Genomic DNA, 55,833 nt, shown 5'->3' on the forward strand with positions numbered 1-55,833 from the left:
CTCCTACCGGCCGCATCTGATCAGCGTGCTCGATCGACAGTAACCAGGTCGCAGCAACTGTGGCCCGATGCTGGTCCGGCAGCCCATCCACCTCAGGCAGCAACGAGGACAATCGGCGCCTTTGATCCGCTAACCGCTCCCGATAGTCGGCGCAGGACAAGCCCAAGTCCAGCATGTACGCGGCAGCCTGGGCCAACGCCAATGGCAGTAACCCCAAGTCGCGCGCCAACTCCGCGGCACCCGCCAGCAGGTGCGGGTGATCGGTGAGGGCGGCGTCCAAGTAGGCGTTCGCCTCGGACTCGGTAAAAACCCCGATCTCCACGAGCTGGCGGCGGTGTCCCTGCAGGGCGGCGTCCCGTCGGCGGGTCGTCACCACCACCCGCCCCGTCAACGTGATCAGCGGCCACAATCCGTCCAGGTCACGGGGGCTTTGCAGATCGTCGAGGACCACCAGCCAGCTCAGCGGAGAGGCAGCCAGCCAAGCCAGCAGCCGCTGTGCACCGTGCTCGGACTGGGGGTCTTCTACTCCGGTCAGGTCCTCGGCCAGTCGGGCGTAGCCGGAGACGATCGCCTCCCGCGAGTCGGCCGTGATCCACACCAGCAACTCGATCTCGCCGACATTCCAAAGGTGTTCGGCATAGTCCACGGCCAGCTGGGTCTTACCCACCCCGCCCAGCCCAGACAAGACGCTGGTGCTCACCGGCCCGCCCGAGGTCAACACCACAGTGTCACCGCGATCAACAATCCCGGCGACACGACGGGTGGCGTCTCGGTCCTGGAACGCGCCCGCCCGCGGCGGCACGCTTCCGAACCGGTACCGCAAGGCGACCACCGGCCGACCCGCAGCTTGGTGTTGGTGGCTGCCGCCCGTAACGCCGACCCCGGCTGGCGCCGCCGGGCCGGGGGGTGCCGTGCTCACCGAGGGCTCGGCAGGGGTGTTTGCCTCGGTTCTGGCCGCGCCGACCTTGAGCATCTCCAGCACCTGAACCAGGGCGCGATATCGATCGCGCCAGACCTGCTCGGCAGTCAGATCAGCCAAGGCGCGCGGCAGATTGCCGGACTGGTCAGCTCCGAGCGTGTGGCAGGCAGCGACAAATGCCCAGACGACCTCCCACCGCGGAGCGCGGGTGAACTCGCCGCGCAACAGCGTGCTCAGACTCGACCGGCTCAGCACCGCTGGCGCGCACCTGGCTACAGCCGAAAGTTTCGGAGCGCCAGCGAGCATGTGTACTTCGCTGAGTTGACCGGCGAAGCGCTTCTGCGGGTCCACCTCCCCGCCACCTCCATTGCGGCGTCCAGACTCATCCGAACTTCGGAACCCGGAAACCTAGCTCCGACCAGCCGGGTCTGTGTCGGCCATCCGGGTTTGGTTGACATAAGTCCGCCCGAACGGCCTACCCAGTCATGTTGTTCATCGCCAGCTCGTCCATCGGCCACTAAGGAAGGCACTATGACTCGCCGCATCCCTCATCGCGACACCCCACCGCCTGTTATCCACACCATGCTTGGCGCGGCCCTGTCCGGCCTTGTTCGAGCGATCGCCGCTTGGCTGCTCGACCAGCTCCATCTCTGATCACATCCGCGCAGAACCGCCGAGCCAACTCCGCTGCGAGCCAGCTCGGCGGTCGCCGTTGTGACAGTTCGCCTGCTTCAACACAGCCAGCCTTCGAAGTCTGCTGGCCGGTACTACCGACGCGTAGCGACTGCGCCCTTACGCGACGCGTTCGGACCTGCTGAACCGCAACTTGACCTGAAACTCGACCCTGATTCGTTCAAGAGAAGGGCGAGACCTCACGCTGGCAACCGGTCTCCCCCACGCTCATGTGGCATCTGTTGCAGCACGTCGAGCATCGCGGCTCGCCGATGAACGGCCGTCTGCTGCGCAACGCGAAACGAGCCCAGATCACCTACCACAGCTACGACTACCTCTGGAATCGCCTCGGCGAGAACCTCACGTGGGCAGGCAAGCAGGGTGTCAGCACCCACTGGCTCCGCGACACCACGCTGACCTGGGTCGAACGCCATTACGGCTACGCCGTCGCCCGTGCATTCGCTGGACACAACGACTCCAACAGCGACGCGGGCAGCACCATGACCTACATCCGCGCCACCCTTGGAGAGGTCGCGACCGCACTGGCCGCGCTCACCGGCGAGCACACCCGCTAGCCGCGTAGCTGGTTTTGGCCCGTCGGGACTGCCTGCTCACTGGACGAGCAGGCAGTCCCGACTCACATCCCGTGATCGCTCAGCCCCACCGCCAGTGCTCTCGGCAACAACCGGTCGTGCCCTGAGGAGTCGGCCTTGGACAGCCGCTCGGCGAGCTGGAGCAGCATCATCTTCGACTGTTCCTCGTTCAGGCTGGCTCGGTCGAGTGCGCGAACAACCTGGAGGTAGCCCTCGACCGAGTTCTTCTCTTCCTCGACGAGCGCGGAGTTCTCGAGTTCGACGAAGACGAGCGGCTCGTACGCGGGGAAGGTCAGCCGTGTGAAGGGACCGCTCATTCCAGCGTGGGCGCCGACCGACGTCGGCAAGATCCTGATCGTGACGTTCGTACGGACGGTCGTCAGCAGCAGGTGGTGCACCTGGCCGACGTGGACCTCAGGGCCACCGACCGGGAGGTGCAGCGCCTGTTCGTGGAGGTAGAACGTGCACTGCAAGCCTTGGACGGAGAGCAACTCTTGCAGTTCCCGCCCAGCTTTGAGACGTAGGTCCGTCTCTTCATCGGGCACGTTCGGAGACGCAGCGATGGCCGCACGCGTGTAGTCGGCCGACTGCAGGTAGACCGGGAGCCCGTGCGGGTGCCAGGTGGTCAGGGTTTTCGCCGCCTCGACGTTCTCGACGAGCGTGCGGAGCCGGACCGGCGGACGTGAGCCGTGCTTCTGCCACCAGCCCTTGACGTGCATCGCCGGTCGGAGGCTCAGCAGGTGGTCACGTTCCTCCACGGGCGTGCGGCACACCCCCAGCAGCAGAGCCAACTCGGTCTCGGTGCAGCCGATCTTGCCGTTCAGGAAGTCCGACAGCTTCGCCTCCTGCCAGCCGACCAGTTCCGCAACCCGCCGTGCGGGCATTCCGGAGGTCTTGATGGCTGCCCGCACGCCTTCGCCGAACTCGCGGCCACGAGCCGTGGAACTTCTCTGCGGCATGGAGGATTCCTTGCTGTAGCTGGGATCTGTTGTGCCAGGCACAATCAGCCAACTGCCCCAACGCAGCCCGGACCAGCTCATCAATCACGCAGCGACCCAGCACGAATCCCGCAACCACCACCTCACACCTGCACAAACGCCACAGCCGTGCAGGGGTGGCCCGATCGGGTGGTTGCGTGACCACCAAGCTCACAGGAGCGCTTCGATATGGGCTTCAAGCTCGCTGGCGAGATCGGGATAGTCACCCTTGTCCATCCGGCGGAACAGCCTCGATGCGACGTAGAGCTGGGCGAGCCGGCCTGACTCGGACTCCAATACGTCGCCGAAGACTGAACGGACTCGCTCCGCCACTTCGGGCACGAGGAGGCTGTAGCTGAGCAAGGTCGCGGCGTCCGTGCCCGCTGGGCCGCGCCCCCACCATTCCCAGTCGAGAAGGCCGAAGTCCGGTCGCATGAGATTGGCCCAGTGCAGGTCACCGTGCACGGTCTCCCACTCATCGACAGTAGCATCGGTCGATTCTCCGAACCGCTGCCGGATTCTGCCGTTGACCATCTCCTGATCCGCGTTGACGCGCTCCGTCGGGGCGGACGCGATCACGTCGAGCGTGCGGCGGAGTTCCGCCCACCACTCGCCGGGCAGATCGATGGGCTCGCGGAGCACGTCATCCCGCGAGCACGGCGAGCCCGGCAACAGGGTGAGCACCTCGGCGCGCTGCTGCCGGTGCTCCTCCCACTCATAGACGTCGAGCACACGCGGTTTGGCCAGCCCGGTCAACGCGTTGGCGTCGAGGTTCCCGGTCCAGAAGTCGCCGCTGATCCATTGCTTGTTCTCGGACACCACGCGCAGCCAGAACTGCTCGTCGCCGCGGCCGGCGAGCACGCCGATCGAGCGATCCATCCACCCAAGCCGAGGCTCGCCGATCAGGGCGAGGCCGAAGTGCGCGGCAGCTCGGTGAAGGTTCTCGAGCATCCACTGGCGGAACTGGGCGTCGGCGTCGCTGAGGTCGGCGGGCACCGCTAGTCCTCGGTGACGTAGCGCAGGTAGGCCTCCGGCGTGGCCATGTACCGGCGCCAGTGGTCGACCAGCGCCAGGTCCTCCCACTTCGACCGCTGGAAGCCGTGCTCCCCCACCTCGATGATGTCGGCGTCCGGTGTGGACGCCAGGATCGGCGAGTGGGTCGCGCAGATGATCTGCGCTCCCGATTTGCCGAGCTCGTACATCAGGTGCATCAAGCGCAGGCAGGACTGGAAGGACAGCGCGGCTTCGGGTTCGTCCATCAGGTAGAAGCCGGGCTCTCGGAACATGGCGGAGAACACGGTGAGGAAGCCCTCGCCGTGGCTCATCTCGCTGGTGTCCTCGTCCCAGTAACCGTTCATGCCGGAGACCGCGTTCATGAAGCCGAACGCGGTCTCCGCGCGCAGGAAGTAGCCCTTGCGCTTGGTCCGCGGACCGATCCGATGGCGAGAGCCGAGGGCGGTGGTCTCGAACTGGATCATCTCACCCAGCTCGGACTTCGGCCTGTCGTTGACGTACTTCCGCCCAGCCCGCCCACCCTGCCCGTCCAGGCCCCACGCCTCAGCGAACGCCTCGACCAGAGTGGACTTCCCGGAGCCGTTCTCCCCGACCAGGAAGGTCACCGGCCGCTCGAACGTCATGCCCTCGTCGGCCAACTGGGCCACGCACGGCACGTCCAGCGGCCAAGCCCGCCGTGAGCCACCAGGCAACGCCTCAGCTGGGATGTACGCACGGCGGGCGAGCATAAGCGGATCTTCCTTCGGTTCAGCTGTAGTCGGGAGCGCAGGCTCCCGTGGGTGTGCAGTTGCCGGCCGGTCGACACGCCGGGCTGCAGCTCGGCCCGCACTGCGGATCACACATGTTCGGCACACACGGGTTCACCGGCCGCCGGGAGAACTCCGTCGCAAGCGCAGCTGCGGTCTGCGTCATCCTCGGTCCCGTCAGAATGTCGGCGAGCGACTGCTCCCGTACGTTGCCGACCGGCACCCACCGGGAGAACACGCACGGCCACACCGACCCGTCCGGTGCGATCGCGACCCTACCGTCACCACACCGACCACACAGTTCACCGAGGTCAGGACCACGATCCCGGATGCCCCGCCCGACCTGACGCAGGCGATCGACACGCACCTCGCCCTCGACGCCAAGGCCCCTCAACTGATCGACCGCCTCCCGCACGCGCTGTCCTTCGTCGACGTCGATGACACCCACGCGCACCGGAATCGAGCGTCGGACGGCCTCGACCAAGTTCGACCTCGTTCGCTCGTAACTGTGCCGACGCCGTGTGATCCGTTCGTGCTGATCCTTGCCATCGGAGTAGTAGCTGGTGGCCAGCTGAACACCAGGCCGCGAGAAGACCTCCCACAGCTCCGAGCCGACGTGCACCAGGTTGGTGAACACCTCCACCGCCAACTCGCGGTCGAGCGCATGGTGAACGAGCTCAGGCAGCCCTCGATGCAACGTCGGCTCGCCACCGATGAACTGGACCATCTTCGTTCCGAGGGCGGCGAGCTGGTCAATCAATTCGCGCCAATCGTCGGTGGTCATCACTCCGTGCGAACCGGCTGGACCAGAGTCGGCATAGCAGTGGTCGCACTGAAGCTGACACTTCCCGGTCACTTCAAGCCACGCAAACGTCACCCGCGCCCGCAGATCCAGTCGAGCCCCCACTTGTTCCCCTCACTTCTCGAACTCCGCCGTACTACCTGCGTAGTTCTTGGAGGGCGTCCAAGCCAGAAGCCGCGAAGGCGGACCGCTCGATCAGCTGACGTCGCGCCGAGCCTGCCGAGCGGCGAGCGCCGGAATCGCGGCGATCTTCGCCGGATCCAGCTCCGACCACAGGATCCCGGCCGGCCGCGGCGCGGCCGCCGAAAGTCTGACCAGTGCCTTCACCTAGTCCACAAACGACTTCGATGAATGCCTGCAGGTATGACTCGCACGAACGCCCGAGCCCAATGCCTGCTCGAGGATCGCGAACACGTCTGCAAGTTCATATCGAGAGACATCTCGTCGCCTTCTCGATGTACCTCGCCAAGGCGCACTTCCAACGATCGTCCGCCAGACCGGATCGGAGCTCCGTTCAATCTTGCTGCGGGCCGACCCACTGGTCGCCTTCTGTGTTCCACCACTCTGGGAGATCACCAGCTCCAACCGTGACGAACGGGCTGCCGTCATCGTCGATGACCCGTCTGACACGGCGGCCCTCGACCAAGAGGTTCAGCACGATGGTCCACTCGAAGCGAACGGTCTCACGTGCCTCAGCCCAGACGTAGAACACCTCGCCATCGCCCGCCGGCATCTTCAAGCTGGGTGGACTACCGGGCTGTCCTCCGGCATCCAGCCACGCAACGGTCTGCGATGTCGCCGTCGGATCCAGCTCGATCCGAAACTGTCGTGGCGTCACCGACGCACCACCTACGCCGCGCACCAGAACAGCCCCGTGCTTCACCGGACGCCGACTGTGCACCTCGACGTTCACACTCTCGATCCAGACCAGCGCTTCGACCTTCGCCTGAAGACGGATCTGGAAGTGGGTGCGCTTTGCATCGACCGCTCCTTGAGATCGCACCCAACGCGCCCACCCGTCGCGGTCGGCCGGAGGCGTCCCCTTGAGCCGCAGCCGGTTCTCGACGTACACGCTGTCGCCGACCCAGTCCGGATGACCAGCCCAGATGATCGAACGATCTCGCTCCACGTGAACGAGGACAGGATCGTCGTTCCACCCCTTGCGAGCCCGCCGTTCCCAAGTTGCGACAAGAGGGCGAAGCAACGCCCCGACAGGCAGACCCACCAGAAGGCCGAGTACCGCCCCCAGCAGTCCGCCCATGAGCAGTTCAGGCACGTCCACTCCTGCAGTATCGCCGACGCTACGTGACCTGCGGAGTCAGCTAAAGCATGCCGGTCCCTTCGCGGCCTAGCCGATCATCACAGACCTGCAACTCGCCCGAGCTTCGAAGTTCCCGGATAGCCCAGCGATCTGTTGACACATCCAGATTTCCAATCTGACCAGTTCAGCAACCCCGTCGCGCAGGCATTCCGGAAGCCTTGATCGCTGCCGCACGCGTTCGCCGAACTCGCGGTCACGAGCCGTGGAACTTCGAGCGACGTCGAGTCCGGATGATCGCCCTTTCCATCCGTTGGGACAGCCTTGAGGCCGCGTACGGACGCGGTCGTGCAGACCCGGCAAGCCGCTGGAGCCAACTCGGCCGGGCGCAGCGCTCGCTCTACGCTCCTCGATGGCGTAAGAGTGGGTTCATGGTCACTGCTGTCGTCTTCGATGTCGGCGAAACGCTGTTGGACGATTCGCGCGAGTGGGCCGCGTGGGCCGACTGGATCGGCGTACCGCGGCACACGTTCTCGACCGTTCTCGGCGCCGTGACCGTCTCTGGAAGAGACAACGCGGAAACCTTCCAGTACTTCCGCCCAGGCTTCGACGTCGCACACGAGCGACTGTTGCGCGAGGATGCCGGACTCGGTGAGCGGATTGAGGATCAGGACCTCTACCCCGACGTCCGGTCAAGCCTCGCAGCGCTGCAGAACCTTGGACTCCGGGTTGGGGTTGCCGGCAACCAGACTGCCCGTGCGGCGGAGTTGCTTCGAGCCCTTGCCCTGCCAACTGACTTTGTGTCGACATCTGGGGAATGGGGAGTTGCCAAGCCTTCAGAGATCTTCTTCGAGCGTGTCGTTGAAGCTGCCGCAGTTCATGCCGAGCAGATCGTGTACGTAGGAGACCATCGCGACAACGACATCGTTGCTGCGAAGGCCGCAGGGCTGCGCACGGCACTGATCCGGCGCGGACCTTGGGGATACCTGTGGGCCGACGACCCATTGGTGAAGCGGGACGCCGATTGGGTCATCAACTCGCTGAACGAGCTGCCTGCTCTGCTCACAAGCTAGAGCCACTACCGGATACATCAGATCGCCCGTGCTCCAGCCCACGCAGCGAGCTCGACCACCCTGTTGTTTCCGGGACGGTGCTGGAGAAGCGAAGCAAGCGTTCCCTTGACTTGCGGATGTTCTCGCGTGTGTTGAGGAGCCGCGTCACGCGCCATCTCGATGCAGACGTAAGCCTCCTCGTGGTGGCCCAGATCGTGTTGCGCGCTACCCAGCTCGATGTAGTAGTGCGAACGCCGCTCGGCGGGCAGTTCCGCCGATGGATGCCATGTCGCCGCCCGCTCGATGCCGATCGGGTCGCGCAGCTCGGTGGCCACCGCAAGTTCGTGGATGCGAATCGACTGCAGGCCAAAAGCGGTGCCGCGGTAGACACCTTCAGGGACCATCCTGGCCGCCTCGTTGGCTTCACGCAGATGATCCTCGGCAGCGCGGGGGTCACCGATTCGACCAGCCACCACTGCGGCTCGCATGTGGAGGGATCCATAGGCAGCAGCAACATGCTGATCGTCGAGGTTGGACAAGGCCGACTCACTAGCAGCTTTGACGAGCGCGTGACCGGCAGTACTGAGATCGCCGCTGGCGAAGAAGGTCTCTGTGCGGACGTACTCGGCCGCTGCCACAAGCAGCGGGTCATTCGCCTGAGCCGCCGACCGCCGCATCAGGTCGATGAGGCGGCCTGAGAGATCAAGGTATCCGAATTTGAAGGCGATCCCGTCTGCGGCGCGAAGTGCAAGAGCCCGAAGCAACGCGACCTTTTGCTCCTGCAGGCCTGGACTGGCGACCTGAGCTGCCCGCGCCAGTTCTGCGAGGAGATCCGGCAGGGCTTCCGCGAGTGCGCCGTACCTGGCCTGAAGGCGGTGCTCGTTGACGCGAGCTACATCTGCAGCGATCTCGACGAGCGGACGAGTAGGCCCATCATCAGGAAGGTCGAAGGCATCGAGTGCCCGCCGCAGGTGCGGTACGACGCCGTGCACACTGTCGAGATGATGTCCGTTTTGGACGGTTCTACGAGGATCATGTCCAGTCTGCTCTGATCGACCGCCGATCGACCGCGCTTCGACGCGCTCGGCAGCGAGCGGATTCAGGAGGTCGATCAGTTCCTGAACGGACACTTCCAGCACCTTCGCGAGGCGCGGCTGGAGCCAGGCCTCCGGGGTGGACTTGCCCTGCTCCCAGCGACCGATGGTTCCAGGAGTTATTCGCAGGAGCTCTGCCAAGCCCTCCTGCGAATACCCCATAGCCCTACGGCGGGCGGCTAGCCCTTTCCTCGGCTTCGCCATCGGTCTCCCCTGACGCGAATTCGGCGCATTGTGCCTGCACAGGCTAGCTCGGAACACCCGGCGAACACCCGTTCCACCAAGAGAACTTCATTTTCACCCAGTCGGGTCATCCTGGTGTTTACCCAGGTAGGAGCGCCCGATGCTCGATCGCTGCCGGGTCATGGCTGGATACTCCCCCTGGTTCTCCTCAGTTATGTCGATTTCCGTGGATCACTGCCGACATCAGGTGCGCTGGTAGCGCAGAAGTTCACGGGAAGTGATCGGGCATGGTCCGAAGCTACAAATGGCAGCCGCACGACGAAGGCCGTCACGCGATACCCCAGGAGCTGGCCGTCAACGACGCCGGCCTCACCCTCTGCGGCATCGAGGTGACGGCGGGCCCGGACACATGGCCCAACGACGCCCGCTACTGGCCGACGTGTGAGGAGTGCGACCTGGCGTGGCGGAAATCTGAAGGCATCCTTCCGTGGCCACGAAAGGGCCAAGACGCTGTGACCGCTTCCCGACGCCCCGCAGCGTCCGACGGTGGCAGCTCAACCGACGTGCTTGCGCTCGTGGTCGACACGTTGATCGCCCAGGGCGCAGACCTTGAGACACCGCGCCGATGAAGGTGACCAAACAGGTCGCCGAGGACGAGCGCCTCTCCTGGAGTCGTAAACGTGGCATCGTCCTCGTGGCTTTCCTCGAACGAGTGGGTGTCGAGCACAGCGTTGCTCGGCTTGTCGAGCTGGCCCGCCTCACAAACATCGATCTGATCAACCAGCTGCGCCGGTTCACCGAGGCGCACGTGATCGATCGGCGCACTGATTTGGACGTTGTCCCCGCCGAGGATCACTTCTGGCTGTCCACCGAACGCGTCGACCGTGCACGCGCGCTCCTCCAACAGGCCGATGACGCAGACCTGCGCGAGTTGGTGGCGGAGCGAGGGCTCGACATCGACCGCGCGTTGGGCGACTTCTCCACGCAGCAGCCGTATCCGGTAGCGCTGGGGAAAGCACTGCGGGACGCGCGCATCGCCCGTGGCACAAGTCAGGCCGAGGTCGCCGAGATGGCGTCCACCCTGTCGAGCGCCGCGCTCTCGACGTTCGAGAACGGCCACGCACTACCGACCTTGATCACACTCGCTGAGCTGGCCCAGATCTACAAGATCGACGCGACCGAGCTGATCGTCGGTGCTGCGTGTCACTCGAAGCCCGACAAACAGGTGCTGGCCCTGCGCGTCGCCGAACCGACGTTCCGCGCGGTGCTCACGCACCAGTTCGCGGCACGTCGTGTTCGGGACCTCGCTCGAAAGAAGGCACAGCGCTAGAAGTCCTCCAAGTCAACAAAATCAGGCGCGCGGTTGCCCTGTTGAACACCTGCGGTCGTGGGGCGGCCCCATGAGGTTCGGCGGCGTGGTCACGTAGTAGGCGTTGACGACCTTGTGCTGTCCGTCCCGGTAGAACGGAATCTGCCACCACGGCGCCACGCACGCGGTCCCGGTGGTGCCTGTGGACCAGTGGAGCTTGATGAGGATGAAGCTGTCCGCGCAGTGCACGTACCGACCGGTGAGCTCCCCCACCGGTGGCGACACCTCGTAGAAGCCGCACCGCGGCGGCATGATCCGCGTGGCTGAGCCGGAGGGCGCGTCGATCAAACTCATCGCGGTGGTCGCGAGCAGCATGCCCACCGTAGTGGCGGCGCGGGCGAGTCGTCCGTTCATCGTTGCTTCTACCCTTCTCCTGAAGTGGTTGATGCACTTCAGTTTTCGGGTGTCCACAACGGATTCGGAAGACGTCTTCCGTCTGCCCGTATGGAGCAGACGGAAGACGCCGTCCTCACAGCGGGTCGAGGTACAGGGTGCCTCCGGCGGCGAGGGTCTTGCTGGCCAAGCTGCTGTTCGCCTCCTGCATGGCCCTGACGATCTCAGGCGATGTGGATGGTGCATACCTCAACGCCGCGACTAGGAAGACCAGGTCGTCGTCCGGCAGACGCAACAGAGGTGTGCTGATCCTGTCGGTGAGCAACGGATAGGCGAGAACAAGACCGAAGTCGCTGTAGAGATCTGCACTGAGTTCACGGTCGGCGTGGTTCAGCAGGTCCTCCGCCGCACTGCTCGGCACAAGGAGGTTGCACCACGGGTGCGGCGACTCCCAGAGCCCTGCTTCGCGCAGGACTGGCTCTCCCGGTGCAAGCCGATCGACGAACTCCCAGTAGGTCACGGTCTGTCTTTCGGCTTCGCCGAAGGACAGACCTCCCAGGTCCCCACGCCCGCGGCCCGTTCCGAGGAACGAGACAGCCTCGAGTTCGGCGACGTGGTCACCGTCGCGGACCTTGAGTTGCCCCTCCACATAGTCGAAGGTCCCCTGGGTCACCAACTCGCGCTGATCGGAGACGAGCTGCCTGATGCTGTCGTAGTGGAGTTTGTGCCAGGCAACGGTTTCCGGCGCTGGAACGAGGCGCAGCGTGGCGCGGGTGATGACGCCGTTGCGTCCTCGGCCTGCACGTACGGCGTCGAACACGGCACGGTTCGAACTGGGTGAGCACGTCACGACATCGCCGGTAGGGGTGACGACGTCGAGCCAGAGCACGTTGTCGGTCTGTGCGCCGTAGTGGTGGCTGGCCCCGCCCAGGCCGCCGACGGACAACGTGCCGCCGACGGTCAGTTCGAGGTAGTCGGTGAGCACCGGTGGCGTGAGTCCGTGCGGCAGAGTCGCACGCAACACGTCGCTCCACTTCGCGCCCGCGTCGACCACGACGCGATCGGGTGCGACCTCGTGAATTGCGGAGAGGGCGGTCATGTCGATGACGACTCCACCGAGCGCTTGAGCTTGGCCGCTGGTGGAGTGACCCTGTCCGCGAGGAACAACGACCAGGCCGTGGTCGCCGGCATGCTTGATCACCGTGCTGATGTCGGCCACGTCAGCGGGCCTCAGAACGGCTGTAGGACGGTCATGAACCGTATCGCCGTAGTCGTGCGCGGCCCACGCGATCGCGTTCTCATCGGTGTCCAGCCTTCCGGTGAGCGCGGGCATGGTGCTGAGCGCCTGATGCACTAGACGTCCTCCTTGAGATTTTCGATCAACTCTCTCCGCAGACCAGCTGCGGTGGGCTCGGTGTTGCCGCTCAGCAGGTCAGCGGCCGCGGACCACGACCTGTGAGCAGCTTGGAGGTTGCCGCGGTCAGCGTGCAGATCTCCGACGCGCCTGTGGATGTGCGCCTGGCTCCAGACGTCGGCGACCTTGGCGAAGATGGCCAACGCGTTCTCGAGGTGGTGCAGGGCGACTTCGTACTCGCCGCTGGACTCGGCCAGACCTGCCAGCAACGTCGAGGTGCATCCCGAGGACATCAGGTCCTCGGCATCGTCGAAGATCGTCTGCACTTCCATCAGCAGAGATCGGGCTCCAGGGGCATCACCCGAAGCGGACAGCACGGAAGCCAGGTGGGCGGAGGCCACCGCAAACTCCCACTGGTCTTGGGCTTGCTTGCTCAGCCGGCGGGCGGTCTCAAGGTGCTTGATCGCCGCCTCGAGGTCGTTCAGCTGGTAGCAGGCTCGTCCAAGGCCCACATGGCAGACGGCGACGCCGTTGAGGTCGCCCATGCCGGTCCTGATCTGCATGGCCTGCCGATAGAGGCCAGCGGACGAGGCCGCCTTCAGCTCGTCGATGCCGGCGTCACCGAGCGTCTCCAGCACCCAGGCCTCGGCGTCGCGATGGCCGCCCTGTCTGGCCATCTCCAACGCGTCGTGCAAGGCGGGCACCCACCACGACCAGGCTCGACGGTGGAACAGCATCTCGTTCACGACCACGGGCAGGTAGGCAACCGTCGTGATGTTCCAGCGAGCGCCGCACCGGACCAGGCGCACGAGGAGTTGGAGCTCGTCCTCGAACCACCGGACCGCGTCGGCGGGATCGTGGAACGTCAGCGTCGCCAAGTCGGCCTGAGGCGCGTCCAGAGGCCTCCGCGGCCGGGACGGCCACAGCATCCGGATCGCCGCGGCGCCGGTGTTCAGGTAGAGGTCGACCAGCCGCGACAGAGCCGCGCGGTTGGCTTCTTCACCATCGAGTTCCTGGGCCTGTTCCAGGGCGTACGCCTGCACGAGGTCGTGCATCACGAACTTGTCCTGCGCGGTCTGCTCCACGAGGTGCACGGTGGCGAGAGCGGACAGGTGTCCCTGAGCCTGCAGTGGCGAAAGCCCAATCAGCGCAGCTGCAGCCTCGATCCTGATCGGCCCGCCGGGATGCAGCCCGAGTCGTCTGAACGTGGCGGCTATCGGGCCCGGCAGCGCATCGTGCGACCACGACAGAACGGTCCTCATGGCCAGCGTCTCGTCCGCGGTCAGCACGTCGAGTGGCTGACGGCGGGTCAGCTCGTCGGCCAGCTTGCGCAGAGGGACGGTCGGCAGCAGGTTCGCACGCTCGCCGGCGATGCGCAGCGCGAGCGGCAGCCGACCGGCGCGGTCTGAGATGACCCGCGCGGAGGCGAGATCGCCGTCCACCCGCGCGCCCAGCACGGACCGCATCAGGTCGAGCGCCTCGGCCGAGCTCATCGGGTGCAGCGTGATCCGGACGGCGCCGTCGTGCACCACCGCGCCCGAGAGCCTGTTGCGACTGGTGACCAGTGCCAACGACCGCGGCGAACTGGGCAGCAACGGCCGGATCTGGTCAGCGTCGACCGCGTTGTCCAGCACGACGAGCGTGCGGGTCGCTTCCAGCAACGTCCGGTACAGCGCGACGCGGCCGTCCAGGTCGCTGGGGATGTCCTGGGGCGAGGTGCCCAACGCCCGCAGAAACCGGCCGAGCACGACGGCAGGGTCTTCCGGTGAGTCAGCGGCGAAGCCGCGGAGATCCGTGAACAGCACGCCGTCCGGGAAGTTCGGCGCGATGGTGTGCGCCCAATGCACGGTGAACGCGGTCTTGCCCACGCCTGCCGGACCATCGAACGCGATCAAGCCCTCGTGTGCAGCGAGTGCGGCCGTGGCTTGTCCCAGGGCTTCCCGCCGCAGAACGAACGAGCGCAATGCGGCCGGCAGCTGAGCAGGGCGGATGCGCTCACGAGTGGCTCTCGCGCGTGGCCTCGGCACCGCGAGGTCAGCCAGTTCGCCACCGGCCTCCAGCGCTCGGTCGATCGCTACCGCGATCTCGGCGGAAGGGCTGCGGATGTCGTGCTCGAGGTTGCTGAGGTAGCCCTTGCTGACGTTCGCTCCGGCCGCCAGGTCCTTCAGGGAGAGTTTGCGGTCCTCCCTGAGCACGTGAAGCAGCTGCCCGAAGGTCATCTCGGTCGTTTCGAGCCCCGTCTGCTGCCGTCTGCTGTTCATCTGGAGACGCCCCTCCCCTGGCCAATCGCCTTCGATCCTGCCAACACTGAATGCAGTCCCCCGACTACGAACAGTGCAACCCCCTGGTCCAGGAGGTGAGGGTATGCCGATCCAGTCGCTCTTCGCCCTGGATTCCGGGCAGCTACGCGTACGAGACCACCCGGTCGAACGACAACTTTCGTTGATCAGATCGAATCAACTTGGAGGACCTCCAAGCGGAGGGAGTCGCGATGCCGGGCTGGATCACCTACGGCCTTCTCGGCGCCGCGGCCGGTCCGTTCGTGATGACCTACGTGCGCGCTGCCACGCACCAGGAGCAGCTGGCAAAGCGCGCCTGGATGCCCTCTGCGGCCGCGAGCGGATTCCTCTGCGCGGCGTTGAGCTGGGTCGCCGTCAAGGCGACGCAAGAAGCGAACGCACTTTCGTGGTTCGTGATCGTCGGCCTTCTTCTCGCGCTGATCGACTTGATCGAGCATCGGTTACCGCATCGGATCAACGGAGTGCTGCTCGTGGGGACCGTCGTCCAACTGCTAGTCCCGGCACTGATCCAGTCCGACTTCGATCCGCTGGTTCGTGCAGCTCAAGCAGCTGCTGCGGCGATCGCCGGTGGTCTCGCCGTCTACGTCTTCTCACGTCAGGGGCTCGGCTTCGGCGACGTCGTGCTCCTTGCCCCGGTCGCGTTCGTTCTGGGCTGGTTCGGCTGGTATCAGCTGTTCGCGGGACTCATGAGTGCGTTCGTGATCGCGGCCGTCAGCATGCGCGTTCTCCGCAGCAACGCGCTGGCGCTCGGGCCGTTTCTGATCGCCGGCGCGGTGGGCGCGATCTTGCTGACCTGAGCGGTGACGCCTGATGTGCCTGCCGTTCTGGGACGAGAACCCGGTGATCGTCCGCGAGGTACCGCACGCGCTGCGCCGGGCCACCGCGGTCTTCGTGCTGATCGCGCTCGTGTCCCTCGGCCAACACCTCCGCCCGGACATCACCGCCAAGCCGGGCGCTCCGATCGAGGTGGGCGTCGTCGCTCCCCCGGCGCCCACCTCGACCCCACCATCAACCTGGAGGCCGCGATGACCACCACCGCACGAGTCGCCACGATCCTCGGCCTTGTCGCCCTCACGTCGTGCGGCGCTCCCGGCGACGCACCGCCCACGCCCGGCACCACTTCCACCTCGACCACCACGAGCCTCGCTCCACTGCCCGTTCCACCTGAACGCAAGGCGGTCGACGCCTACCTCGCGATGTGGCGGGAGATGGCGGCGGCCGGCGAGACGTCGAACTCGGAAGCTCCCGGGTTGGCCCAGCACGCCACGGGCGACGCGCTCGTCGTCATCAAGAACAGCCTCGCGGAGGACGACCGGAAGGGGCTGGTCACCAAAGGATCCCCCAAGAGCGATCCTCAGGTGACCAATGTGGACCGGTCCGACGGTGTGGTGAAGGTCGTGAAGATCCGTGATTGCGGCGACGACAGCACGTGGCTGAAGTACCGCAAGGGAACGAACGAACCCGCAGACGGTCAAGGTGGCGGTCGGCGCTCCATCCTCGCCGAGGTCAAGGCGCAGCCCGACGGCCAGTGGCGCGTGACGAGGTTCGCGGTTCAGGGGGTCGGATCATGCTGACGCGGCTCGCTCTCGCCGCGGCGATCGCGATGGCCGGGCTCATGGCCACCGCCTCGTCGGCACGAGGTGATCCTGGGTGGGGTTCGGTCGACTGCTCGTCCAGCCCAGGCCCGGGTTGCGAACTCATCGCCGAGATGTCCCAGGCCCAGGAGCGCCCCAGCGCCTCCGACAAGACCTCCCACGCTCAGAGTTCGGACGCCTTCGAGTGCCGGTATGTCCCCGTCGATCAAGGCAATCCAGGTGTCCCTCAGCCCGAGGGACCAGGTGGATGGTTCCGCCTCCTGTGCTCGGCCGACGGCAAGGCCACCGCCAACCGTCCGCCGGTGTGGATTCCTGCTGGGCAGCAGACCGAGCTGTCGATGACGCCGGAGCAGGTGGCTTTGATGGCCAAGAGCCGGCTGAGGCTGCCCGCGCCCTCGATCGCGATGAACCCGGCAGGCGAGCAGTTGGTGCACTTGCCGACGTGGTTGTGGCTGCGCGAAGGCTGGCGGACGACCTCGGCGAGTGCCTCGGTCCCTGGAATCACGGTCACCGCTGTCGCTGAGCCGACCACCGCCTCGTGGTCCACCGGCGACGGCACCACCGTGACGTGCACGGGTCCGGGTACGCCGTTCTCCGCAGGCCGCGACCCGAAATCCGTCTCACCCGACTGCGGCCACACCTACCGTCGTTCCTCCAAGGGGTTGCCGGGCGAGGCCTACACCGCCTCGGTCACGGTCCACTGGAACGTGCGGTGGTCCGGCGCCGGACAGAACGGTGTCTTTCCCGGCCTGACGACGACCACCTCCACGAGCTTGAGCGTCGCCGAAAGCCAGGCCCTCAACTCTCGCTGAATCCCGAACAACATCCAAGCGTGCCGCCGATTCGGGCGTCACGTCGCGATACCCCCATGCCTTCAGGAGGCCCAGATGAAAACTCAGCAGGCTCTCGACAGCAAGTCGGCGACCAAGTGGACGGAGGCGCGGTCCCGGATACCAGGCCGCAGGCGACGAAGTGTTCCGCATCTGATTCTCGGCGTCGCACTGGTCGTGGCATGCGCGGCTGGCGGAGTCGTTGCGGCACAGGAACTCGGCCAACGTCAGGAGGTCGTGGCGCTGGCGCGGCCGGTCGACGTCGGCCACGTGATCCTCGAGCAGGACCTCGTCGGAGTGAGCCTCGCCCTGGACGATGCCGTGAAGGTCGTTCCCGCCTCAGCCGCCGCGAGCGTGGTCGGTCGACAGGTCGCGTACTCACTGCCGGTCGGCGTACTCCTGACCGACGATGTCCTCGGACCACCGCAGGTACCTGGCGAAGGACGGGCAATCGCCGCCCTCGGACTCAAACCAGGGCAGTTCCCTCCCGAGCTGTCTGCCGGTTCGAACGTGGCCGTACTGGCTTCCGCGCCGAACGAAGGCAGCTCGACGAACTCCTGGCGTGCGGTCGTCGTCTCAGTCGACCGGACGGACCAAACGCCTGTGATCTCGGTGGAGCTGACCGAAGTCGATGCGCGAGAACTCTCCTCGACGCCCGCGGACAAGATCGCCGTGCTGATGGTCGGAGGTCGTTGATGATGGTCATCACCTGCTCTCTCAAGGGTTCGCCCGGCGCAAGCACACTCGCAGTCGCGCTCGGTGCTCGCTGGCCCGAACCGGTACACCCGATCGTCGTCGAGGCGGACTCAGCCGGCGGGGACGCCGCGGCCCGCCTTCGGTTGCCGAGTTCGCCGAATCTCGTCAGCCTCGCCGCTGCCACACGCGGCAACTCCGGCGCCGAACTCCTGTCCCAGCACGCACACGCTCTGGCGAGCGGTCTGCGGATCGTGCCCGCACCTCAAGATCCTGCACAGTCGCGTGCCGCGCTCGGCGCCTTGGCAGCGTCACAGTTCAGTCCCTTTCGGACGCTCGGCGCACCTCTGATAGTTGACGTCGGTCGCGTCGATCCAGACCCGGCGATGCTGGGGCTGCTGAGGTCCGCCGACGCGCTCCTTGTCGTCGCGCGACCTCAAGACGACTCGTTGGCTCACGTAGCGGCAAGGCGAGTTCACATTCAGGGGTGGTCGCACCGGCTCGGCCTTGTGCTCGTCGGCAAGGGCTATCCGTCGGCACAGGTCGCAGAAACGTTGGGGCTGCCGGTGCTCGCCGGCATCCCGCACGACGACAAGGGCGCGCAGGCGCTCTGGCATCAACGCGGTTTCGACTCCGCGTTGAGCCGCCACGCGGCAGGGCTCGTTGGACAGCTACCGCACACCGCACACCAGCGGTGTTCGCGATGACCAGTGTGAGCCCGCTGAGCGGGCCGGCAGATCTGCCGTTCCCCCGACCGATGAGCGACGTGCGGAGTCTGCGCGAACGGCTTCGGAGCGACGTTGCCGAGCAGCTCGGCGCCCGGCTCCGAGCGGACGGGAACGCGGAGCGTCCGCCGCTCGGACCGCTACAGCGGCGGCAGCTTGCCGAGGCCGTCCTGCGCGACTCCATCGAGTCCATCGCGCAGAAGCGGCTCCAGGGCGGGCTTGAACTGTTCAACGCCGAGGTCGAACGTTGCGCGGTCGCCGAGGTCCTGGCCGAGCTGTTCGGCGCCGGCAGGTTGGACCCGCTGCTCGCCGACACGAGCATCGAGAACATCAACGTGAACGGCGCCGAGCGGGTCTTCGTCAAGCGCGCCGACGGCACGCGGGAGATGGTGCCGCCGATCGTCGACTCCGACGAGGACCTCGTCCACCTGATCCGCACGCTGGCTGCGCGCAGCGGAATCGAGGAACGCCGCTTCGACAACGCCTCCCCCATCGTGAACTTCGCCCTGCCGTCTGGCGAACGCGTTTCCGCCGTGATGACGGTGACTCCCCGACCCTCCGTCTCCATCCGCAGGCACCGCCTCCAGCGAGTGAGCCTGGGCGAGCTCCGGGCCAACGGCACGATCGATCCGGGCATGGAGTCGTTCCTCAGGGCCGCAGTCAGGGCGAGGAAGAACGTGCTCGTCACCGGAGGCACGACGATCGGCAAGACGACCTTGCTCCGCGCACTCGCCTCCACGATCCCGGCGCACGAGCGCCTGATCACCATCGAGGACGTGTTCGAGCTCGGCCTCGACCAGGACCCGGCACACGCGGACGTGGTCGCGCTGCAGGCACGCGAGCCCAACCTGGAGGGCGCCGGCGCCGTCACGCTGTCCGACCTCGTGTGGCAGTCGCTGCGCATGCAGCCCGACCGCGTGATCGTCGGTGAGGTGCGCGGTCCTGAGGTCATTCCGCTGACCAACGCCATGTCGATGGGCAACGACGGCTCGATGGGCACGCTCCACGCGAGTTCGAGCGCGGGCGCGTTCACCAAGCTCGGCGCCTACGCCGTGCAAGGACCAGAGCGGCTGACGCTGGAGGCCACGAACCTCCTGGTCGCTTCGGCGCTGCACTTTGTCGTGCATCTCGACCTGTCCGCGGACCGCCGCAATCGCGTCGTGTCCTCGGTGCGGGAAGTGGTGGACGCCGATGGGCGCCAGATCATCAGCAACGAGGTGTGGCGGCCAGGCCCCGACCTGCGAGCCGTGCCCGCGGCACCACTCCGGTCGCGGACGCTCGACGAACTCGTCGCGGCGGGTTACGACCCGGAAGTCGCGGATCGGCGGGCATCATGAGTTCCATCTGGCTCGCCGTGCTCACGGGCGGTTGTGCTCTTGGTGCGTTGCTGATCGCGCTGGGCCTTCGTGGCACCTCCGCGCCACGTCGGAGATGGACCGTTCCTGATCACCTCACCATCGTGCGGCTGGGCCTCAGCGTTGTGACAGCGCTGCTGGTCGGCATGACCACCGGCTGGGTCGTGGCGGCGGTTCTGGCCGGCGTGGGCGTAGCCCTGCTACCGCGTGTCTTGCTGGCGGGCGCCGAGCAGCGTGCCCGGCTCGACCGCATCGAAGCGATCGCGAGTTGGACCGAAATGCTCCGCGACACCCTGGTAGCGGCGTCCGGGCTGGAACACGCCGTGCTGGCCACCGCGCCTCGCGCGCCCGAAGCCATCCGGCCCGCGGTCACGTCGCTTGCTGCTCGACTACGCGGTGGCGAACGCCTCGCGGTCGCACTCCGACGTCTCGGCGACGAACTGCAAGACCAGACCGCAGATCTCGTGATCGCCGCGCTCGTCCTCTCCAGCGAGCACCAGGCACGTCATCTCGCCGAACTGCTGGGTGAGCTCGCGGCGGAAGCCCGCGAGCAGGCGTCCATGCGGATGCGGATCGAGGCGAGCCGACGACAAACCCGCACGAGCGTCCGAGTCATCGTGATCACGACCATCGCGTTCGCAGCCGGTTTGGTCGTGCTCAACCGCGCCTACCTCGACCCTTTCGACAGTCTCCAGGGCCAACTCGTCCTCTCCGTCGTAGGCGTGTTGTTCGGCATCGCGTTCGCATGGCTCGCCCGGATCGCGCGTCTACGCGAACCCGATCGGTTCCTCGTCGCGGAGGTGCCACGATGATCCAACCGCTGCTCTGGGGAGCATGTCTCGGCACAGGGCTCTGGGCTTTCGCGGTGTGGCTGATACCGCCCAAGCCCTCGCTGCGCGAAGTGCTCGCAACACTTTCCGCACCGCCCAGCACGAGTACGGGTTCTGTGTGGAGGGTCGAACACACGATCGCTCGCGTTGCCGGTTCGTTCCGTCTTCCAACCGCGCGCGTGCGAGCTGACCTCAACGTCATCGGCAGCGACGTCGAGCGGCACCTCGCCTCCAAGGCGATCGGCGGTCTGTCCGGCGCCGCGTTGGCGTGCTGTGTCAGCCTCTCACTGGTCTTCGGTGATGTCGGCTCGCCGTGGCTGACTTCAGCGGTCGCGATCGCTGGTCTCACCGCGCTCGGGTTTCTGCTGCCTGACCTAAAGGTGCGTGAGTCAGCTCAACGCCGCCGGTCAGCCTTCCGGCACGCGCTGGGCGCCTACCTCAACCTCGTACGCATCCTGCTCGCAGGCGGTGCAGGAGTGGATTCGGCGCTGTCCGACGCCGCCGACGTCGGCACCGGCTGGGCCTTTCATCAGCTGCGGCAGGCACTCGTGACCGCTCAGGTCATGCGAACGACACCGTGGGAAGCGCTCGAACGACTGGGCGACGAACTCGCGCTGCGCCAGCTGTCAGACCTCGCGGCCGCGGTCGCCCTCGCCGGCACCGACGGCGCCAAGATCCGTTCAAGCCTTGCTTCCAAAGCCGCCGCGTTGCGCACAAGGGAGCTCACCGATTCCGAGGGGGAAGCACGCGCGGCGACCGAGCGGATGAGCCTGCCCCTCGTCCTGCTGATGCTCGGCTTCCTCGTGTTCATCGGCTACCCGGCCCTGATCTCCGTCCTCAACGGACTCTAGGAGTGATCATGTTCTACTTCGTGTTCTGCCACGTCCGCGCCACGATCGAGAGCCTGCGCCGAGACGATCGCGGGTACGTGGGCGAGACCGTGGTGACCATCGCCGCGCTCGTCGCCGCCGCACTGGCGGTCGCCGCGTTGCTCACCCAGTTGTTCATCGGTGCGGCATCCAAGATCTCGTTGTGATCGGGGGCGTCCGATGCACCAGCTCCATCTTCCGAACGACCGTGGAAGCGCCCACGCGCAGGTCGTGATCGTTCTGCCGGTGGCGTTTCTCGCCTTCTTCCTCGTCGTGCAGTTCGCCATGTGGTCCCACGCCACGCACATCGCGCAAGCCGCGGCGTCGCACGGACTCGCAGCCGTCCGAGCGCACAACGGATCGCCAGCCGTCGGCACCGCAAGTGCGCGGAGCGTGCTTGCCGATCTCGGTAACGGGCCTTTGCGCGACGCGGACGTGCAGTGCAACCGGGGGGCCGAAACCGCATTCGTGCGGATCTCGGGAACTGCGAAGCAAGTCGTGCCGTTCCTGAGTCTCCGGGTGCACGCCGAGGCCGCAGGCCCCGTCGAGCGCTTCGTCGAACCGGGGCGGTGACCGGCATGTCCTGGTGGCGCGATCAACGAGGATCAGCAGCGGCAGAGATCGCGCTGTGGGCTCCCATCATGGTGATGGCGTTGGTGTTCGTGGCGGTCGTCGTGCACCGCGGTGTCGACGTACGGCTGCGGCTCAACGACGTCGCGCACCAGGCGGCGCGCGCCGCGAGCATCGAGCACACGAGCACACGCGCTGCCTCAGCAGCCACCGCGGTCGCATCCCAGGCGCTCGCCGGTGCCGGGATCAGCTGCCAGGGTCTGAACGTCGAAGTCGGCGTCTTACGGCCGGGAGCGGTGGTGACCGTGACGGTCTCGTGCACGGTCGACCTCAGCGGCGGGGCACTGCTCGGCGTGCCGGCAGCGAAACGGCTGTCTTCCACCGCCTCGGAGGTCGTCGACGCCTGGCGCTCCGAAGGGAGCGGAGCATGACCGCGTTCCTGGTCGCCCTCACCACCAGCATCCTCGCCGTCGCCGGCCTGGTCCTCGACGGCGGCCTGGCGCTGGCCACGAAGGTTCAGGCCGCAGGAGCCGCCGAGGCAGCAGCGCGTGCAGGAGCTCAAGCCATCGACCTCGGCGCCTACCGCCGGGACAGCCGACTCGAGCTCCTATCCGGCGAGGCGGCGAGCAAGGCCCAAGCGCATCTCTCCGCTACAGGTCTCGCCGGCAACGTCACCGTGTCGGGCAACACCGTCACGGTCGTAGTCACGACCTCTCAACGCACGCAACTGCTCGGGCTGGTCGGAATTTCGAGCATCACCGTCCAGGCAACAGGCCACGCGAGTCCCCACCGCGGTGTCACACCAAGCCCGTGAACGCTCGAAAGGGGACCACCATGGCAACGAAAGACGAGATCCGCAGGCGGGTCGAACTCGCTGATGCCGAAAGGAGCACACGCCGGCTCGACACCGCACAGCTCGTCGGCGAGCTCGCACAGCGACGCACGAACCTGGCCGCCGAGCTACGAGAGGTCGACGTCAAGCTCGGCGATCTGATCACGGAGACCGAGGACGTGATGAGCCTCCCCGAACTCGCGTCGTTCACCGACCTCCCCGTAGATGAGCTCGCGGAGTGGGCCACCGCCCGCAAGCCGAAGCGGGGCAGGAAGAAGCGGCTGACCACGCGGACGCCCAGGACAGGAACCTCCAGCGACCAGCGCAAGCCTGAATCACAGGAAGCACCCTCGGTCGCGGATCTCGTCCCGCAGGCGCTTCGGTCTGACTCAAACCAATGACCTCCGCGTCCGTCTCAGGCCGCGTCGTCGGGTACCTCGGCAACCTGGTGCGCGCCGTGGTGGCGTCTGCGTTGCTGCTCACCGTGCTGATCGGGTTGCCGCTCGGGCTGGTTCACCACGTCGGATGGCCGTTGCCGGACGAGGTGCCGAGTTGGGCCGTGCTGTCCGCCGTGCTCACCCAGCCGATGTCCACCTCCTTGCTGCTGAACGGACTCGCCTGCTTCTGCTGGTTGTCCTGGGCCGCGTTCGTCCTGGACACCGGACTTCGTGCGGCGGACGTCCTGCGCGGAGTGAGGTGGCCTGACCTTGCCGCCATGCGCTCACCGGCCGCCGTGCTGGTCGGAACCATCGTCTTGTCGGCGCTCGGCAATCGCGCGGCAGGTGCTGCCCCAGACGGCATCCAGCCGACCTCGTCCAGCCCAGTGACCGCAGTCGAGACCGTGCGGGCACCCGATCCGATCACCGGTAACTGCGACTCGATGTGGGCGGTTGCCGAACGCGCGCTCGGCGACGGCGCTCGCTGGCCGGAGGTCTTCGAGCTCAACCGCGGCAAGCCACAACCCAACGGGTCACACCTGACAGACCCGCACCGCGTGTTCCCTGGCGAGACGCTGCTGGTTCCAGCGACTGCGCCTCCTCCCCCGTCCACGCCCCCGGTCAAGCCGGCACCGCCGCCACCACCGTCCACGAGTGAAATGCCCCAGCACGAAGAACAGGTTCCTCAGCCCGAATCGTCCGCGAAGACCACGGCGTTCGTCGGCATCGCACTGGCCGCAGCCGTCAGCGGAGCTCTCGTGATGGCAAGGCGTAGGCACCGCGGCAGGTACAAGCCCGGCAGCGGACTGCGCGACGATCTACCTGTAGCGCCCGTGGTCTACGAGTTGCAGCTCGCCCCGCGTCCCGAGCACCAGCCGGCTGAGATCGAGGACGCGACACCGCTCGGCGCCAGGGATGGTCACGAGGTAGCGCTCGACCTCGCAGCGTGCGGTGGCCTGGGCCTGGTCGGTCCCGGCGCGGCTGCAGCAGCACGCGCACTGCTCCTGACGGCGTTGACACGCCGAACCGTTGCGATCACGGCTGGAGACCTGGCGTCACTTCTCGGAGAAGGCGCGGTCGGCGAGCCCCCGTCCTCGTTGCAGGTCGTTTCCAGTTGCCAAGAGCTAGCCGAGCAAGCTCCTCCGACCGTCCTCGTGGCTCACCTCAGCGCCGAGACGCGGCGACAGCTCGAAGCCGCCCTTGATCCCGAGTCCTCGCGGCGGCTCGCCGGCGTCTTTCTAGGGCAGTGGACGCGCGGCGTCACGCTCTACGTCCGAGCTGATGGCACCGTTTCGTCGGGAAGTCCCGGAGCTGGCCACAACCTCGTCGGCGTCAAGCTCTTCCACCTCGGTGACAACGATGCGCGCGACCTTCTCGCGTTGTTCCGGCGAGCCGAACCCGTTCCCCAGCCCGAAGCGGCCGCCGCCGCGCTCGAGATCAGCGCGAACGTCGCACCAAAGGACCGTCTGCCGCTGCAACTCCGGCTGCTCGGCGCACTCGCCCTGTGTTGGCCTGACTCCGAACACGACATCACCAACGCAGTTCAGCCGCGGTTGCGCGAACTCGTCGCGTTTCTCGCCGTCCATCCCGATGGCGCAACCCGCGAGGCGCTCGTCAATGCACTCTGGCCCGCGAACACGACGGACAAGACGAACAACGCCCTCAACACCGCACTTTCACGACTGCGGAACGCCATCACCAAAGCGACTGGAGGAACGATCACGGACATCACGATCGCCGGAGGCGGTCGCTACCGCCTCAACCCAGACGTCGTCGAGGTCGACTACTGGCGTCTGGACAACGCGATCACGGCACGTCGCGCGGCCAGCACCGCGCAGGAGCGGACAGACGCGTACCGCGAAGTCGTCAATCTCTACACTGGTCCGCTCGCTGAGGGAGTCGAGAGCGAGTGGGTCGAACCAGTGCGCGAAGCAGTCCGACGCGATGTCATCGACGCGGCGGCCGCGCTCGCACACGCGCTACGCGACGACGATCCCGAACAGACCCTGGAACTGCTGGAGCTCGCACGAGCCTTCGATCCGCACAACGAGCTGCTATACCGGGACATCATGCGACTCCAGGGCCGTCTTGGTCGGCCTGAGGCCATTCCACGCACCCTCGCTCTGCTCACCAGGAAGCTCGCGGAGATCGACGACAAGCCATCACCAGAGGTGAAGTGGCTGGCAGCCAGCCTTCCGCGGCATCACACCAAAGACCAACCCTTGCCGCCATAAGAGCCTAAAATATTCTCGAACTACACAAAAGAACCTTTTCATTGAGCTTCATCAATCATCCAACTCAATGCTACCGTGCATTTTGCCATGATCGCCCAAACCAGCCACCAGAGGGGAATCACTCCGTGGTTCACCCGGAGGTTCATACGCAGGACACCTCCAGACCTGATCCGCCACACGCACACCCAGGGCGCGGCAGGATGACCACAGCGGGATCACCTGATGTCCCAGACTCGCTTGACCCCAAGCGGTAGATCGAAACGGCGCGCTGACGTGCCCGCATCCCCCAGCAACCGGTGCAGACCTGGTCAAACAGCCTCACCTTCAGCCCCTCCGCCCTCCCCAACTCATATAACTTCCTATAGCGAGGCCTGACCGCCCGCCGGCCAGCCCGCCACCCGCCCCAACGACGCAAGCCGAACGCGGCCGCAAATGCAATTTCAATTCAATTGTCACCACAACGCGCAACCTGCATTTTCCGAAAAGAGTCTTGAAAAAGTCCCCGAATACACTGGCGATTCGCGCGCGGCGGAGTTATATTTAATTCAGGCCGGAAAACCGGAAATCGCACCGAATACCACACCTGGCGCGAGCCATGTCTGCAGAACGGGGCCAATCATGTGTTACGCCGACACCATCACCGAAATCGACGGCACGGTTACCGCGTACTGCTACTGCGGATGGGTCGAACACGAACACACCCCGGAATCGGCGGACATCGCGGCAGAAACCCACCAGAACGCGTACGACGTCGAGTCGCCCATCGCGGCCGCCTGACCACCTGCAACCGCACTGAAAGGGAACCGCGATGACCACGCCTGCCACGACCAGCACCCCCACGACGGGAACGGCAACCCGTCTGCGCAGCGGCGAACTTCGCGCGATGGTCGCGCGTGTGCTGGCAGACGACTCCGGCACCGGCATGACCCCGCGCGTGGTAGCCGCCAAACTCGGCGGCCGATCATCGGGCGCGGTCGGCAACGCGTTGAAAGTACTTGCCGAATGCGGTGCCGCCGAAGTCGTCATGACCGCGCCCCTGACCTACCGCGCCACCGCCACCACCGCCGTTGTAGCAGCGACCGCCATCACCCCTGCCCCGACACCCGCCCGACGAACGAAGTCACCCGCACCCGCCGCAGTTCCCGAACCCCCTACGCCGAAACCTGCGGTGACGGCCGTGGTCACCGGACCGGTGACACGTCCGAACGGCCTGACCTACCACCCCCGGTTGCTCTCCGGCATGCCCGATGTGACCGCGCTGCACCGGTTGCGCGAGGCCGGGGTCGCCGCACTGATGTACGGGCCGCCTGGGACCGGGAAGACGTCGGTGGTCGAAGCCGCGTTTCCTGACCTGATCACGGTTCAGGGCGATGGCGACACCACGGTCGCCGACTTCGTCGGCGAGTACACGCAGACCGATGACGGCCGCTACGTGTTCGTGCACGGCCCGTTGGTACGGGCAATGCGCGCGGGTGTGCCGCTGTTCATCGATGACGCCACGCTGATTCCGCCCACCGTGCTGGCCGTGGTCTACCCCGCCATGGACGGACGCCGTCAGATCGTGGTCAAGGCGAACGGCGGTGAAGTCGTCGATGCCGCTGACGGGTTCTACGTGGTCGCCGGACACAACCCCGGAGTGCATGGCGCGATCCTCACCGACGCCCTGTCGTCCCGGTTCTCCGCACAGATCCAGGTGTCCACCGACTACGACCTCGCCACGCAACTCAAGATCGACAAACGAGCCGTCAAGGTCGCGCGCAACCTGGCCACCCGTCAGGCGAAGGGCGAGATCGGTTGGGCGCCGCAGCTGCGTGAGCTGATCGCGTTCCAGAAGATCGCGGGCGTGCTCGGCCCCGAAGCCGCAGCCGGAAACCTGGTCGGCATCGCGCCCGAGGAAGACCGCAGCACCGTTGCCGCCGCCGTCCGCGACTCGTTCGGCACCACGGTCAAGCCTCTGGCACTCGGTACCCGCATCTAGCGCGACCATCCGGAAAGGACATCGCCATGACCGCACACCTGGTAGCTGATCCAGACGTCACGGGTGCCGCCATCTTCCCCGCGCGCCAGGATTGGCTCACGTTGTCCGCCGCACTGGCGGACGAAGTACCAGTGATCGCTGACAGGGATGACCTGCTGGTCACCATCGCGCCCGGTGCGGGCGGCGGTGCCCCAGCATGTTTCTACCCCGCCCGCGCGGTCATCGAAGTCGACGGTGATCAGTTGGAAGTGGACCCCGCCACCGTTGATCCGGCGAACCTGTCGGATCGTGCGCGCTACCCCGTCACGTGGGGACTGCTGACCCACGAGTGCGCACACGCGAAACACAGCGTGTGGGAACTGCCCGACGATGTCTCACCCGCTGTGGCGGATGCCGCGATGCAGCTGGAAGAGTCGCGAATGGAGTCGGCGCACATCCGCCGCCGTCCCGACGACCGGCACTGGTTGCGCGCGTCGGCAACGAGCCTTGTTCTGGCTGACTTCGCCGGTGGCGCGACGATGACCAGAGGATCAGCTGCCCGTGCAGCGGCACTGGTGTTGGCACGAGTCGACGGCGGCATTCTCACCCCCGATGAAGCCGAACCGGTAGCCAACATCATCGAGGAAGTTCTCGGAACCCACACGCTCACCGAACTTCGCACGTTGTGGCAAGAGGCCCTCGCCGCAGCCGACGATGACGCCGACACGATGATCGATGTCGGGAAGCGCTGGTGTGAGACCGTCGGAGCCGAACCTGACAGCGATACCCGCGAATCTGACGAGCGAGGCGAGGCGGGCGGCTCGCCGTCACCCTTGTCCGAAGCGATCAGCCGCGCACTGTCCGAGGTCGCAAGCGCGGTAGCGCGCGAAGCCCCGCCAGCGGATCCAGCAGTCACGGCGGCTGCGGCGAAAGCAGCTGAAAAGGCGGCTAGCGGTGCCGTTGAAAAGATTGCACGATCCGTGTTCTCGGACCGTCGTCCCTCTTCTGACCACAAGACAACGACCATCGCGGGCACTCGCAAACCGACTACGGCCGAACGCAATGCGGCTCGGACGCTGGCACGAGCGCTGTCCACAGCAGGTACGCCGGAACGAGTCGCAGTGAAGTCGACGTCCCCGATTCCTCCCGGACGACTTCGGATGCGCGGCGCGCTCGCCGCTGACGCTCAACGTGCGGCAGGCGCGGTGCCCACGGCCGAACCGTTCACCCGCACCACTCGCGTGAACGTGACCACGCCTCCGCTGAGGCTTGGAATCGCTTGCGACGTATCAGGATCGATGTGCTTCCTTCGCGGCCCGGTCGCATCGACAGCATGGATTCTCGCCCACGCTGGACGCCACACAACCGTTCCCACTGAAACAGCGACAGTGATCTTCGGTACGCGCGTCCAGCCGATCACCCGTCCCGGCGTGGCGCCCACCGAGGTTACCGAGTTCAGGGCCAAGGACTTCGAGGAACGGGTGACCCGCGCTATCGACTCCCTCGACGGTGCTCTTGGGCTCTCACGCCCTGGCGCCGCTCGGTTGCTGGTCATCGTGTCCGACGGACGCTTCAACGACAGCGAACGCGATATGGGTCAGAAGCGCGTGGCTCGACTGCGGGCCTCAGGTTGCGCGGTCCTGTGGCTGACCAGCCACCCGTCCGACACCCCCTTCGACGGGGTCACCGTGCACCAGCTCGCCGATCCCACCGCAACCGCTCAAGCCATCGGGCGCGCCGCCACCAAAGCGCTGAAGGCCGTCGTCCGCTGACTGAAATCAACAAACCGCAGGAGGTGCTTTCCCATGCACACCAACGACCACACGGCCGTGAAGGAGCACACACTCGGGCTTGCTGACAGAGCCACTCGCGTCGCGAGAACCCTTCGCGCCATGCACACCGCCGAGTTCTCCCACCGCCTGGATTCCGCAGACCAGTGGAGTCGATGGGCACGCCGCGCCCGTGTCGCACGAACTGTTGCTGCTGCGTTGCAGGTGCCTGCCGACAGCGTCACGGTCACGGACGATCCGCACCGCCGGTACCGAACGCGTAGCGGGAACGTGCCCGGTGACCTGATCACGGTCACAGACCCCGTGACCGCTCAACGGTGGCGACTGCTGACCGACTTCACCAGTCCTGGCGAGAGCTGGTTCGTCCTGGACCGGTGCCCCGGCTGTGGCGCCGAGGTCCCCGTCGTGCGCATCGCGTGTCTCGCCGATTTCGGCGACTACCTCGACCCGGACACGGACGTGGTTCCAGCTGTCGAGGCACGGGAGGCGTCGCTTCATGAGCCGGACTGCGCGCTCGCACTTCCCATCTGAAGGAGAACTCGTGATGCCCTCTCACACCAACTTGGAGATCGTTGTACGTCGCTTCCGTGAGAAAGACTTCGAGGTGACCTCTGTCGTTGTCGATCCAGCCGACGCCCAACAGGTCCTCTACGGAACCGTCACCCGCGACGGCGTCCTCGTCGGGAGTTACTACTGCACCGATCGGATCCGCCAAACAGGTTGGCGGGCTCTCGGGCCTGACGGCGAACACCTGGTCTTCGGCGACGAGCCCGTCGAGCTCACACGTGACGGTGACGCGATCTTCCTGGTCATGAAGAACGCGGACTCGCCGGCGTAAGCCCCCTTCCGACCACAAAGACCGACATGCAGGAGACGTGACATGACGTCCAGCTTTCACAACGAGATTCAGCTCAACGACATCAACTACAGACTGTCCGCAACCGTGGATTCCGAGGAGTCCCTGGTGCTGGACCTGACCGGAACGACCGAGTCGGGTCAGGTCGTCGCCGACGGACGCCTTCGCCTGCCGGTCGTCGGCGGCACCACAGTCGGCAAGCTCCTCGCCCGCGTGCTCAACGCTCACACGCGGCTGCAGGTCCGACCGACGACCCGACACGCGAACGCCACCCAACCGTGGACCACGGCCCTGGACGACGAACTGCGGAATGTCTGGCTGCAGCCCGGTGACCGAGGCGCGGTTCAGCGCATCAACGATCTCGCTGAACGATTGCAACGGTCCCCCTCCGCCATCAGGGCGCGCCTGTCGAGGGTCGGTTACGACCCAGACGTCCCCACTCGCGAACTTTCAGAGGCGGCCGCCACCGTGCTGCGCGTGAAGCCGAAGGAGGCACGAGCAACCGACTGATCCCGCACCGTCTCCTGTGGACGTTCATTTCACATTAACCAACAACCGGAGGTAGCTATGAACATGCAGTTCACTCCCACCGTCGTCGACGAAATCATCTACGCGACCGAGGGCCACTACACGCTGAAGCGCATCGTGCACCTGGGGCCGCACACTGTCCGAGTGCGAGTACATCGAGAGGTCGAGGTGGAGCCGTGCTTCGCCGCGGCCGAGGTCCTCAGCGCCGACATGGCGTGGACGCCTCTCGTCACGCACCACCCGGAGTGCTGGTTCGATCGCACGGCCACGCCGTTCAAGCACATCAACGTCAAGTCCGAACTCGAACCGCTCGCGGACAACCTGATGCAGCGCGTCCAGGACATCCTCGTCAAGGCGATCGCCATTCCTGATCACGTCCTGGACGTGATCGGCGCGATGCTCGCCATGGCGTACGGCAGCACGGGCGAACACGTGATCACGCCCGACGACGTGAGGTGGGCGAAGGCCAACGGAGGCCCGTTCCGCGCGATCGACCGGCAGGACGGCAGCGTGCTGCTCACCAAGGCACACCGGTACGACTGCCCCCTGCTGATCAGCGAGTGCGACGTCCCGTGCGACGGCAAGTGCCAAGCGGCTCAGACCGCAGGTGGTGATCCGGCCATGAGCTAGCTCTCCAGCCCCCAAGCTCCACCCGACCGACGACGCGGAGTCGCCGGTCGGTCTTCTTCTCGTTGGCTTGCTCGCTTGCCGTTCAACCAAGCAAGCCGTTGCCGAACCCGCAGGCCCGGCAACGGCATCAGCTCAGATCGATCTAGCTACTTCGTGGCGGTGGCCGCGATCGCGAACCGCTTCGGCGCTTCCTTCGTCTTCACCACGGTTCCAGCCGACGTCAACGCTTCCAGCGCGTTGTTCACAGCGCCCTGAGAACGTCCGAGGGCCCTGCCGATGTGCGTCGGCCCGAACGCTTCGTCTGGATGCGCGCGGAGGTAGTCCTCCGTCAACCCCCTCAGCGCACCGGGCTTCAGCCGCCCTTCCGGCAGCGGGTCCGACGGCACGCGCACCGGAGCAACGGCTTCGACCGGCTCAGGATCCGTGACCGCGTCCGGCTCCGCGACGTCCGGAGCGACAGCCGACCACAGATCACCTAGGCGACGGCCATCAACCAGCCCACCTGCCGTGCGTACTGCGGTCCCATCTGCTTCCCAGCGCGCCAGAATCTTCCCGGCGGTGGATTTGTTGATCCCGATGCTGGCGGCCAGATCAGCGGCCGTGGAACCGGGCACGGCGACCAGCGCCGCCTGCAGCTTGCTCGCGGCCGTTTCAGGAGCTGCGGCGACGTCGTTCTCGATCTTGGCTGTCGACTTGGTGCGGTTCTTGCTGGGCATGACGGTCTCCACTTCTTGGCACTGGATTCGTGGTCATGCCCTGGCCAGGGCTTACAGTTAGCCTGCGGCGCGCTACCGCTTGAATCGGCTACAGGACTATGAACGCTTCCTTCAACACGAGAAGTCAAGCGGCCACTAGAAGAATCTCTGTCTCATGTGGACTGCTTGACGCATTCGCTAGAACACATCCGCAGGAGCGCCCACTGACCGGAGGGATCGATCGGACAACGGTGTAGCACTCACCGGCTGACGCGCGACGTATAGGCATGGTCGACTCCGCACGCGCGATAGCGCCACCTTCTGCTCCAGTCGCCCCTGCCGCACAGGCACGGAAGGAACAGCCGTTGTCCAACGGTCGGCTGGTCATAGCCGCTGTTGTCGGCTTTCTGATCCTCGCTGTCGTGTTCGGCGCCATGTGGTTCTGGATCGGCACCGCACCGGTGAGCGGGGCCCAGAAGACGTCTGCGCATATCGAGGTCTTCAAGACCACTGCCAGCGTCGCGGTCATGCTCGGGGGAATCGGTGCACTCTACCTCGCCGCACGCCGGCAGCGTACTCAGGAGTTCCAACACTCGCACGCGGTGGACGTAGCGGCCGACGCCAAGGAGGACGCTCGGCAACGCCGAATCACCGAGCTGTATACCAAGGCGGTTGAACAGCTCGACTCTGACAAGGCGCCCGTCAGACTCGGAGGACTGTATGCGCTCGATCGGCTTGCGCAGTCCGACGAGACTCAACGGCAAACGGTGGTCAACGTGATTTGCGGATACCTGCGCATGCCGTTCACCCCTCCACCCCGCCCGAAACCAACGACACTGGACACGGACGTGCATCGCACGCCATCGGTCCGCCCTGGTCCACCGTCGTCCGCGGATGGCGATGCGCAACATCAGGAGCTCAACGTACGTCTGGCTGCGCAGCAGCTTCTGCTCGAACACCTGATCTTGACTCCCGGAGACGACACCAAGCATTGGGCGAACATCGACCTGGACCTCACCGGCGCCACGTTGATCGATTTCAGCCTCGCCGGCTGTTCGTTGCGCGATGCGACGTTCACGGACGCGACCTTCATCGGCGAAGCCGACTTCACTGGCGCGATCTTCGCTGGTAGGACGAAGTTCATACGAGCCCAGTTCACATCGCGGGCGATCTTCGAGCAAGCTCAGTTCCACCGCGACTCTCAGTTGTTCAAGGCGTGGTTCATCGGTCACGCCAGCTTCGAGAAGTCCCGATTCGTTCTAGAAGCGCGCTTCGACGGCGCCAGGTTCGATCGCCCGGCCAGGTTCAACGACGCCCAGCTCGGGGCGGCCTGGTTCGGTGCCGTGGCGTTCTTTGCCGACGTTGACTTCCAAGACACCACCTTTGCCGAAGGACCTGTCGACTTCGGCGGCGCGGCCAGGCTGCTCAACGCTGTCGCAAGGATGGAGGACGGCGGTTCGAGCATCTGGCCGTCAGGGTGGGCGCCTGATACCGCAGCCGAACCGATTTCGCTTCCGGACTTCCCCGGCATCTGGAGGACGCTGCGGTACACGCCCCTGCACGAACCGCCCAGCACCGGGAACTAGTTGGTCGCATCTTCACGAAGTCACTGCACGAAGTTGTGGACGCGTCGCCCCGAAGTAGTCGTCGCCGTTCCAGCGATAGGGTCCGATCTGCACGACCTGCCCGAAGGTGGGCGCGTGGATCATCTGCCCTGACCCGATGTACAGCCCCACGTGATGGATGTCCCTCGGTGTCCCGTAGAACACCAGATCGCCCGGTACGAGCGGTTCCCCGGCTGCCACCAGCGGTCCGGCATCGTGCTGCGTGTGCGCAGTGCGGGGCAACTCAACGCCAGCAGAGCGATACGCCTCTTTGGTGAGACCGCTGCAGTCAAACCCGCCCTCTGCCGCCCCGTCTCCGCCCCACACATACGCGGAGCCCAGCTGCGCGCACGCGAACTCGATGGCCATGCGCGCGGCCGGCGTGGCCGCACGGATCTCGGTGCAGTTCCCGGTACCGCGAGAGGCTGCCTCGGTGTACTTCCGAGCTTGGGCCAGCACGTCACGGACGTACCAATCGGCGTGGTTGTAAGCGAAGACCGCCTTGTAGAGGTCCTGTGGCGCACCCGAGTCGCACAGGTAGAAGGCTGCGGCGTGAACCGCGTCGTGTGGGTTGTAGCGCGAAGGCGGCGTGGCACCTCCAGGCGGGAGCGTGTGACGGCCGAGCACGCCTTCGAAGGTCGGCGCGAGGAACTGCATCGGCCCGCCCGCGCCGGCGAAGTTCTCGCCGCTGGTCACGCCGGGAGCGTCGAGTCGGCCGTGATCGGTCTCGATCTTGCCGATGGCCGCGAGGATGCTCCAGTCCAGCCCACGGCACACCCGCGACGCCGCCACGTACAGCGCGCAGAACGCCGGTGGCACGTCCTCGATCGGCTTCGCGCAATTCACGTGCCCTGACGGTGAGGAGCCGAACAAGGAGGACACCGCATTCACGACACCTGCTGCTGCCAGCACTGCAACGAGAAGGACCGCGCCGACTGCAGCTCCGAGCTTCGTCATCACCGCGAACCACCGCCAGGCCGCGACGCGGGAGGCGGCATCGGATCCGGTGGAGGCAACACGGTCGGCGAATCGGACGAGGACGCGGCAGACTGCGGGCACATCGGGAGCACATCGTGAAGAGCCGAGCGCCGTGCCGAGCGGTTGTCGAGCGAGAGCCAGACCGCGTTCGCGGGACTCGGTTCGTCGCTGGGATCGAGAAGGTTGGCGGCCGCAGTGCTCACCGGCACGGCGTCGGGGTTGTCCAGCCCTCGCCACGCCGCCAGGAGTTGCTTGCGAGCATTGGCTTCGCGGCGCGCGATCGGGAACCAGAAGAGCAGCGGGGTTGAGATGCCGGTGCTCTCCGCGAGGGCGCTGTAGCCCACGAGCTTGCCGACCACCTTGGTCAGGGGTTCGGTGCCGAGGTCGAACTCAAGGAAGAACTCGGTGTGCACGGCGCCGCGGACTAGTCGCCCGTAGCCATCCGGCCGGGTGAGGTCCCCGAAGAGCCTCGTGCAGCGAACTTCGGACCACCACGCGTCGACCGCGAACTCTCCCAAGCGCAGGGCATCTCCGATGAGACCGACGAACCACTCGTTGACGCCCACGGTGTGAGCAAGTCGCAGGCTGTGGGCGATGCCGACGGCGCGGTCGTGCCGGTACCCGAGATCCTTCACCTCGAGGCCGTGCTGCGAGGCCAATGCCGCGGCGCCGGCGGGCGCGAGGACGTAGTGCATGGGTGCGCTTCCCACCGGCGTGAACGGCTGGAACCGATCGATCACGCCCCAGAGGTACAGCTCCCGCAGGCGCTGCCGTCCGGAGCGGTAGGACGGGAAGGCCACCGAGGTGATCTGTTCGGAGGTGAGCACGCGGTGCTCCCAGAGCATGCTGATGATCCAGCGGTCTCGAGGAGTGAGCCTGGTCGACAACACGGCCTGGTGGACGGCGGAGTTCGCGACGCGAGGTGACGGTCGAGCCGACTTGGGCGCGCGGTGGTGCCGTTGTGGAGTGGGTGCGGCGAGCATACGTACTCCCCTGCTCAGCTGGTCGTGTTGCCACGTCGTGGGTCCGCAGCCCGACTGGGTGCGATCCGGTCGCTGGGTCGCGTGTGGACCCTCTTGGGCTGGATTCGCTGGTTGTTGCGCGCGGCCGCTCGAAGAAGGCGGCTTCGTCCTGGCACAGCGGGAGGAAGCGGCTCGGTCACCACGGTGAAGGGCTCGGTCTCAGCGCCGTGGACGACGAGTCGCACCGCCGCGTGGAAGGCGTCGTAGTGCGACAGGTCGTGAGCGGAGATCCTCGGTGCGGTGTGCCGGGAGAGGTGGTGCGCGTCTTCGGGACTGACGTTGAAGAAGAACTTGTTGCGGGCGTTCGCCGAGATGCTTTCCTGCATCTCACGCGGAAGCTGCGAGTCGTTCTGGTGTGCCAGCACGAGCGAGAGCCGGAGCGCTCTCGCTTCCGGGAGCATGTCGTCGACCGAGTACGGCAGGTTCAGGAAGTTGTGGAACTCGTCGAGGATCAAACACGCGTCCTTGCGGTCGCGTTGTGGCGTTCGAGCGCGGGCGGTGATGACCTGCCACACGTTGGCCACCACGATCGAGCCGACGAGCCTCGCGGTCTCGTCGCCGAGTGAGCCCTTCGGGATGCGGACGAGGCAGATTCCGCCGTTGTCGAGTACTTCCTTCATGTCCACCGTGGACCGGCCAGCCGCAACGGTGTCGCGCACGAACCTGCGCAGCAGGAAGGCGCGGAGCTTGTTCATCAGCGGGGCGATGACCTGCGAACGGCTCGCGTCGCTGAGATCGTCGTACCAGCTCCAGAACCCACGCAGGACCGGATCGGTGACGCCGGCGGTGGTCCGGGCTCGGTAGGCGGGGTCGGCGAGCAATTTCGGGACGTCGGCGAGGGTCGCAACGCCGTCCGTCAGCCGGAGTGTGAGGCAGGCTGCGCGCATGACGTCGTCGGTGCGCGGTCCCCAGAACGCCGAGTACACGCGGCGGAAGATCGAGACGAGGTTGTCGACGGCGAGGTCCGGGTCGCCTCCGTCGAGCGGGTTGAGGCAGGGCGGCCGGGTCCGCGAGTCCGCGTCGAAGACGATCACTCTGTCCGCGGCCGAGGCCGGCAACCGGGACAGGAGGTCGGTGACGAGGTCGCCCTTGGGGTCGATCACGACCGCGGCACGGCCTGCTTCTGCGTCGGCGAGCACGAGCTGAGCGAGCAACGTGGACTTGCCGGAGCCTGTGGCGCCGATGACGTGCATGTGGTGGCGCGCGTCGGCCACCCGGAGCCCTACCGGTCTGCTGTGTCCGCTGTCGGTGAGCCCGAGCGGCTTGATGTCCTCGCCAACCGCCGGGATCCCGGGTGGTGGAGCGATCGCTCGGGCACCGGCCCGCTGAATGCCTGGGAGGGTGTCGTCGGTCGGCAGGTGCGCGATGGCAGCCAGTTCGGGAACCGACAGCAGGTCTCCACGACCGAGTCGGCGTTCGGCGAGGGCGCCGACCGGCCGACGAAGCCGCTTGCGGGTGAAGTGGTTGTGCTCGGTGTAGGTGGCGAACGTCGTCGCCAGGGCATGGGCTCGTCCTCGGATCGCAGCTCTTGCGCGACGCACGTCCGCTTCCGAGGAATCGGCGTCGAGCAGCGTCGAGACGCCGTACCGAACGACGACCTCGAACTGGCTGCTGCGCTGCTTGTTCACGGACGCGCGGTGCTGGCTCGACATTTCGAGCCGGTATTCCGGGGCGACGTGGTGCGTCCGGCTGCCGGATCCTCGCCGCGAAGTTCTCAACGCCGGCGTGAGCAGGTCGAGCAGGTGCCCGGCGAGGTTCGTGCTGCTGCGGCTCGCACGTCGTCCCCGTGCCAGGCGACGCCCTGTGGCCGGGCGAGCCAGGACCTGCACACACGCGTGCTCGTTGTGCCCCAGACCGACCGGGGCGCCGAGCAGTCCTCGAAGAGGGTCGGCGGCGAACTCGACGCGCAGGGGCAGTGCCTCTTCACGGGCGAGGCGCAGCTCGCCTCCCGCGGCCAGCAGCCGCTCGCTGGAATCGGCAAGGGGAAGAGGTGGTGCGGCCACCGTCGTTGTCGTGTGGGCGCCCGGCCATGCCGCCTCAACGGCGCGTTCCACGAGGCCCGGCGGGATCGCACCGGGCACCCACAACCGAATCCCGACTCCTGCCTGGGAGAACGTGAACTCGAAGGCCAGGTGCGGTTGCCCGGTGAGGGCGCGGTGCCAAGCCGGGCGGAGAAGCCCGACCAGGTGCGACCAGAGCGCCGCGCCGCCCGTCGCATCCGGCTGTGGCGGCACCAGGACGGTGACCATCCGAGCATCGGCGGTGAGGCGCGTGTGGCAGCGGCGATGCCAGGCGTGGCGAGCGGCGAACACAACGCCGACACCGATCGCCGCCGCGGGCGCGACTGCGGGTCCGGAGGCGACGATCCAGTCTTGAGCGGCGGAGAGGAAGTCACCGATTCCTGAACCTGGGTCGGTCAGGTAGTCGTCGATCCAGCTGTTCTTCATCACGCCGCCTCGTTGTCGTCGATGTCGACGTACGCCGCCTCCGCGTCGCCGAGTTCGTCGGTGAGCTCCGCCGGGTTGGTGGTGATCAGCTCGTGCTCGGCGGGAGACGCGATGCTCTGGAACGCGACGCGCTGCGTTCCGGCGGAGAGAAGTCCCTGGCCTTGATCGGCGGACAGCAGGAACTCCTGCTCGCCTTCCGAGAGGTGGAAGAGGTGGGCGAGCTTCTCGATCGCTTGGGGAGCCTGCCTCAACAGGATTTGTGTCTCGGCGTTCGCCACCACGGCCTGACCGATCTCGTTCCCGAGGACGTCGAGCGCGTCCTGAGTGATCACGGTGAGGCCGGCGTTGTTCTTCCTGCCGACCTTCGAGGTCTTGAAGAGGAATGCGGCGCCCGCTGGCTCCTTGATTAGCCACCAGGCCTCGTCGACGACAACGAGCCGTGGTCGGCGGATCGCCGGGTTGGTGATGCGCCGCCACACCGCGTCCAGCGTGAGCACGGTGCCGACGCTCTTCAGCTCGTCCGGCAGGTCACGAAGGCTGAAGACGATCAGGTGGCCTTCCGGATGTGTGGTGGTCTGGCCGTCGAGAAGCTTGCTGAACGCGCCGTCGACATAGGGCCCGAGTTGCGCGGCCAGATCCGTCGCCGCCTTGTCCCCGTAGCCGTCGAGAACGCCGCGCAGCGTGCGCAAGGTGGGAACCGGCCGCGACCACGTCCGGGAGTCCGCGGTGATGCCGACCGACTCGTATGCCGCAGCGATCGCCTGGTCGAGAACCGCTCGTTCGGCAGCATCGAGTTCTCGTCCTATGAGGACTGCGATCACGGTGTGCAGAAAAAGCGCACGCCGCTGAAGCGCGTCGCGCGGGGCGGCTCGGCGGCCGTCTGCGCGGGTGTGGACCGGCAGGTCGAACGGGTTGAGGCGCACGTTGTCGGCGCCGAGGCGCACCTGCACGCCGCCGACCGCAGCAGCGAGCCGGACGTACTCGTCCTCGGGGTCGATCACCGCGACCTCGACACCGCGGTAGAGCGACCTCAGCAGTTCGAGCTTGACCAGGTAGGACTTCCCCGCCCCGGAACGGCCGAGGATCACGGAGTTGTGGTTGTGCATCCCGGCACCGAAGCGGTCCCAGTGCACTAGGCCCTGCGAGCCGATGTTGTAGCCGTAGAGCACGCCCGACGGGGCTGCGACGCTCGTCGGGTCGGGCGCGGGCAGGTCCGGTGACGTGAACGGGAAGGCGGCGCTCAACGCGCTGGTGTCGAAGGTCCGGCGCATCCCGATCAGGTCCATGCCCAACGGCAGCGTGGACACCCAGCCCTGCAGGCTTCGGTAGGTCGTGTGCTTTGCGTCGAGCAGCAGGCTCGCGCACAACGACCGGAGCGCCGCGACCTCGTCGGCCAGTTCGCGCTCGCCGCCGGCGTGGACGGTGAGATAGAGGCCGACTCGGTAGAGCTTGCCCTCTCCTCGGGCCACACGATCGGACAGGTCGTGCGCGTCGGCGGTAGCGATGTCGGCTTGCGGGTCCGGAAGCCGTCCGTGCTCGGCGTCGTGCCGGCGTCCGGACTCCAGCCGGGCTAGTTGCTTCTTGAGGCGGGCGGCCGACGTCGCCGGATCGACCGGGTCGATGTGCAGCGAGACGTCCAACCGGCCGGGGTAGTTCAGCAGCGGGGAAAGCCAGCCGGGATAGACCTCACGAGGGAAGCCCGTGACGGCGAAGCTCGCCACCCGTTCGTCGCCGAGCTCCAAGTGCCTCGCGCCCACCGAGATGGCGTCCGGAACAATCGCGTTGATCATGGCGCCTGCTCCCAGTCGTAGTCGGACGCGGTGGTGATGACCTCGCTGGCGTTGGCGAGTCCGGCCGAGGGCGGCAGCAGGGTGTCGGGATTGCACGCCGCCGCGAGCACCGCGGTCGCCTGACCAGCGTCCAGCGGAGTGATCACGACGCCCGCACTCGCGAAGAGTTCGATCGCGTCGTTCAGGCGCCGAACCAACCGCGATTCGGCAGCGCGGCGCGTCCCCTCCCCCACCTGCCGTCCTCGGCGGCGACCGAGCATCGGCAACGCACTTCTGGTCTGCAGAGCGATCCCGAACGGCTCGCGCAGCACCAGCAGGACCTGGCGGCGCAGCAGCTCTGATCCGGCGCCCAGGCGTTCGAGGAAGTCCGCGTGCTCCCGAGCTGCCTGCTCGAGTGCGGGGTGCGGCAGTGCGCCGGCAGTGTCCCGCAGCTCGGCGATCTGGTCAGTGAGGTCGAGCCGATGCGCGCGAACCAGCACCTGCACGGACCCGGTGAGCGAGTGCAGGTACCTGCCGAAGCTCGCCACGACGGCCTGTTGCTCCATCGGGGTTCGGAGCGCGAAGTTGACGGTGCTGGCCACGGCGACGAGCGCCAGGCCGTCCGCGCCGAGGTCCACCACTCCGGTGGGCATGACGTCCTCTACCGGCAGTCGCAGCGGAGACGACGCGTGCACTCGGTCGGCGCCGGGCTCCACATTGGCGGTAATCCAATCCGGTGCCGCCATTCCGTCCTCTTCCGCCGCGACGTGCCTTCGTGGTGTCAGGCGCTGGCGCAATGCGGCCCAGAGCAGGCGGTCCAACGAGACTCCGTCGCGCTGTCCGAGGGCGAGCACGACCGAACACGTCGCGATCGGCAGCGCCAGAACCAGGAAGGCCGGCAACGGGACGAACCGCTGCGTGAGCGCCCACACGACGTAGAGGGCCAGACCGGTCGTCGTGACGATGGTGAGCTGGCGTCCGGTCAAGCCGAACAGGACGCGGTCGGGCCGGTCGACGTCAGCGGGTATCCGCACGGGTCGTGTCATGCCGCACCGTCCTTGGTCGGCCCGGTGGCACGTGCAGGCAGGTCGAGCGGCAGCTTCAGCTGGCGCGAGCGTGCCCTGCGTGGAGATGGCGACGGCTTCGGCGCCGACGGAGGTTCGACTCGGGTCAGACCTTCCAGCGGCAACGCGTACTGACCATCACGTTGTGGCCGAGTCCGGGCGAACGGGTCGAACGGGAGTTCCGGTTGGTGCACGCGGACGGCGGTCCGCCGAGGTTGCTTGGGCACAGGAGGTGCCGGCGGCCTCGGGACACGCGCGACATCGAGCGGAAGCACGTGCTGACCGCTTCGTTGTGGACGAACTCCACGATATGGATCGAACGGGATCTCAAGCTGCTTGCCCTGATCCCGCCGAGGCACGGGTACCGGCTTCGGCGGGATCGGATCGCTCGACGCCTCACGAGGAACATCGATCGGGAGGCGGTACTGACCGCTGTGGGTCAGCACGGGCCGATCTGAAGGCCATCCCTTGTCGAAGGGAAGAGCGAGCTGTCGGCCCTGAGGTTTCCGCGTGCCTGCTGTCTGAGGAGGCGACGGCACTGGCGTGGGCTTGGGTCGTCGTCTCAAGCCCGGCAACGGCAACATGTACTGACCGGACGCTGTCGCCTTGACGTTCGAGTACGGGTCTGGCGGTCCCTCAGGTGCGCGGCTCACGCGAGCGCTGGCGCCCGACGCGGCACCAGACGAGCCGCCACGGATCAGGCCAAAGGTCTTATAGGCGATGAAGCCGCGGACCAACGAACCGAGGAAGCTGCGGCCCCCGCCGAGCTGGACGTGCTGCATGACCCAACTCGGGATCTTGACCAGGATCCAGAGCAGTGCGCCAGTGACGATGAGGTTCACCGTGCTGTCCTGACCGGGACCGATGATGGTGAAGCCCCCGTCGGAAAGCAGAACGCGCAAGCCCACGATCAGGACCAGCGACTGTCCGATCTGGATAGCGAGCACGCCACCGAACGCGCGCCACCACCAGCGCGCGATCCCGTCGGTCTGCGGCAGGCCGTGCAGCACCAGGCAAAGAGGTGCACCGGCGAGCAGCAACGCGGTCACCGCGACCCTCACCGCGTAGGTCCCGAGCAACGCCACGAGCAGGACGATGATGCCGAGGCTGACGAGCAGGTTGAAGATGCTGCCGCCGGTCGCCGCGCTCGTCACGGTGTTCGCCAACATCCCGGCGAGTTGCTGACCGGCTGCGGCCGGGTCGACTCCGCCGGCGACGAGTGCGTACGACAACGCGTTGGCGAACTCGACAGCTCGTCCCGCGAGAAGCAGTGACAGGTTCGCGGCGAGGAAGCCGACGACGATGCGCGGCGCGATCTCGCGGACCGTCGTGCGGGTCTGCAGGGTCTCGTACGTCATGAGCACCAACCCGGCCACCGTGATGAGCAGGGCGTAGCTCGCGACGGCGATTCCGCGGGAGGACTCCCACAACTCGGCGATGCGCGGGACCTGGTCCAGCCGAGGTGTGGCGAGCAACGTCTCGCCGACTGTCTGCAGCAGCGGGTTGAGCGCACCGACCACCAGCGTCGAGAAGAAGCTCGTGATGCCTTCTGCCACGCACGCGCCGACGTCGGTGATCCCGCACTCGTCAGGCTCTGGAGCGGGTGGTGTCGACGGACGTGGCGCGGAGGTCGTCGGCGGACTCGTTGTCGTCGTGGTCGGACTGGGCGGTTGCGGCTCCCCAGCCGCCGAGGTGGTTCCGAGGCTGAGCACCGCGGCCAGCGCGCCGAATACCGCCCACGCCATCCGCCGCTTGGTTGTGGCGGCGTTCATCACCGGTCTCCGACCAAGGTCTTCAGGATCGCGACGAGCAACGGCGCGAGCATGGCGATGGCGAAGCCGACACCGCCTGCCTTGAACGACGCTTTCGCCTTGTCGACCTCGCCGGGTTCCGACCCGTTGACGAGGAGCCGCAGCCCGCCGATCGAGAAGCACACGGTGGCGATGGCGGCGGCGATGCCGATGATCCAGTTGCGGATGTTGTTGAGTACTTCGTCCAACGTGGACGCGAGCGCGACCACGTGCACTGGTTGCGCGGACGCGGTTGACGTGGCGAGCAGCAGCACGACGACGAGCAACTCGCTGAGGAGCAGAACCCGGCTGCTGTTGCGGAACGAACGAATCAGGCGCATCGCGGCACCCCCGGAGTCGAGCTCGACGAGGCCGCAGGCACTTCGTGCGAGCTGGTGTGCGCGGAGGCGATCGGTCGCCTCTCGCACCCCTGAACTCCGGATCCGGACGTGTTCGGGGACACCGCGCTGACGTCGTCGCGCAGGTACAGGGCGAGGCGGCGCTCAGCTCGTTGGCGGGCCTTCTTCGTGGCCTCGTAACTCACGCCGCGCTGTTCGGCGACTTCGGCGAGCGGTACCTTTTCCAGCCTGGTCAGCCCGATGAGTTCGGCTTCGGTGGACGAGATCGCACCGTCCTCGACGGCACGGGCGAGGACGAGATCCGGATGGCCACACGGCACAGCAGGAGATGCCGAAGCGATCGCGCTGGCAGACGGAGTCGGCGTGTCCAGTGCTTCGCGAAGAGCCGCGTGCCCGGAGCGGTAGGCGGCCCAGCGCAACCGCACCATCACGCGCGGACGGTTGAGGTCGACGGTAGAGAGTTCGGCGAGGAAGCCGGTGAGAACCGCGCTGTGGACGTCGCGCGGATCGTCGGCGAACCGCGCGGTCAGCTTCGATGCGACGTTGATGAGCGCCGGCAAGGCGATCCCGGCGCACGCGACCGTCCACGTGGAACCCTCGGTCCTGGCGAGCCGAACCAGGTGGATCCACACGGCGTCGCGGACGCTCTGCGGGCATGTACGGCGCAACAAGAGGTCGCGGACGTCGTCCAGCCGCAGCCGCCGATCGGGCAAGCCGTCGAACAGGCGTCCGTCGACGGATACCGGATGAGGACCGGTGACGAGCCACGCGAAAGCGGAACGCAAGACGTCGAGCGGCATCGAGTCGGCAGTGATACCTGGGCAGGTTGTGGAAAGCATCGGAACTCCTGACGAAGCGGAAATCCAGCTCCATCAGGGCGCCATGCCGACCATGACCGAACTCTGACCAGGCAATGACATAGCCCTTACCAAACACATTCACGCGAGCCGCAGCAGCTGCGAATGAGCGGCACGCAGCCCGCAGGCCACACCTCCACTACCAGCAGGTTTGTGGCGCGGTACCTGTCCGGTACTCGATCGGTCACCGATCTCTGAGCCGTCCGGAGATTCGCACGTCCCGAACAGGATCCGCATTCGGAGTTCAGGGGTGTCAATCACCACCTGGAGGATCCGTGACGCGAACCCGTGATTCCGAAGGCGCTGACGGAACGACTCGGCGTCCTGGAGTTCGACCGCCTTCCGTCCCCGGCAGCCGACGGCCGTACCCGACCGCGCCCAACGTCAGCAGGGTCAGCCCTGCCCGGCCGGCGAGGCGCTCGCCCTCGCCAACGACAAGTCCGACACCGGCAACCGTGTGGGCTTGCGGACCCGTACCGGTCCCGCTCGCCGAAGAGTGGCCAGTCCGCCTCGTCCAACAAGTGGTCCGCGCGTTCAGCCGTCCTCGCGAACGAGTCGTCGCCCTGCCGTGGCCGACCAGCTCCAGCTCCGCCGCGTCTGCGACCGAAGTCGTGAACAACCTCGGTCGTCGCGCGAACACGGAGTCCTATGTGGAATCGGGATCGGCTGCGAGCGCCGACCTGGTCATCACCAGCGCGCCTCCTCAACAGATCACCGCCGCCGTCGCCGACCAAGTCGTACTCACGGCTGCACACTTCCTTCGAGTCGGCGGCATCTTCGTCGCGTTGACTCACAGCACCTCGTCCAGCGGTGAACTCACCGACCGCACCGGTCAGCTCGTCACCAGCGCCCAGCACGCGGACCTGCTCTACCTGCAGCACATCGTCGCGGTACACGCTCCGATTCGCGGAGGCGCGTTCCAAGTGGACCTGGAAGACCACGGCGCGAGGGAACTCCGTCGAGCTCGACACCGATCTGCGATGCGCGGCCTCCCCGCACCGCATCACCGCATTCACTCGGACGTGCTGGTGTTCGCCCAACCGCACGACCACGTCGCCCATGCCCAAGCGCACGCGGTTCTCGAAGCGGGGGTCATCCGATGAACAGCGAACTCCCGGTGTCCGTGTGGTCGACGGCCCAGCACTCGCCCACCGCCCAGCGCAAGAACCGCTACACCCGTGAATCGATCGCCCATCCCGCGAAGATGCTGCCCGAGGTCGCGCGCTACGCCATCGCGCACTACACGAAACCGGGCGACCTCGTACTAGACCCGATGTGCGGCATCGGCACGACGCTCGTCGAGGCCGTCCATCTCGGACGCCGCGCCGCAGGTGTCGAGTACGAGCCTCACTGGGTCACCGTCGCCAGGAGCAACCTCGCTCTCGCGACCGAGCACGGTGTGGACCACGACGGACAGATCTTCCACGGCGACGCCCGCCAGTTGTCCACGTTGCTCCGCGCCGAACTGCGCGGCCAAGCCGCGCTCGTGGTGACGTCTCCGCCGTACGGACCATCGACGCACGGCCGAGTCGCGGTCGCACCGGGCGAAGGCATCCAGAAGTACTTCCACCAGTACGGCAGCACGCTCGACCGCGGCAACCTCGCCAACATCGGGCACCACCGCCTGCTCAGCGGCTTCACCCGCATCCTCGCCGCGCTCACCGAGTTCATGCGTCCTGGCGGGCACATCGCCATCACGGTCCGGCCGTGGCGCGAGCACGCCGAGCTCATCGACCTGCCCTCACAGATCCTCAGCTGCGGGCGGAACGCCGGCCTGGTTCCCGTCGAACGATGCGTCGCGCTGCTCGCGCGGGTGGCTGAGCACGACTTCGTCGCCCGAGGTTCGTTCTTCCAACGCGACTTCCTCCGCAAGCAGCGCGAGGCCGGACTACCCCTCCACCTCATCGCGCACGAGGACGTGCTCGTCTTCCGCACGCCACTCACTGGCGGGCGCCGAGTCGCGACCACGCTCGACGCCGATGCCTCCACGGGCTGGGCAGCATGAACACCGAGCCGACGCTCGGATCCCTCTGCACCGGCTACGGAGGGCTCGACCTGGGAGTGCTCGCCGCACTCGGCGGCGGCCGCATCGTGTGGTGCGCCGACCCCGATCCGCACGTGCGGCAGATCCTCGCCGTGCGTATGCCCGGCGTGCCGAACCTCGGCGACCTGCGCGCCATCAACTGGTCCGAGGTGGAACCTGTCGACGTCCTCGTCGCCGGGTTCCCCTGCCAGGACATCTCCGCCGCCGGCAAACGGGTCGGCATCGAGAAGGGTGAGCGCAGTGGCTTGTGGACCAACATCGTGGCGGGCCTTCGCGTACTACGACCAGCGTTCCTCATCGTGGAGAACGTCGCCGCGCTTCGCTGGCGCAACGGCGGCCTTCACCGCGTACTCGGCGACCTGGCCGAAGCAGGGTATGACGCGCTCTGGCGTAGCGTCCGCGCCTCCGAGATCGGCGCGCCACACCGCCGGGAGCGGGTGTTCCTGCTCGCCTGGCCGCGAGCCGCTGATGCTGCCCACTCCGCAAGCGCGCGACGGCGACAACCGCGGCGCCGCCGACCCGGCACGGCGCCGAGCCCTTGGACACCAGGTCAGCTTGCACGACGCGGTCAACGCGGTCGTGAAACTCCTGCCCACTCCGACCGCGACCAACCCGAACGACGCCGAGGACCTCGATCACTGGCTAGCTCGGCGCGAGACTCATCGAGCACGCAAGATCAACGGCAATGGGATGGGTACACCGTTGTCCATCGCGGCGCGGTTGCTACCGACACCAACAGCATCGGACGCGAACGCCTCCACCCACCTCAAACAGGACGGCGGGCCGAGCCTGACCGACCAATGCCGCCTCTTGGAGCAGACCCCTCCGTCCCTCTTGCCAACCCCTCGCGCGACCGACGGGACCAAGGGCTGCCCAGCTCAACGCGGCTCGAAAGGCGACCTCATGTTGCCGTCAGCGATCCTCCAACTCCTCTCTCAGAACGTCGGATTGCAGCCCAACGCGCCCCGATGAACTGGGGTGACTACGCCTCGGCCATCGAACAGTGGGAACACCTGCTCGGCGAGCCCGCGCCACACCCCACCCAACCCGGGCAGCACGGCAAGCCCGTACTCGCCCCTCCCTTCGTCGAACACCTCATGGGGCTCCCCCGCGGTTGGGTCACCGCGCTCCCTCTGCCCCGGACCGCGCAACTCCGCGCACTCGGCAACGGAGTCGTCCCGCAACAGGCCGTCCACGCCATCCGGCTACTGCAAGCCGACCTCGCGGCACTCCTCGCCAACGACCACCACACCGACGGGCTGGCGAACAGCAGGGAGACAACATGACCAGTCCATGGTCCACACACGACACTCCCCCCACACTCCGATGTCTCTCACTCGGCGCGGGCGTTCAGAGCACCACCGTGCTGCTGCTCGCCTGCCACGGCGAGATCCCCAAATTCGACGTCGCCCTGTTCGCCGACACCGGCTGGGAACCAGCAGCGGTGTACACGAACGTCGGCCGGCTTCGTTCCTACGCAGAGAAGTTCGACATCCCGGTGCGCACCGTGTCCGCCGGCAACATCCGCGACGACTCACTCGACCCGGCCCACCGCTTCGTGTCAATGCCGTTGCACGTGCGCAACCCGGACGGCACCAAAGGCATGGCTCGTAGGCAGTGCACCAACGAATACAAGATCTCACCGCTGAAGAAGGCCGCCCGCGAACTCCTCGGCTACCCGCATCCCAGACGTGTCCCGCGCGGAACCTACATCGAGCAGGCCATCGGCATCAGCACCGATGAGTTCGCCCGCGCGAAGGACTCAGGCGTGCGCTACATACGCAACGTCTTTCCGCTGATCGACCTCGGCTGGGACCGCGCACGATGCGTCGACTACCTCACCGAGCACGGATTCGGGCAACCGTGAAGTCCGCGTGCGTCGGGTGCCCGTTCCACGGCAACGCGGGCTGGCGATGGATCCGCGACCACGACCCTGACGCATGGTCGAACGCCGTCGAGTTCGACAAAGCGATCCGCAACGGATACCCCCGAGCCAGCTCACAAGGACAGGAACTTCGCGGGCACTACTTCCTCCACCGGTCCTGCAAGCCCCTCGACGAAGTCGACCTCGATCCACCTGCAACGTCGACGTCGCTGCGGATCGTCGCGACCAATCCGGACGACTCCGATCCCGACGGATGCTCGCCGTGGTCCTGTCGGTCAGGATCCGCTGCCACCGCAGCGCACGCGGCATGACAGTCCCGGTCGCACGCGACGCCTTGAAAGACTCACATCCCGCCGGTACGGGGTCGGCTTGTGCCCGCTCCGCAGTAGGCCTCGCCGGCGGGGGCCTACGTCGCGCCGGTGGTCCTCGCGAACTACCCCTCGCCCCATCGGCCCACTCTGGTCCTCGGATCGTTGATGATTCCGGCTGGGACACTGTGGGCGAGTACCGTGTTCACAGCACGCGACCTGTTGCACGAGGTACTCGACACAACGGGCGTCGTGAAAGCGGTCGTGGTCGGCGCCGGACTGTCGTAGCTACTTGCTTCACCGCACGTCGCGATCGCAAGCGGCAGCGGCGCACTGATCAGTCGCCCGTCGGGCAGAAGTCGTCCAGCAACGTCGAGCCGTGGGGCTGGCGGCAATCGCTCAGGACTCATTTCCGTTGTGGAGCACACGCCAAAGTGGTGAGCCCGCGGCGCTCAGGCCGCAGGCTCACCGCGCGATGCCGACCTCGTCAGTTGCCGGACTTCACGTTGTCGGTGTCGGGCTGGTCGTTCGGCCCTTCCGGCTGGTCGTTCACGCCGTCCGGCTGGTCGTTGGGGCCTTCCGGCTGGTCAGCCTGTTCGACTGACGGCGTGGTCGCGTCAGATCCCGCGGTGTTGGCGATCGCGAGACCTGCGCCGCCACCGACCAAGACCACCGCCAGCGCGGCCGCAGCTACCCACCTGGGCTTCTTCATCGATTTCTCCTTCAGGTGCCGGCTCGTTCGGCCGACAACCCGCATGCTTTCGAGCCGAAGCTGAACCGGTGCTGAACGCACTGGTCAGCGGTCAGGCGTCACGGGGAAACCGAGTCGGATTCGTGCGCCTCCCCAGGGTGAATCCGAGATGGTGACGGCGCCGCGGTGTGCGGCCGTGATCTCGGTGACGATGGCTAGTCCGAGGCCGCTGCCGCCGCTGTCACGAGCACGTGCGTCATCGAGGCGGACGAACCGCTCAAGCACGCGATCACGTTGTGCGGCAGGGATTCCCGGACCGTCGTCGTTCACCTCCAACCACACCTCGGAACTACTCTCCCCCACCGTGAACGCGACTGTTGACTTGGCGTGTCGCGCGGCGTTGTCGGCCAGGTTGCGGACGGCCCGCCCCAGTGCCCCGGGGTCACCCGCAATCCGGCCTGCCGACACCGTGTCCACCTTGATGCTCAGCGATGTCGAGGTGCGAAGGCGGTGTGCCTCAGCGAAGGCGAGATCGTCCAGATCCACCGCCACATGGCGGAGGCCGAGGTTCGACTCGTCGGCACGGGCGAGCAACAGCAGGTCGTCCACGAGACTCTGCAATCGGATCACCTCGTCATGAACGGGGTCAGCCAGGTCGGTCACTGTGCAGCGGTCAGGATGAACCCGAGCAACCTCCGTTCGGTGGCGGATGGTGGCGACCGGTGTGCGCAGTTCGTGGGACGCGTCGGACACGAAACGGCGCTGGCTGTCGCTGGATTTCTGCAGTCGGTCCAGCATGGTGTTCACCGTGCGGGCGAGCTTTGCGATCTCGTCGTTGGTGTCCGGTTCCGGGACTCGCCGGTGGAGTTCGTTGGCGGTGATGGCATCGGCTTCCCCGGTGATTGCCCCGACAGGGGCGAGTGCCCGGCCGACGGCCAGCCAGGTCGTGATACCGACCAGGGCTAGCAAGGCGGGGAATCCCGCGACCAGAAGGCCGATCAGAAGCCTGGTCGCCGTCAGGGGCTCAGCGAGGTCCTGGACCACGATCACCGTCCACTTGGGCTCAGCGACGTCGGTGGTCACGACGACGGCCAGGAACCGCTCGCCGGACGCGTCCAGGCTGATCTCCTCGGACGACCCCGGAAGTATGCCGGAGAGAAGCGGCATGCCGCGGGCGTTCGCGCTGACGGCCGCGATTGCTCCCTGAGCATCGAGTACCTGAACGAGTTGGCCTTTCGGCTCATCCTCGGGCAGCGTCGGGGTGCCCTCTTCGGCGGTCTTCGAGGCAATGGCAGCTGCCCGTGCCTCGGTCGTCGTCCGGACGCTGGTGACCAGGTTCGAGCGCACGACCATCACCAGCACGATTCCACCGAAGATCAGGGCGATGCCCACGACGGCCACCGCCGCCGCGGTCGCTCGAGTCCGCATGGTGCGAGTCCACTTACCCATCGCGGGTCTCACCGACGAGCCGGTAGCCGAGGCCGCGGACTGTCTCGATCAGATCCTGTCCCAGCTTCGACCGCAACCGCCTGATGAAGACCTCGACGATGTTCTGATCACCCTCGTAGTGCAGGTCCCAGACCTGCTGGAGGATGTCGGTCTTGCTGAGCACCGTTCCCGCGCGCCGGACCAGCAGTTCGAGCAGGACGTGCTCACGAGCGGTGAGTTCGATCTCGGCGCCGCCGCTGAGCACCTTCCTCGCAGCAGGATCCACCTGCAACTCCCCCATGCTCGTTTGGACGATCAACACCGGAGGACGAGGGGTCGCCCTGCGGCGAGCCAAGCCTCGGAGCCGAGCCAGGAGGACGGGGTAGGAGAACGGTTTGGTGAGGTAGTCGTCGGCGCCGACGTCGAGTCCGTCCACCTCGTCCCACTCACCGTTTTTCGCGGACAGGATGAGGACGGGCGTCCAGTTCTGCTCCGCTCGCAGCGACTTGCACACCTCGTAGCCGTTTATGCCAGGCAGCATGAGATCGAGAACAATGACGTCGTAGGGGTTCTCGCGAGCGAGCCACAAGCCGTCGACGCCGTTCCCCGCGTGATCGACTGCATGCCCTTCAGCCACCAGCCCATCGCGCAGCGCGGCGGCGAATCCGGCCTCGTCGTCGATCACCAGCACCTTCATCGGCCGGCCCACGCACGGTCAGTGAGGATCAGGACACAGGTTGCCCAGGCGATGCCCGCGCAGAAGCCGGCGAGCACGTCCGAGACGTAGTGCACGGACAGCGCTACTCGGGAGAACCCGACGAACCCGACCGCCAGCACTGCGAGGTAGTACGACGCGAACCGGCCCGCACGGTTGAGTTCACCGGCGAACACGACGAGCAGCACGGTGGCGGCCACGGCAGCGGACTGGGCGTGTCCACTGGGAAAGCTGAGCCCGCTGGCCTGCGCAACCGGGTCCAGTACCAGCGGGCGAGGACGGTGCACGAGAAACTTCAGCAAGCTGTTCAGCAGCCCGCCGCCTATCTCCGCGACGGCGACGAAGGTCGCCTGGCGGAATCGCCGGCGGTACAGGAGCCAGGCGGTGATCCCGGTGAACAGCACGGTGTAGACGGGCGCTGAGCCCGCGTTGCTGATGGTCTTCATCGTGGCGACGAAGGCGGGATGTTTCAGGGCGTGGGCGTGGAGCCCGTTGAGGACGGCGATGTCCGCGGTCATCAACGGGCTCCAGGCGGTCAGCACCAGTACGAGCAGGATCGCGAACAGTGCTGTCGCGATCAGGGAGACGGTTGCGGGCCTAACGGCCGCCGCCACCCTCGTGGTCACCTTCATGATCGCTTTCTTGGTCGTCACCATCGCCGTGATCGCCACGGTGGTGTTCCCGATGGGTTCCTGGTTCGCCGTCCTCGTGTGCCGCGAGCGCTCCCGCTCCACCGCCGAGGACCGCGGCGAGCACCGCGACCGCGACGAGTTGCGTCGCGCGGTGACGAACGAATCGGGCAGCTCGGCCACGAGAGCGCTCTGTCGCGGGCTGCGGAGGTGGAGGTTGGTCGGCGACGGCCTCAGGCCGGCTGTCCGTGGCGGGGTTCTCCGGCGGTTCCTGCTGGGACACGGTTGTTCTCCTCGATGTCGGTCAGGCCCTGATAGGTGGTGTGGAAGGTGTCGACGGTGCGGGCCAGGTCGTGGTCGCCGGCGATGCGGCGGCTGGCCCGGCCGGCGGTGATTCGGAGTTCGGGGTCGGCCAGCGCGGTCAGCGCGGCTGCGAGAGCGGCGATGTCGCCGGGCGGGTAGAGGTCGCCGTTCTCGCCGGGGTGCACGAGATGAGGCAGGGCCATGGCGTTGGCCGCGACGACGGGAAGTCCGGCGGCCATGGCTTCGAGGGTCGCGATGCTCTGCAGTTCGGCAGTGCCGGGCATGCAGAAGACGTCTGCCCGGCGGAGGACAGCAAGCATCTCGTCGTCGGACAGGTAACCGTGAAAGGTGACGGGCGCCCGCAGCCGGATCGCGAGGGCTTCCCATTCGGCCCGGCAGGTGCCGTCTCCCACCACCTCGGCGCGAACGTCCTTTGTGGATGCCACAGCCCGGATGAGGTCGTCGACGTTCTTCTCTCGGTCGAGTCGTCCGACGAACGTGACAACCATCGGTCCAGTGCGGGGTTCGCGGTGACTGGCGTAGTGGCCGAGGTCGATGCCGCACGACACGGCGCGGACGGCGAGTCCCCTGCGTTGCAGCAGTTCAGCAGCGCGTGGCGTCGGCGCTGTGACAGCGGTAGCGCCCCGGTACACGCGAGTGACGTCTCGCCAGCCCAGTTCCGTGATGGCGCGCTGGGACCATCCGGGCAACGTGCTGTGAGCGAGCAGGTTCTCCGGCATGAAGTGGTTGGTGGCGACGACCGGCAGACCACGCTCTCGCGCCATCGCCAGAACCGTCCGGCCGACGCCGAAATGAGCTTGGACGTGCACCACGTCCGGATCCGCGGCCGCGAGGATCGCCGGCAGCTCGGCCCTCACGCGCCACGGTGTGCAGACGCGAAAGGTGCGATGGAACGGCGTGCGCGTCGAGGTAACGCGGTGAACCTGAACAGCGCCGAAGAGATCGGCTCCGGAAACGCGGCTGGTCGACGGGCAGACGACGTGGACCTCGACGTCCCGCTCGGCAAGGCCCGCGGCCAGCCGGGCCGCGAACGTCGCCGCGCCGTTCACGTCGGGCGGGAACGTGTCCGCCGCGATCAGCACCCGCAACGGGCCCGGTTGACGGATGCCCAGCTCCGCGCGCTCGTCCCCTGCTCTCGCGACAGCGAGAACGCCAGCCGCTGCGACGAGACCGGCGAGGACCTGCGCTGACGCGATCAGCGGCGGAGTGACCTCGCCGAGCACGCCGAATCCCGCCAGCACCGCTGTCATGGGGTCGATCACCGTGGTCGCCGCGATCACCGTCGCGGTCGAACCGGCCGCATACGCCTGGTGCACGAGCAGTGCTCCGACGGCTACCAGCAGGACGGCTTGCGCGGCCAATGCCAGCGAGCCGGTCACCGATGCCGCTCGAACGAGAGTGGATCCCAGACCGAACAGCACGGCGGCCGCTGACGCCGACACCAGGCACCGTCCCCGTCCAGCGGCGAGGCCGAGCGCCGCGGCGGTGATCGCGATGAGGTCCACCAGCAGCAGGTTCGTGACGGCTGTCGGCGGCGTGTTGGTGGCGGACAGCAACACGAATCCGGTCGTGGCCGCGGCGACGACAAGCGCGGCCCGACGGGCACGCCTGGTGACGAACGCGGTGACGACGAGGCTGAGCACGCCGATCGGCTGCACGACGGTGACCGGAGCGAGGGTGAGTGCGGCGACGTGCAGGCCGGCGCCCATCGCGGCGAGGGCACCGCCGGCGAGCCAGCGTGGGTCGAACATCACCCGCGACGCCTTGGTCGAGCGCACGGTTCGGTGCTGCAGGTGGACGGCAGCGGCGAAGCAGCATGCCGCCACCACGGCCAGAACTGTCGCGAGAAAGATCATGCAAGCCTCCGTCGGGGTGCGTGGGCGATCACCAGCAGCAGACCGATCTGGGCGCCGAGCGCGATGCGTTCGAGCAAGCCCCGCACGTCGATCAGCGGTGTCCATGCGAACTGTGCGAGCCCGAAGAGGACGGATGCCGCGATCGCGGTTGCCGTCCAGGGACCGACCTGTGCGGCGCCGAGGGTTCGGGCCACGTGCCGGCTCGCCAGCGGCAGGCACACCAGCGCCAGTCCCCCGCCGATCCTGTGCAGTTCACCTGTGAACGTGATGTCGACGCTTGTCTTGTTCGTCGGGAAGAGCGCGCACAGTGCGAGACCCGCCTGCCAGAGCCGGAACTCGGCGCCCAGAGGCAAGCCGGAGAACGCAGCCGTACCGCCGAGCACGAGCAGGGCGATCGAAAGCAGGTAGTAGGCAGCGGTCGGTGCGGCCAACCCGTAGTCGCTGATCACGGTCGCCACCGGGTCGAGCGGCGCCGTGATACCCAGGCCGAGCACGATCGCCGCAGCGCCGATGAGGGCGATGGACGGCAGCGGAACGACCTTCATGCCACGAAGGTGCCGGTGTCAGATGAGAGAACGATGAAGATCCACCGGTGTTCTGATGAGAACATCCGTTTCGCCCGATGATGACCGTCACAACTTTGTGACCTGCGGCAATGCTGCGTCACACCGCCTTGACAAACACAGGTAAGCGTCTTCTACAGTCTTGTAGAAATAAGCGAAGGCTTACCTGACCTAGGGTGGTGGCACGTGCTCGTCAACAACGGGCTCATCGGGTTGCGCGAGGGGCTCGAGGCCGCCCTGGTGGTGAGCATCCTGATCGCGTTCCTGGTCCGCACCGAACGGCGCGACGCGCTGCGGTTCGTGTGGATCGGCGTGGGGATCGCGGTCGCGTTGTCCGTGGCGGTCGGCGCGATCATCACCTACACAGCGGCCACGCTGACCTTCCAGCAGAAGGAGATCTTCGGCGGCGCGATGTCCATCATCGCCGTCGTGTTGGTCACCGGGATGATCTTCTGGATGCGGGCGACCGCGCGGACCATCGCGTCGGACCTTCGCGGTCAGATGAGCCACGCGCTCGACCTCGGTCCGCGCGCTGTCATCGTGCTGTCGTTCTTCGCGGTAGGCAGAGAAGGCCTGGAGACCGCGGTCTTCTTCTACTCCAGTGTGGACAGTGCCGGGGCCGGTACGGTGCAGCCCCTGATCGGATTCCTGGCAGGGCTCGCGATCGCGGTGGCACTGGCGTTCCTGCTCTACCGGGGCGCGATCAGGTTCGACCTCGGCAAGTTCTTCCGGTGGACTGGTGCACTGCTCGTGTTCGTCGCAGCCGGTGTTCTCGCTTACGGCCTGCACGACCTCCAGGAAGCCGCCCTGCTGCCGGGATTGAACACCCTCGCGTTCGACCTCAGCGACGCCGTCCCGGAGGACTCCTGGTACGGCACCCTGCTCAAGGGAATTTTCAACTACTCACAGCGCACCACCGTGCTCCAGGCGGTCGCCTGGCTCGCTTACGTGGCCGTGGTGCTGCCGCTGTTCCTGATCCGGCCGCGCACCCGTGCGGCGTCCAAGTGAGAAAGCGGAGAAATCCAGTGTCGACTGCCCGCATCCTCGGGGTGAGCGCCCTGCTCGCGCTCTCCGCCTGCGGCTCCCCCCAGAACAACGCTTCCGGCGCGGACGGTCCCATCGCCGTCGAGGCTGCGGACGACGCCTGCAAAGTCGCCCGTAGCAGCGCCAACACCGGCAACGTCACGTTCGAGGTGACCAACAAGGGCACCAAGGTCACCGAGTTCTACCTCTACGCCGAGGGCGACCGAATTCTCGGGGAGGTCGAGAACATCGGGCCGGGCCTCACCCGGCGGCTCATCGTCGAGGTCACCGAAGCCGGCAAGCTGCAGACCGCCTGCAAGCCCGGCATGAAGGGCGACGGCATCCGCAGTGAGTTCACGGTCAGCGGCGACGGCAAGAAGTCGAC

At 66.7% G+C, this 55,833-nt stretch carries 59 protein-coding genes and 1 pseudogene (2 of these 60 cut by a window edge); 34 read left to right on the forward strand and 26 right to left on the reverse strand.

What is annotated here, in order from left to right:
* Positions 1–1,270 carry the 5' portion of a tetratricopeptide repeat protein gene (locus ACFWN2_RS06095; protein WP_382425171.1) on the reverse strand. 1,223 nt of this gene lie to the left of the window's left edge, so only the first 1,270 of its 2,493 coding nucleotides appear in the window; it begins with the start codon at positions 1,268–1,270; its stop codon lies beyond the left edge, outside the window.
* Between the two features lie 551 nt (positions 1,271–1,821).
* Between ACFWN2_RS06095 and ACFWN2_RS06100 the strand changes: the two genes are divergently transcribed.
* Positions 1,822–2,166 carry a hypothetical protein gene (locus ACFWN2_RS06100; protein ID WP_382425172.1) on the forward strand — a complete coding sequence of 115 codons (345 nt, stop codon included), beginning with the start codon at positions 1,822–1,824 and terminating at the stop codon, positions 2,164–2,166.
* A 62-nt stretch (positions 2,167–2,228) separates the two neighbouring features.
* On the opposite strand, the gene ACFWN2_RS06105 is transcribed toward ACFWN2_RS06100, so the two are convergent.
* The 6 genes from ACFWN2_RS06105 to ACFWN2_RS06130 form a co-directional block, all read right to left on the reverse strand.
* Complete coding sequence (locus ACFWN2_RS06105) at positions 2,229–3,143, reverse strand: helix-turn-helix domain-containing protein (RefSeq protein WP_382425173.1); 915 nt, start codon at positions 3,141–3,143, stop codon at positions 2,229–2,231.
* 189 nt (positions 3,144–3,332) lie between these two features.
* Positions 3,333–4,157 (reverse strand): aminoglycoside phosphotransferase, encoded by an 825-nt coding sequence (locus tag ACFWN2_RS06110; RefSeq protein WP_382425174.1) that lies wholly within the window; start codon positions 4,155–4,157, stop codon positions 3,333–3,335.
* Between the two features lie 2 nt (positions 4,158–4,159).
* The gene (locus ACFWN2_RS06115) at positions 4,160–4,822 is read right to left on the reverse strand and encodes an AAA family ATPase (RefSeq protein WP_382425175.1); all 663 of its coding nucleotides are present in this window, start codon (positions 4,820–4,822) and stop codon (positions 4,160–4,162) included.
* Between the two features lie 100 nt (positions 4,823–4,922).
* Positions 4,923–5,828: a radical SAM protein gene (locus ACFWN2_RS06120; protein WP_382425176.1), complete on the reverse strand. Its 906-nt coding sequence runs from the start codon at positions 5,826–5,828 to the stop codon at positions 4,923–4,925.
* A gap of 90 nt (positions 5,829–5,918) precedes the next feature.
* The gene (locus ACFWN2_RS06125; RefSeq protein WP_382425177.1) at positions 5,919–6,050 is read right to left on the reverse strand and encodes a hypothetical protein; all 132 of its coding nucleotides are present in this window, start codon (positions 6,048–6,050) and stop codon (positions 5,919–5,921) included.
* A gap of 187 nt (positions 6,051–6,237) precedes the next feature.
* The gene (locus tag ACFWN2_RS06130) at positions 6,238–6,999 is read right to left on the reverse strand and encodes a hypothetical protein (RefSeq protein ID WP_382425178.1); all 762 of its coding nucleotides are present in this window, start codon (positions 6,997–6,999) and stop codon (positions 6,238–6,240) included.
* Between the two features lie 413 nt (positions 7,000–7,412).
* Here ACFWN2_RS06130 and ACFWN2_RS06135 point away from each other — a divergent pair, with 413 nt between their 5' ends.
* On the forward strand, positions 7,413–8,054 hold the full coding sequence (locus ACFWN2_RS06135; RefSeq protein WP_382425179.1) for an HAD family hydrolase: 642 nt from the start codon (positions 7,413–7,415) through the stop codon (positions 8,052–8,054).
* A 17-nt stretch (positions 8,055–8,071) separates the two neighbouring features.
* Here the strand turns inward: ACFWN2_RS06135 and ACFWN2_RS06140 are convergent, their stop codons facing one another.
* Positions 8,072–9,331 (reverse strand): helix-turn-helix transcriptional regulator, encoded by a 1,260-nt coding sequence (locus tag ACFWN2_RS06140; protein WP_382425180.1) that lies wholly within the window; start codon positions 9,329–9,331, stop codon positions 8,072–8,074.
* Positions 9,332–9,597: 266 nt separating this feature from the next.
* Between ACFWN2_RS06140 and ACFWN2_RS06145 the strand changes: the two genes are divergently transcribed.
* Positions 9,598–9,939: a zinc finger protein gene (locus ACFWN2_RS06145; protein ID WP_382425181.1), complete on the forward strand. Its 342-nt coding sequence runs from the start codon at positions 9,598–9,600 to the stop codon at positions 9,937–9,939.
* Entirely contained in the window at positions 9,936–10,640 is a 705-nt protein-coding gene (locus tag ACFWN2_RS06150) for a helix-turn-helix domain-containing protein (RefSeq protein WP_382425182.1), read from the forward strand. Before ACFWN2_RS06145 ends, ACFWN2_RS06150 begins: the two co-directional genes overlap by 4 nt.
* Positions 10,641–10,661: 21 nt before the next feature.
* Here ACFWN2_RS06150 and ACFWN2_RS06155 read toward each other — a convergent pair whose 3' ends face one another.
* The 3 genes from ACFWN2_RS06155 to ACFWN2_RS06165 all read right to left on the reverse strand — a co-directional run bounded on the left by ACFWN2_RS06155 (position 10,662) and on the right by ACFWN2_RS06165 (position 14,627).
* Positions 10,662–11,033 (reverse strand): DUF6355 family natural product biosynthesis protein, encoded by a 372-nt coding sequence (locus tag ACFWN2_RS06155; RefSeq protein WP_382425183.1) that lies wholly within the window; start codon positions 11,031–11,033, stop codon positions 10,662–10,664.
* A gap of 115 nt (positions 11,034–11,148) precedes the next feature.
* Positions 11,149–12,366, reverse strand: a complete 1,218-nt coding sequence (locus ACFWN2_RS06160) for an FAD-binding protein (protein ID WP_382425184.1) — start codon at positions 12,364–12,366, stop codon at positions 11,149–11,151.
* A complete protein-coding gene (locus ACFWN2_RS06165) occupies positions 12,366–14,627 on the reverse strand; it encodes a helix-turn-helix domain-containing protein (protein WP_382425185.1) in 2,262 nt (753 codons plus the stop codon). The genes ACFWN2_RS06160 and ACFWN2_RS06165 overlap by 1 nt, the downstream gene beginning before the upstream one ends.
* Before the next feature lie 230 nt (positions 14,628–14,857).
* Here ACFWN2_RS06165 and ACFWN2_RS06170 point away from each other — a divergent pair, with 230 nt between their 5' ends.
* From ACFWN2_RS06170 to ACFWN2_RS06275, 22 genes are all read left to right on the forward strand, one after another.
* Positions 14,858–15,463 carry a prepilin peptidase gene (locus ACFWN2_RS06170; RefSeq protein ID WP_382425186.1) on the forward strand — a complete coding sequence of 202 codons (606 nt, stop codon included), beginning with the start codon at positions 14,858–14,860 and terminating at the stop codon, positions 15,461–15,463.
* Positions 15,464–15,476: 13 nt separating this feature from the next.
* Positions 15,477–15,695 carry a hypothetical protein gene (locus tag ACFWN2_RS06175; protein ID WP_382425187.1) on the forward strand — a complete coding sequence of 73 codons (219 nt, stop codon included), beginning with the start codon at positions 15,477–15,479 and terminating at the stop codon, positions 15,693–15,695.
* Positions 15,692–16,240 (forward strand): hypothetical protein, encoded by a 549-nt coding sequence (locus ACFWN2_RS06180; RefSeq protein ID WP_382425188.1) that lies wholly within the window; start codon positions 15,692–15,694, stop codon positions 16,238–16,240. Before ACFWN2_RS06175 ends, ACFWN2_RS06180 begins: the two co-directional genes overlap by 4 nt.
* A 323-nt stretch (positions 16,241–16,563) precedes the next feature.
* Complete coding sequence (locus ACFWN2_RS06185) at positions 16,564–17,073, forward strand: hypothetical protein (protein WP_382425189.1); 510 nt, start codon at positions 16,564–16,566, stop codon at positions 17,071–17,073.
* Positions 17,074–17,148: 75 nt separating this feature from the next.
* A complete protein-coding gene (locus tag ACFWN2_RS06190) occupies positions 17,149–17,787 on the forward strand; it encodes a hypothetical protein (protein WP_382425190.1) in 639 nt (212 codons plus the stop codon).
* Positions 17,787–18,491: a chromosome partitioning protein gene (locus tag ACFWN2_RS06195; protein ID WP_382425191.1), complete on the forward strand. Its 705-nt coding sequence runs from the start codon at positions 17,787–17,789 to the stop codon at positions 18,489–18,491. The genes ACFWN2_RS06190 and ACFWN2_RS06195 overlap by 1 nt, the downstream gene beginning before the upstream one ends.
* A complete protein-coding gene (locus ACFWN2_RS06200) occupies positions 18,488–19,846 on the forward strand; it encodes a CpaF family protein (RefSeq protein ID WP_382425192.1) in 1,359 nt (452 codons plus the stop codon). Before ACFWN2_RS06195 ends, ACFWN2_RS06200 begins: the two co-directional genes overlap by 4 nt.
* A 47-nt stretch (positions 19,847–19,893) precedes the next feature.
* Positions 19,894–20,676, forward strand: coding sequence for a type II secretion system F family protein (locus ACFWN2_RS06205; protein WP_382425193.1), 783 nt, complete (start codon positions 19,894–19,896; stop codon positions 20,674–20,676).
* Positions 20,673–21,545, forward strand: a complete 873-nt coding sequence (locus ACFWN2_RS06210; RefSeq protein WP_382425194.1) for a type II secretion system F family protein — start codon at positions 20,673–20,675, stop codon at positions 21,543–21,545. Before ACFWN2_RS06205 ends, ACFWN2_RS06210 begins: the two co-directional genes overlap by 4 nt.
* 8 nt (positions 21,546–21,553) lie before the next feature.
* On the forward strand, positions 21,554–21,730 hold the full coding sequence (locus ACFWN2_RS06215) for a hypothetical protein (RefSeq protein ID WP_382425195.1): 177 nt from the start codon (positions 21,554–21,556) through the stop codon (positions 21,728–21,730).
* A gap of 13 nt (positions 21,731–21,743) precedes the next feature.
* Entirely contained in the window at positions 21,744–22,136 is a 393-nt protein-coding gene (locus ACFWN2_RS06220; RefSeq protein WP_382425196.1) for a TadE family protein, read from the forward strand.
* Positions 22,137–22,141: 5 nt separating this feature from the next.
* A complete protein-coding gene (locus ACFWN2_RS06225) occupies positions 22,142–22,564 on the forward strand; it encodes a TadE/TadG family type IV pilus assembly protein (protein WP_382425197.1) in 423 nt (140 codons plus the stop codon).
* On the forward strand, positions 22,561–22,947 hold the full coding sequence (locus ACFWN2_RS06230) for a pilus assembly protein TadG-related protein (RefSeq protein WP_382425198.1): 387 nt from the start codon (positions 22,561–22,563) through the stop codon (positions 22,945–22,947). The genes ACFWN2_RS06225 and ACFWN2_RS06230 overlap by 4 nt, the downstream gene beginning before the upstream one ends.
* Complete coding sequence (locus ACFWN2_RS06235; RefSeq protein WP_382425199.1) at positions 22,944–23,366, forward strand: hypothetical protein; 423 nt, start codon at positions 22,944–22,946, stop codon at positions 23,364–23,366. Before ACFWN2_RS06230 ends, ACFWN2_RS06235 begins: the two co-directional genes overlap by 4 nt.
* Positions 23,363–25,636 carry a BTAD domain-containing putative transcriptional regulator gene (locus ACFWN2_RS06240; protein ID WP_382425200.1) on the forward strand — a complete coding sequence of 758 codons (2,274 nt, stop codon included), beginning with the start codon at positions 23,363–23,365 and terminating at the stop codon, positions 25,634–25,636. Before ACFWN2_RS06235 ends, ACFWN2_RS06240 begins: the two co-directional genes overlap by 4 nt.
* Before the next feature lie 432 nt (positions 25,637–26,068).
* On the forward strand, positions 26,069–26,413 hold the full coding sequence (locus tag ACFWN2_RS06245; RefSeq protein WP_382425201.1) for a hypothetical protein: 345 nt from the start codon (positions 26,069–26,071) through the stop codon (positions 26,411–26,413).
* A 31-nt stretch (positions 26,414–26,444) separates the two neighbouring features.
* Positions 26,445–27,614, forward strand: a complete 1,170-nt coding sequence (locus ACFWN2_RS06250; RefSeq protein ID WP_382425202.1) for an AAA family ATPase — start codon at positions 26,445–26,447, stop codon at positions 27,612–27,614.
* 26 nt (positions 27,615–27,640) lie between these two features.
* Positions 27,641–29,365, forward strand: a complete 1,725-nt coding sequence (locus ACFWN2_RS06255) for a VWA domain-containing protein (RefSeq protein ID WP_382425203.1) — start codon at positions 27,641–27,643, stop codon at positions 29,363–29,365.
* 120 nt (positions 29,366–29,485) lie between these two features.
* The gene (locus tag ACFWN2_RS06260) at positions 29,486–29,914 is read left to right on the forward strand and encodes a hypothetical protein (protein WP_382425204.1); all 429 of its coding nucleotides are present in this window, start codon (positions 29,486–29,488) and stop codon (positions 29,912–29,914) included.
* Between the two features lie 73 nt (positions 29,915–29,987).
* Positions 29,988–30,221, forward strand: a complete 234-nt coding sequence (locus ACFWN2_RS06265; RefSeq protein ID WP_382425205.1) for a hypothetical protein — start codon at positions 29,988–29,990, stop codon at positions 30,219–30,221.
* Positions 30,222–30,347: 126 nt separating this feature from the next.
* Positions 30,348–30,749, forward strand: a complete 402-nt coding sequence (locus ACFWN2_RS06270) for a hypothetical protein (protein WP_382425206.1) — start codon at positions 30,348–30,350, stop codon at positions 30,747–30,749.
* A 57-nt stretch (positions 30,750–30,806) separates the two neighbouring features.
* The gene (locus tag ACFWN2_RS06275; protein WP_382425207.1) at positions 30,807–31,397 is read left to right on the forward strand and encodes a hypothetical protein; all 591 of its coding nucleotides are present in this window, start codon (positions 30,807–30,809) and stop codon (positions 31,395–31,397) included.
* A 146-nt stretch (positions 31,398–31,543) separates the two neighbouring features.
* On the opposite strand, the gene ACFWN2_RS06280 is transcribed toward ACFWN2_RS06275, so the two are convergent.
* Positions 31,544–32,113 (reverse strand): hypothetical protein, encoded by a 570-nt coding sequence (locus ACFWN2_RS06280; RefSeq protein WP_382425208.1) that lies wholly within the window; start codon positions 32,111–32,113, stop codon positions 31,544–31,546.
* A gap of 344 nt (positions 32,114–32,457) precedes the next feature.
* Between ACFWN2_RS06280 and ACFWN2_RS06285 the strand changes: the two genes are divergently transcribed.
* Entirely contained in the window at positions 32,458–33,678 is a 1,221-nt protein-coding gene (locus ACFWN2_RS06285; protein ID WP_382425209.1) for a pentapeptide repeat-containing protein, read from the forward strand.
* A gap of 12 nt (positions 33,679–33,690) precedes the next feature.
* Here the strand turns inward: ACFWN2_RS06285 and ACFWN2_RS06290 are convergent, their stop codons facing one another.
* The 8 genes from ACFWN2_RS06290 to ACFWN2_RS06325 are packed head-to-tail and all read right to left on the reverse strand — an operon-like array spanning position 33,691 to position 43,925.
* The gene (locus ACFWN2_RS06290; RefSeq protein ID WP_382425210.1) at positions 33,691–34,653 is read right to left on the reverse strand and encodes an NlpC/P60 family protein; all 963 of its coding nucleotides are present in this window, start codon (positions 34,651–34,653) and stop codon (positions 33,691–33,693) included.
* Positions 34,653–35,657, reverse strand: a complete 1,005-nt coding sequence (locus ACFWN2_RS06295) for a replication-relaxation family protein (RefSeq protein WP_382425211.1) — start codon at positions 35,655–35,657, stop codon at positions 34,653–34,655. The genes ACFWN2_RS06290 and ACFWN2_RS06295 overlap by 1 nt, the downstream gene beginning before the upstream one ends.
* A 14-nt stretch (positions 35,658–35,671) precedes the next feature.
* Positions 35,672–38,143, reverse strand: coding sequence for a type IV secretion system DNA-binding domain-containing protein (locus tag ACFWN2_RS06300; protein WP_382425212.1), 2,472 nt, complete (start codon positions 38,141–38,143; stop codon positions 35,672–35,674).
* Positions 38,143–39,933 (reverse strand): VirB4 family type IV secretion system protein, encoded by a 1,791-nt coding sequence (locus ACFWN2_RS06305; protein WP_382425213.1) that lies wholly within the window; start codon positions 39,931–39,933, stop codon positions 38,143–38,145. Before ACFWN2_RS06305 ends, ACFWN2_RS06300 begins: the two co-directional genes overlap by 1 nt.
* Positions 39,930–40,958: a PrgI family protein gene (locus ACFWN2_RS06310; protein ID WP_382425215.1), complete on the reverse strand. Its 1,029-nt coding sequence runs from the start codon at positions 40,956–40,958 to the stop codon at positions 39,930–39,932. Before ACFWN2_RS06310 ends, ACFWN2_RS06305 begins: the two co-directional genes overlap by 4 nt.
* Positions 40,955–42,748, reverse strand: coding sequence for a hypothetical protein (locus ACFWN2_RS06315; protein ID WP_382425216.1), 1,794 nt, complete (start codon positions 42,746–42,748; stop codon positions 40,955–40,957). The genes ACFWN2_RS06310 and ACFWN2_RS06315 overlap by 4 nt, the downstream gene beginning before the upstream one ends.
* Positions 42,748–43,107 (reverse strand): pilin, encoded by a 360-nt coding sequence (locus ACFWN2_RS06320; protein ID WP_382425218.1) that lies wholly within the window; start codon positions 43,105–43,107, stop codon positions 42,748–42,750. Before ACFWN2_RS06320 ends, ACFWN2_RS06315 begins: the two co-directional genes overlap by 1 nt.
* Complete coding sequence (locus ACFWN2_RS06325; RefSeq protein WP_382425220.1) at positions 43,098–43,925, reverse strand: hypothetical protein; 828 nt, start codon at positions 43,923–43,925, stop codon at positions 43,098–43,100. Before ACFWN2_RS06325 ends, ACFWN2_RS06320 begins: the two co-directional genes overlap by 10 nt.
* Before the next feature lie 1,030 nt (positions 43,926–44,955).
* On the opposite strand from ACFWN2_RS06325, the gene ACFWN2_RS06330 reads away from it, so the two are divergent.
* From ACFWN2_RS06330 to ACFWN2_RS06350, 5 genes and pseudogenes are all read left to right on the forward strand, one after another.
* Entirely contained in the window at positions 44,956–45,987 is a 1,032-nt protein-coding gene (locus ACFWN2_RS06330; protein ID WP_382425601.1) for a TRM11 family SAM-dependent methyltransferase, read from the forward strand.
* Positions 45,984–46,475, forward strand: a pseudogene (locus ACFWN2_RS06335) (DNA cytosine methyltransferase); the annotation flags it as partial. The gene ACFWN2_RS06330 and the pseudogene ACFWN2_RS06335, both read left to right, overlap by 4 nt.
* A gap of 19 nt (positions 46,476–46,494) precedes the next feature.
* Positions 46,495–46,998 (forward strand): hypothetical protein, encoded by a 504-nt coding sequence (locus tag ACFWN2_RS06340; protein ID WP_382425607.1) that lies wholly within the window; start codon positions 46,495–46,497, stop codon positions 46,996–46,998.
* A complete protein-coding gene (locus tag ACFWN2_RS06345) occupies positions 46,995–47,312 on the forward strand; it encodes a hypothetical protein (RefSeq protein WP_382425609.1) in 318 nt (105 codons plus the stop codon). Before ACFWN2_RS06340 ends, ACFWN2_RS06345 begins: the two co-directional genes overlap by 4 nt.
* A gap of 77 nt (positions 47,313–47,389) precedes the next feature.
* Positions 47,390–47,893 (forward strand): hypothetical protein, encoded by a 504-nt coding sequence (locus tag ACFWN2_RS06350; RefSeq protein WP_382425221.1) that lies wholly within the window; start codon positions 47,390–47,392, stop codon positions 47,891–47,893.
* 813 nt (positions 47,894–48,706) lie between these two features.
* Here ACFWN2_RS06350 and ACFWN2_RS06355 read toward each other — a convergent pair.
* From ACFWN2_RS06355 to ACFWN2_RS06380, 6 genes are all read right to left on the reverse strand, one after another.
* On the reverse strand, positions 48,707–48,931 hold the full coding sequence (locus ACFWN2_RS06355; RefSeq protein WP_382425222.1) for a hypothetical protein: 225 nt from the start codon (positions 48,929–48,931) through the stop codon (positions 48,707–48,709).
* Positions 48,932–49,015: 84 nt separating this feature from the next.
* A complete protein-coding gene (locus tag ACFWN2_RS06360; RefSeq protein ID WP_382425224.1) occupies positions 49,016–50,302 on the reverse strand; it encodes a sensor histidine kinase in 1,287 nt (428 codons plus the stop codon).
* Positions 50,303–50,351: 49 nt separating this feature from the next.
* Positions 50,352–51,035, reverse strand: coding sequence for a response regulator transcription factor (locus ACFWN2_RS06365; protein ID WP_382425226.1), 684 nt, complete (start codon positions 51,033–51,035; stop codon positions 50,352–50,354).
* Entirely contained in the window at positions 51,032–51,865 is an 834-nt protein-coding gene (locus ACFWN2_RS06370) for a phosphatase PAP2 family protein (protein ID WP_382425227.1), read from the reverse strand. The genes ACFWN2_RS06365 and ACFWN2_RS06370 overlap by 4 nt, the downstream gene beginning before the upstream one ends.
* A gap of 50 nt (positions 51,866–51,915) precedes the next feature.
* A complete protein-coding gene (locus ACFWN2_RS06375) occupies positions 51,916–53,862 on the reverse strand; it encodes a glycosyltransferase (protein ID WP_382425228.1) in 1,947 nt (648 codons plus the stop codon).
* Entirely contained in the window at positions 53,859–54,407 is a 549-nt protein-coding gene (locus tag ACFWN2_RS06380; protein ID WP_382425230.1) for a DUF998 domain-containing protein, read from the reverse strand. Before ACFWN2_RS06380 ends, ACFWN2_RS06375 begins: the two co-directional genes overlap by 4 nt.
* A 204-nt stretch (positions 54,408–54,611) precedes the next feature.
* Between ACFWN2_RS06380 and efeU the strand changes: the two genes are divergently transcribed.
* Together efeU and efeO are read left to right on the forward strand one after the other, a co-directional pair.
* Entirely contained in the window at positions 54,612–55,433 is an 822-nt protein-coding gene (gene efeU / locus ACFWN2_RS06385) for an iron uptake transporter permease EfeU (RefSeq protein WP_382425232.1), read from the forward strand.
* Positions 55,434–55,450: 17 nt separating this feature from the next.
* Positions 55,451–55,833: the beginning of an iron uptake system protein EfeO gene (efeO, locus tag ACFWN2_RS06390; RefSeq protein ID WP_382425234.1), read on the forward strand. The gene runs 739 nt beyond the window's last position; 383 of the gene's 1,122 nt are visible here — the first part of the coding sequence; the start codon lies at positions 55,451–55,453; its stop codon lies beyond the right edge, outside the window.

The sequence above is a fragment of the Lentzea sp. NPDC058436 genome, assembly GCF_042721515.1.
Classification (GTDB): Bacteria; Actinomycetota; Actinomycetes; order Mycobacteriales; family Pseudonocardiaceae; genus Lentzea.

Coding starts and splice junctions, on each gene's coding strand:
- ACFWN2_RS06100 (WP_382425172.1), top strand. CDS start 1,822: ATGTGGCATCTGTTGCAGCACGTCGAGCATCGCGGCTCGCCGATGAAC.
- ACFWN2_RS06105 (WP_382425173.1), bottom strand. CDS start 3,143: ATGCCGCAGAGAAGTTCCACGGCTCGTGGCCGCGAGTTCGGCGAAGGC.
- ACFWN2_RS06135 (WP_382425179.1), top strand. CDS start 7,413: ATGGTCACTGCTGTCGTCTTCGATGTCGGCGAAACGCTGTTGGACGAT.
- ACFWN2_RS06140 (WP_382425180.1), bottom strand. CDS start 9,331: ATGGCGAAGCCGAGGAAAGGGCTAGCCGCCCGCCGTAGGGCTATGGGG.
- ACFWN2_RS06145 (WP_382425181.1), top strand. CDS start 9,598: ATGGTCCGAAGCTACAAATGGCAGCCGCACGACGAAGGCCGTCACGCG.
- ACFWN2_RS06150 (WP_382425182.1), top strand. CDS start 9,936: ATGAAGGTGACCAAACAGGTCGCCGAGGACGAGCGCCTCTCCTGGAGT.
- ACFWN2_RS06155 (WP_382425183.1), bottom strand. CDS start 11,033: ATGAACGGACGACTCGCCCGCGCCGCCACTACGGTGGGCATGCTGCTC.
- ACFWN2_RS06165 (WP_382425185.1), bottom strand. CDS start 14,627: ATGAACAGCAGACGGCAGCAGACGGGGCTCGAAACGACCGAGATGACC.
- ACFWN2_RS06170 (WP_382425186.1), top strand. CDS start 14,858: ATGCCGGGCTGGATCACCTACGGCCTTCTCGGCGCCGCGGCCGGTCCG.
- ACFWN2_RS06175 (WP_382425187.1), top strand. CDS start 15,477: ATGTGCCTGCCGTTCTGGGACGAGAACCCGGTGATCGTCCGCGAGGTA.
- ACFWN2_RS06180 (WP_382425188.1), top strand. CDS start 15,692: ATGACCACCACCGCACGAGTCGCCACGATCCTCGGCCTTGTCGCCCTC.
- ACFWN2_RS06190 (WP_382425190.1), top strand. CDS start 17,149: ATGAAAACTCAGCAGGCTCTCGACAGCAAGTCGGCGACCAAGTGGACG.
- ACFWN2_RS06195 (WP_382425191.1), top strand. CDS start 17,787: ATGATGGTCATCACCTGCTCTCTCAAGGGTTCGCCCGGCGCAAGCACA.
- ACFWN2_RS06200 (WP_382425192.1), top strand. CDS start 18,488: ATGACCAGTGTGAGCCCGCTGAGCGGGCCGGCAGATCTGCCGTTCCCC.
- ACFWN2_RS06210 (WP_382425194.1), top strand. CDS start 20,673: ATGATCCAACCGCTGCTCTGGGGAGCATGTCTCGGCACAGGGCTCTGG.
- ACFWN2_RS06215 (WP_382425195.1), top strand. CDS start 21,554: ATGTTCTACTTCGTGTTCTGCCACGTCCGCGCCACGATCGAGAGCCTG.
- ACFWN2_RS06220 (WP_382425196.1), top strand. CDS start 21,744: ATGCACCAGCTCCATCTTCCGAACGACCGTGGAAGCGCCCACGCGCAG.
- ACFWN2_RS06225 (WP_382425197.1), top strand. CDS start 22,142: ATGTCCTGGTGGCGCGATCAACGAGGATCAGCAGCGGCAGAGATCGCG.
- ACFWN2_RS06230 (WP_382425198.1), top strand. CDS start 22,561: ATGACCGCGTTCCTGGTCGCCCTCACCACCAGCATCCTCGCCGTCGCC.
- ACFWN2_RS06240 (WP_382425200.1), top strand. CDS start 23,363: ATGACCTCCGCGTCCGTCTCAGGCCGCGTCGTCGGGTACCTCGGCAAC.
- ACFWN2_RS06245 (WP_382425201.1), top strand. CDS start 26,069: ATGCAATTTCAATTCAATTGTCACCACAACGCGCAACCTGCATTTTCC.
- ACFWN2_RS06250 (WP_382425202.1), top strand. CDS start 26,445: ATGACCACGCCTGCCACGACCAGCACCCCCACGACGGGAACGGCAACC.
- ACFWN2_RS06255 (WP_382425203.1), top strand. CDS start 27,641: ATGACCGCACACCTGGTAGCTGATCCAGACGTCACGGGTGCCGCCATC.
- ACFWN2_RS06260 (WP_382425204.1), top strand. CDS start 29,486: ATGCACACCGCCGAGTTCTCCCACCGCCTGGATTCCGCAGACCAGTGG.
- ACFWN2_RS06275 (WP_382425207.1), top strand. CDS start 30,807: ATGAACATGCAGTTCACTCCCACCGTCGTCGACGAAATCATCTACGCG.
- ACFWN2_RS06280 (WP_382425208.1), bottom strand. CDS start 32,113: ATGCCCAGCAAGAACCGCACCAAGTCGACAGCCAAGATCGAGAACGAC.
- ACFWN2_RS06290 (WP_382425210.1), bottom strand. CDS start 34,653: ATGACGAAGCTCGGAGCTGCAGTCGGCGCGGTCCTTCTCGTTGCAGTG.
- ACFWN2_RS06295 (WP_382425211.1), bottom strand. CDS start 35,657: ATGCTCGCCGCACCCACTCCACAACGGCACCACCGCGCGCCCAAGTCG.
- ACFWN2_RS06300 (WP_382425212.1), bottom strand. CDS start 38,143: ATGAAGAACAGCTGGATCGACGACTACCTGACCGACCCAGGTTCAGGA.
- ACFWN2_RS06305 (WP_382425213.1), bottom strand. CDS start 39,933: ATGATCAACGCGATTGTTCCGGACGCCATCTCGGTGGGCGCGAGGCAC.
- ACFWN2_RS06310 (WP_382425215.1), bottom strand. CDS start 40,958: ATGACACGACCCGTGCGGATACCCGCTGACGTCGACCGGCCCGACCGC.
- ACFWN2_RS06315 (WP_382425216.1), bottom strand. CDS start 42,748: ATGAACGCCGCCACAACCAAGCGGCGGATGGCGTGGGCGGTATTCGGC.
- ACFWN2_RS06320 (WP_382425218.1), bottom strand. CDS start 43,107: ATGCGCCTGATTCGTTCGTTCCGCAACAGCAGCCGGGTTCTGCTCCTC.
- ACFWN2_RS06325 (WP_382425220.1), bottom strand. CDS start 43,925: ATGCCGCTCGACGTCTTGCGTTCCGCTTTCGCGTGGCTCGTCACCGGT.
- ACFWN2_RS06340 (WP_382425607.1), top strand. CDS start 46,495: ATGCTGCCCACTCCGCAAGCGCGCGACGGCGACAACCGCGGCGCCGCC.
- ACFWN2_RS06345 (WP_382425609.1), top strand. CDS start 46,995: ATGAACTGGGGTGACTACGCCTCGGCCATCGAACAGTGGGAACACCTG.
- ACFWN2_RS06355 (WP_382425222.1), bottom strand. CDS start 48,931: ATGAAGAAGCCCAGGTGGGTAGCTGCGGCCGCGCTGGCGGTGGTCTTG.
- ACFWN2_RS06365 (WP_382425226.1), bottom strand. CDS start 51,035: ATGAAGGTGCTGGTGATCGACGACGAGGCCGGATTCGCCGCCGCGCTG.
- ACFWN2_RS06375 (WP_382425228.1), bottom strand. CDS start 53,862: ATGATCTTTCTCGCGACAGTTCTGGCCGTGGTGGCGGCATGCTGCTTC.
- ACFWN2_RS06380 (WP_382425230.1), bottom strand. CDS start 54,407: ATGAAGGTCGTTCCGCTGCCGTCCATCGCCCTCATCGGCGCTGCGGCG.